The sequence below is a fragment of the Lysinibacillus sp. NPDC093216 genome, assembly GCF_050280325.1.
In the GTDB taxonomy this organism is placed as follows: domain Bacteria; phylum Bacillota; class Bacilli; order Bacillales_A; family Planococcaceae; genus Lysinibacillus.
Window position 1 is genome coordinate 1 of the sequence record NZ_JBNNVB010000029.1, and the last position, 57,671, is coordinate 57,671.

Below are 57,671 nucleotides of genomic sequence, written 5' to 3' on the forward strand. Positions count from 1 at the left end.
CTTAAAAAAGATGACGCCTGCACAATACAGACTTCATCTTCTTCAAGTTGCCTAGAGCTTTTTTAAAAATGTCCTTTACAAAGGGTACACTTTATACAGGGACGTGTCTTTTTCTATTAATTCAATCGAAAATTTATCGTCAGTATTAATTATAACAACTTTATCAAAGAGAAGTCTAAACTGTCTATTTTGCTCTTCAGTTTCAATATCTTCGATTGTTTGTAAAAAATCTAAAGCTTTTTTCTTCAGATCAACACTGCTTTCTTCATCCAGTTTTTCTAGTCTTTTATTTGTATCTAAAAGTAAAGATTTTAATTCCTTCAATTCTTTTTCTAATTGTGGCATTATCTTCACATATTTAGTTTCCTTTAGTATACCTTTAATCAAATACATATCGGTATTTTCGATTTCTTCTTCTTTTTCTTTTATCTTCTTATCTAAAAGTTTTATATCTTGCATAATAGCAATTTTTTTATCATTAGTATTATCAATTGGAGCATTTACAATTTCTTCTCTAATAATCTCTTTATATTTACTAATAACTTTATAGAAATGGGGCAATAGGAAGTTCAAACTAACAGATTTATGAGGACATTTATGCTCAAAGTTTTCACCATACGAATTTTTACAATTACTTATTTGATAAGAGGTGATACCTTCTTTATTTTTATAAGATTTATGGATTGGTAAACGATGTCCACAAATACCACAATACATCAATCTGTCTAAAGGTGTATTTATCTTTGTGTAACGTATGCCTTGTTTATTTCTTGAACGAGAACCTACCGTCTTTTTAATTTTTTGATACTCTTCTATAGTCATCAAAGGTTCGTGTGTATCTCTTATAATAACGTCTTCACCAAACATCTGACTATTGTAATGTGATTCTCCTAAATACACTCTATTTTCAAAGAGTCGAGTAATTGTAGTAGCAGCTTTGAATTTTTTTCCCTGCTTTGTAGTATATCCTCGTAAATTTAATTCGATTATAACTTCTTTAATTGGATAACCCTCAATAACCTTTTCAACAATCAATCTAAACGCTTTACTTTCAACTGGGTGTGGTATTAGTTTATTTCTCACTTTTATATAACCAAATGGAATTTTATTTACATATGAACCGTTTTTAGCGGTTTGAAGCTTCGTTTGATTCATACGGTGGGCATAGTTGTGTAATTCGTGTTCGTTAACTGCACCACGCACAATATTAGCCAAGAATTGAGTTCTATCATTAGGATTAATAATGCCTTCTCTATCGGAAAAAATCACTATGTCAGTGCCCTTTAAGTCCTCGTATACGTTCGTTTGTTCATAAACAGTTCTATACAGTCGAGATTCTTCTAAAACTACAATCGTATCGTGTTCGCCTTGTAAGCAAGCATTTAACATTTTTCTATATTCTATACGGTCTAGTTTAGTCGATTTAGCAACGAAATCATTATAAATCACATAATCATCAATTTCGTTTTTTTTACAAAATTCCAATAATCGTTGCATATTTGATTCTAAAGTTTCTTCTTCTGTTTTACCTTTTTTCTTTTTAGACTTTCTCAAATACAAAGCTTTAGGCTTATTAGATTGATGTATGTCACGTTTTTCAACAGGTCTATACACAAATAAACCCTCCTGTTATTTTATGATACGGGATTATTTCCAAATTTATTCTTTAGAATAGTGTGCTTTTTCACTCGATAGAGCGATTCCGTGACCAAATAAATTCATCGCCATCGCCACACCAAGTGCTGGTAAGCCCGCACGTAGAGCAACAGGTAACAAAACTGCCCCTAAAAGTGCAACAGCAGGCGAAGGCCAGAAAAACCAAGAGATACACATCATTAATAGACCAATCGTCCAATAAGCTAAAGCGGGTGTTTTTATGATTTTCGTAAAAGGAGCAATCATGACTTCATTGATACCCGAGGCCATCATCACTCGACTCATGGCTACGATAATAGAAATAATGAGAATAGTCGACAAAAGCTCAGTGATGGCATAAATAAAGCTGTTAAAAATACCACTGATGGACGAAGTTAAATCGCCTGTAGCAACGATTGCTAACATAAATATGCCTAGTACGCAAATGAGGGTGGTGTCGCGACGTTTAACCATAAAGCCAATGATAAGGACAATAAAAACAATGTAAATCCAATGGAGAGCCGTCAATTCAATCCCCATGCGTTTCCCCCTCAATATTCGACCTGATTCTATAGAATATGAAGGGGAAAAAAGATGGTGATGATTTTGAAAAATTTCGACTTAAGTAGAAAATTGAAAAAGTAATAATAATATATAATAAAGGAGAGGTAGCAGAAAAGCTTGCTGATGCGGTGAATAAATATTTATTACCTGCTTCAATAAAAGAACTTTCTAAACAACAACGTCAACAGCAACAACATAATAAATTAAACGGAATCGAAAAAAACAATTCATAATAAGAAAACAATGTTGCAACATCAGTAATAGTCCAAGTTCGCAGCATTGTTTATTTTTTTATCGAAAAAGATTCCTAAAAAAATCTTTTGATACTTCGTACAGTAGTTAAATCATTACTAGGTGTAGAGTGGTTTGATATTAAAGAGTAGGGGGAAGTATGATTAAAAAGATTATAGTGTTAATTAATAGCATTCTCTGTATTTTACTAATAATGTCTACAGATAAAGTTTCGGCAACAATAAGTGATAGGGATGAGAAAATAAAACTGATTGAAGTTGAAATTGAGAGCAACATGAAAACACATGATATTCCGGGGATGGCCTTTGCGCTAGTTGATTCTAATGGGATTATTTATTCTAAAGGTTTTGGAATTTTAGATATACGAGAAGTTACCCAGCAGATTGACGAAAATACAAACTTTAACTTAGGATCGCTTTCTAAAGTGTTTACCACATTAGCTATTATACAGCTTCAGGAGAAAGGGTTTTTAAGTATTGAAGATCCTGTTGTTGACTATCTTCCTTGGTTTAAGACAAGAGATGCTTTAATGTCAAATCAAATTACTATTAAACATTTACTTAATCATTCGAGTGGTTTGCCAAGTCGTCTCAATGTTCATGATGTTAAAAGTATAGATCGCCGGAAGATTATAGATCAAATTAGTGAGAAACTAAGTAATGTTATGTTAGTTGCAAAACCCGGTGAAACTTTTGAATACACCAATATGAATACAGATTTGTTGCAAATAATTATTGAGGAAGTTTCAGGTGTCCCTTTTACAAAATATATGGATGAAAATATTTTTAAGCCTCTTGGAATGAACAGAACAGGGTATTTTACATTTGATAATCATCACCTTTCCAATACGGCAAGGGGGCATCGCTATCAATGGGATAAAATTAAACCTTATGAGGAAAAGCTAGTCTATGCTACATCTAGTTCGGCTGGGTTATCCTCAAATGCCACAGATTTAGCAAAGTTTATGATGTGTCTACTCAACGAAGGAATAACTCCTACGGGTAATCTGATTCATTCAAATAGTATTACAGAAATATTCAAAGCTAATAGATATGGCGTAGGGTACAATTGGTATGTATATCCTCATAATATGTATATGGAGGGTGGGTTACCAGGATTCACTTCTACGATGGTCCTTTCTTCTGATAAATCCTTTGGTCTTGTTCTCTTATCAAATTCGAAACAAGATATAACATACCATTCTGGATTTAATTTATTTAGAATAGTGGAAGGAGGAGCACCTAAACCTTTATTAGGTAAGGATTTTCCAAAGGTGAATTCTGCCGCTAAGATAATTCTTGGTATCACAATCTTCATTTGTATTATTTTAACCTTTATATTAGGATCAACATTCTATAATTTAGCAAAAGGAAGACATAGGGTAGCTTTTGCAAAACCAAGTTTCAGTAGATTTTGTGTGATCATTTCCTTACTAGTATTATACTTTGGAGTAATGTATTACATTTACGTTTTACTACCTTTTTACGTGGGAGTTCCTTCGTTATTCAACTTTAAAAAAGAACCAGATGTCACATCAGGACTGATTATATTTAGTATAGTACATACATTGTTCTCTTTAGTTTTATTCTTGAAAATCCTAATAATTCAAAAGGTTAAACAGATCCAATCGGTATAGTTTAATTAGAAATTAAAGCGTTGATCCAACAAGGGATTAACGCTCTTTTTGTTGAAGTAAATTGAACGAACGAAGCAGGTTTAGTTGAAGCGTGTTATTAACTTGTATTCAACATAATGGAATAACTCGCTTTCGTTAAAAATGGATGATTATATAGCGGGAAGAAAAAATATATAAAAAATGTCACAAAAAATAATAAAAATCAGTACATTTAAAAGATAATATTCCGATATTTAATAAGTCCAATGTCTAACGTCTATATTTACGATGCATCCACTTTTTGAAATAAAAAGTAATTTCAACGCCTTTATACAAAAATTTGAATAATAAATTAATCCTCTTTCTTTAGAAAGTTAAAGCTCTATTAAACCGGATGTTATTCGAATAACATTAGGAATTCCTAAAAACAAAAAAAATATTGTAATAGAGCATTGAGAGATAGTAACAGGAGGAACAAAATGAGAAATTATTTCGAAAATCCGTACATAAATAGTGAGCAACAACTAATAAACTTGGTCAGTGAAATTAGTGAATATAAAGGAATGTTGACCGCTTATAAAGAGCAGAGACCTGACATATTCACTAGCCTTGAAAAAGCTATACCCCTACAATACATAAAAAACTATGTTTCAGTTTATGAGGATATAAAAGTTTCAAATAAGCGATTAAAAGAACTTATTATAGATGATATGATCCCCCAATCCATTTCGGAAGATGCGATATTTTGTTATTATGAAACTTTGACTCTTGTACATAAAAAATCTTGTGCTTTTTCTATAAGTCCAGATACTATACAAGAATTGCATTTCCAATTAATTCATTATAATACCTCTGATGGAGCAAAATGGCGCCAAAAGCCATTTTCTATCCCTGGACTTCCCGAAAAAGGGATGCATACGATTTGTTATCGTCCTCTTCCACCTGAAAATATTCCATGGGCAGTAGAACAATTATGTAACCAGTACAATTTATTAAACCGTAAAAAAGAGTTGCCTACACTTATATTGATAGCTCGTTTTATATTGAATTTTTATTGCATAATTCCTTTTAGTCAAGGTAATGGTAGATTAACACTTATGTTAATGCAATTACTATTAGTAAAAAACGGACATACATTTGTAAAATATGTTTGTTTAGATGAATATATAAAGAAAAGAGAATCAGAATACTATGAAGCCATATTTAAATCATCGGTTAATTGGTATTGTAATGGGCATAATATTAGCTTCTGGTTAAAAGAGTTCTTAATTATTATTTTAGAAGCTTATGAAGATCTACATAGCAGAGTACTGGATTCTATATGTAAACATACTAAGGTAGAGCGAATTCAGAATTTTATTCATAATCAAAAACAGCCTTTTACAAAAGAATGTATTCGAAGCATTTATCCAGATATAGCTGAAAGTACTATTAGTAAAGCTTTAACTGATTTGCAACTATTAGGTGAAATCAAACTTATTTCAAAAGGGAGAAATGCGCGCTGGATGAAAGTAGAGTCTTAATCTACACTTTTTGAAGTTGGGGCTAATCAGTTTTTTCTAAACAAATCAAGAAATCTACTCTGAGAACCAATTGCCAATCTTTAATCGGCAATTGGTTTTTTAGTTTTCAAGGAATGGAAAGCTTTCCGTTAATAAAATATTCCAACGAAAGTATTCGTTTTGCCTTTTTTTACAATAAAAAACGCCCTTTCTAACATGACCAATATGTCTAAATATAGAAGATTTATTTTCTATTTCATTGGCAAAAGTATGTCAATATTGTAACTTCAATCCGCTTATTTTCACCATATTATGGCACTTTCAAGTTAATTTTGTTCATATTAATCTACTTTAAAATCAAAATTACAGCGAAAATTAACTATTTTACATGTAAAATAGATTATTTTTACTGCGATTTGCTAAAAACTGTGACTATACCTAAAATTTACATTACAGGGGAATTGTGAATTATTTTGGCAAGAATCTTTCCTGTAACTATAAGTATATTAAGGGGACTTAAGAAGTAATTACATAAATGATTTTGAAAAATATCATCTAAGGAGGTAAACAAAATGAAAAAGAAAATTATTACAGGATTAATGATGACGTCTATTTTTACTACGGGGGCTATTCCTATACATACTTTTACAACACCTATAGCTCAAGCGGAAATTCAAGAAGAGAACATAGCTATTTCCTCATCTTTAAGAAAATTAGGTGCACAGTCTAAATTGACTCAAATGTATATAGATCAGGCTTTATTAAGCCCTAATGTACAGCTAGAGGAAATACCAGCTTTAAACACAGAGCAATTTCTAATAAAACAGGATATGAAAGAATGGTCATCGGAACATTATCCAAAATTAATGCTAATAAATTCAAAAAGTAAAGGGTTTGCCACTAAATTTAATAACTATTATCCAACATTAAAAGGATATGTAGATAATAAGGACGATAAAGAAGGTTTTTTGGATAGATTAGAAGTCCTTCAAGAAATGACTATGACGAATCAAGAAAATGTGCAACTTCAGATTAATGAATTAACAGACCTTAAATTACAGCTTGAAAAAAAACTTAAAGATCTCGATACGGATGTGACAAAAGCTCAGGGAGTACTAAGTTTAGAGGGAACAGGGAAGATAGACAAGCTAAAAGACGAATTACTAGATACTAAAAAATTAATTCAAAATGATTTACAGCAAATTGCATTCCTTCCGGGAGCTTTAAATGTACAAGGACTTAAAATATTCCAAGAGATTTATAGTCTTGCAAAAGATGTTATCGACCCTGCTGCTCAAACAGCGGCGGCGGCGTATAACAAAGGAAAAGAAATTAATAAATCTATTTTAGAAGCAGAGGAAAAAGCAGAGCAAGAAGCAAAAGAAAAGGGTAAATCTGCTTTAGAGATTGAAGCTGCTAAAAAAGAAGCTCGTGAAGCAATTGAGAAAAATAAAAAAGGTGAAATTGCTGCAGCTGCAGCTACAAAAGCGAAAGAGTATGACCTTATGAAAGCAATTGACCCAGAAAAAATCAAAAAAACTTATAGTACCTTCGCTGAAGTAAATAATTTAAAGGCAGAACAACGAGCATATTTAGATGATTTGGAGCAACAAAATCAAAAATTATATGATTTAACAACGAAACTAACGATAGCAGATTTACAAAAATCAATGCTACTTCTTATGCAACATGATTTGCATACATTCGCTAGCCAAGTAGATGTAGAACTTGACCTATTGAAACGCTATAAAGAAGATTTGAACTTAATAAAAAATAGTGTCACAAAATTAAGTACTAATGCTGATACTACTGACAATACAACTCAGAAAGATACATTAAGACGATTAAAAAATATAATAAGTCAACTAGAGGAACAAGCTGATAAATTTTAATATCCTGAAATTTAAAATTATAAAAATCTATCGAAGTTTGGGAGGAAATTAATATGAAGAAATTCCCTTTTAAAGTGTTAACCGTGGCTACTTTGGCAGCGGTTATAACCGGAGCTAACAGTGGTACTATTCACGCACTTGCACAAGAACAAATCACTCAGGAACAAAAAATAGGAAATTATTATACATTAGGACCTGAAGGGCTGAAAAAAGCGTTAGCTGAAACAGGATCACATATTCTTGTAATGGATTTGTACGCAAAAACAATGATTAAACAGCCGAATGTAAATCTATCCAATATTGATTTAGGTTCAGAAGGGGGAGAATTAATCAAAAATATTCACCTTAATCAGGACCTATCTCGAATCCATGCGAATTATTGGTTAGATACGGCGAAGCCAAAAATTCAAAAGACAGCACGTAATATTGTCAATTATGATGAACAATTTAATAACTATTACGACACATTAATAGACACTGTACAAAAGAAAGATAAGGAAGGCTTAAAAGAAGGTATAGGTGATTTAATCAGTACAATTAATACAAATTCAAAAGAAGTTACAGAAGTAATTAAAATGTTAGATGCCTTCAAAACAAAACTGTATACAAATACTATAGATTTTAAAAATAATATTGGCGGTCCAGATGGGAAAGGTGGATTAACGGCAATATTAGCGGGAAAACAGGCATTGATTCCACAACTTCAAGCTGAAATTGAGAATCTACGTTCCACTCAGAAAGCCCATTTTGACAATGTATTAGCATGGTCGATTGGTGGAGGCTTGGGAGCAGCTGTTTTAGTTATTGGAACTATTGCAGGAGGAGTAGTCATTGTTGTGACTGGCGGAACTGCGACACCGGCTGTTGTAGGAGGCCTTGCAGTTCTCGGTTCAGCTGGTATTGGTTTAGGAACAGCAGCTGGTGTTACGGCTTCTAATCATATGAACTCCTATAACGAAATTTCGAATAAAATCGGAGACTTAACGATGAAAGCTGATTTTGCTAACCAAGCTGTTATTGCTCTTACTAACGCTAAAGACACTTTAACATATCTGTATCAAACAGTGGATCAAGCAATAATGTCTCTGACGAACATTCAGCAACAATGGAATATAATGGGAGCGAATTATAAAGATTTATATGATAATATCGATCAAATGCAAGAACATAAGCTCTCTTTAATACCTGATGATTTAAAGGCTGCTAAACAAAGTTGGAATGATATTCATCAAGATGCAGAATTTATTGCAAAAGACATTGCCTTTAAACAAGAAGAAAAGAACTGAAATACAGTAGGAGGAATTTAAAATGAATAAAACATCTCTTTACAAAGTACTCGCTGTATCGACGTTTTTAACTTTGACAACTACAGCTGTAGTATCTCCAGTAGCAACATTTGCTGAGACAAGTAAAATTGAGCAAACTAACAATAGTGAGACGTCTCTTTCAGCAAACGAAGTGAAGATGAAGGAAACCTTGCAAAAGGCGGGGCTTTTTGCAAAATCTATGAATGCCTATTCTTATATGTTAATTAAGAATCCAGATGTCAATTTTGAAGGAATTAAGATTAATGGCTATCCAGATTTGCCTGGTAAAATAGTACAGGATCAAAAGGATGCTAGAGCACATGCCCTTACATGGGATACAAAAGTAAAAAAACAGCTGATAGATACATTGACAGGTATTATTGAATACGATACAAAATTCGAAAATTATTATGACATAATTGTAGAGGCCATTAATACAGGAGATGGAGAGACGTTAATAGAAGGGATTACAGATTTACGAGAAGAAATTCAACAAAATCAAAAGTATGCACAACAATTAATAGTAGAATTAACTAAATTACGAGACGCTATTGGACAAGATGTTAGAGCATTTGGCAGTAACAAAGATCTTTTACAATCGATTTTAAAAAACCAAGGTGTTGCAGTTGAGGATGATCAAAAGCGACTAAAAGAAGTTTTAGAATCAGTAAACTACTATAAAAAATTAGAGTCTGATGGAATAATAACAGTATCTGTGCCCTCTATTCCGACGTGGATTGCTGGTGGTATTATGTTAGGGGTAGCAAGAGATCAATTAGGTCAATTAGAACCGTTATTAGCACAATTAAATCAGACAGTTGATTATAAAACAACATTAAATCGTGTAGTTGGAATTGCACATAGTAATATTAGTGAGATGTACAATGCACTAGATGATGCTATTAACGCACTTACTTTTATGTCTACACAATGGAATGATTTAGACTCTCAATATTCAGGCGTTCTGAGACACATCGAGAATGCATCTGAAAAAGCGGAACAAAATAAATTCAAATTTTTACTACCTAACTTGAAATCAGCTAAAGATAGCTGGGGAACATTAAAAGTAGATGCAGATACATTAAAAGCAGGGATAAAAGAGTTGAAAATATAGCCTGTTTTCAATATATATTACTATAATAGAAAAGTAGATTTGGGGAATATTTCATTTCCCAAATCAGCTTTTTTATTTTAGTTTTTTAGACTTCTTTTTTGCAATTAGAACACTTTCTTAGCAACTAGTGTAGTACTTACATGTCTAATATAGACCCGCAACGTGGTACAGAAATATTTTTATGTAAAAATCGTTCAGGCCAGACAGTTATTTTCTTTCATCATAACTAACTGCCCAACCTTTTTTGATGTAACAACCAAAATAACTTTGTGTCTTTACTTGTAAGATAAATTTACACACCATCAGATGTACCAGCCAAAGAAAGTATATTAGCCAATTAGTGTGTTATATCAATAAATCCGTTACGACCTGAACAATTAGCAAGAAAAAAATGATGGGTAATGAAATTTGAATCCATTTTGTTTTGATATAAGGAATTATCTTTAAACCTAAGAACGAGCCAACGATAGAGCCAATTGAAACAGGAATAGCGATTCCCCAATTAACAATACCCGTAAAGTAGTAAAAGAGAAATGCGCCTGTACAACTTGAAAACGTAATAATTCTTGTTAACTCAACTGCTTTTATATAGGTATATTGCTTTTTAAGATGATAGGTTACATTCATTAGGGCTGAGCCTGGTCCAAAACCACCATCATATATTGAAATCGCAAACGGAATAAGTTTATTAATTGGTTGTTCCTCTGCCTCTTTAATATCCTTTACCATAAATTTATTACTGCAAAGCACAATGAAAAATGCGAAAATTAAGAATACACAAGCTACAACATTCATGACTTGTTCTGATAATCGAGTGGCTAAAAATGCGCCCAATACACCTCCTAAACTAGATATCATAATTAAAGATGTGAATTTTTTTAAAGATAAATGTCCTTTAATTACAAACGATACGACATTTGATAGAGCTGAAATTCCTGTCGCAAATTTATTAACTGCTACAGTTGTATGTATCGGAATGCCAATAAGTAACATTGCAGGCAACAAGATAAAGCCTGCAGCGCCGAAAAGAACACCAATGACTGCTGCGAGTAAGCCGATTGTAAATAAAATAAATCCATTTACTGATAACCATTCATGTAGTAAAATTTCCATCAAATCACCTCTACACTTAAATTACTGCTAAACTATATATAAAACAAATATATATAAATTGCTTATTCATAAATTTAATTTATGGATAGGGAGGAGTGAATAAAATGAATTTGCATGGATTAAGGATTTTTACGAATGTAGCAAAGCTTGGAGGAATTACCGCAGCAGCGAATAAAATGCTTCTTAGCCAACCAGCTGTCACTATTCAAATTCGGAAATTAGAGAGCGAAATAGGAACAAAATTGATTGAAGGGAAAGGACGTGGCATTCAATTAACTCCTGAGGGGAAGTTTTTGTATGAGCAGGGAATGCGTTTATTTTATTTAGAAGCACAAATTGATGAAAAGCTCGGTAAATTTTTAGCGAAAGAAGAAAAAATACATATATCTTCGTCCTATATACCGACAAACTATATACTCCCGTCTATTATAGCAGCGTATAAGCTTGCTAATCCTCACATTGAATTTTTTGTGTCGTTGGGCAATGTGAAATCTGTGGAAGAGCAAGTTCTTAATTATGAAGTAGATTTTGGTTTTGTCGTACAAAATAAAATTGGTCATCCTGATTTACAGTTTGAAAAAATAGTAGATATCCCGTTTTGGTTTGTTGTTCACCCATCACATTCTTTAGCAAATCAAACTGTCTCCATTTATGAATTATCGAAGGAGGACTTTATTTATCGGGAACGAGGAAGCTCGACACTTGATTTATTGGAGTCGGTTTTTTACACGTTTAACGGTCCATTACCTAAATTAGGACTTCAAATGCAGGGCTTACATGAATCGATTAAAGTAGTAGAAGCAGGGTACGGTATGACTTTAGCACCGTCCTACAGTGTGACGGAAAGTATAGCAAATGGGAAACTAGCTCGGGTATATGTAGAACATGCAGATATTCAGCAAAGTTTATTTATTTGTACACGCAAATCAGATATAGAAGAGCATCCATTTATTCAGTATTTAAAAGATCATTTAAACACTATAAATTAACTAACTTAAATGCAATAGAACCAAAATCGGGAACAAGCATTAGAATGTTTATTCTCGATTTTTGCATATAATTTCTCTACTTTTTTATTTCCATTCCTTGTAATAATAATATATAGTAATTGTACTCAAACACAGTGAGTAATTTAATTCTTTAGTATTTAGGAGGATATCATGGGAAGATTAGTTCATTTTGAAATTCATGTAAGTGACATGGAACGTGCAAAGAAATTTTATGGAGAGGTATTCGGATGGTCATTTCAAGATTGGAGTGATTATGCAGGAATGCCTTACTTTGGAGCAGTGACTGGCAATGAAGACGAGCATGGAATCGATGGTGCTTTAATGCAACGTCAAGGTCCTTCTCCGGAACCGAACCAGGCCTTAAACGGATTTGCTTGTACAATGGGTGTGGAAAATTACGATGTAACAGAGGCTAAAATTCTTGAGAATGGTGGCACAGTGGCAATGCCGAAATATGCTCTTCCTGGAATGGCGTGGCAGGGATACTATATTGATACTGAAGGCAATATATTCGGAATTCATCAGCCTGACAAAAATGCAAAATAGCATTTGCTAAGATCAATAAAATTTACAGTCATAAGACACTCAATTGATTTGACTTTAACTACATTAAAAGACCTGAGTTTGGTATTGTACCAGCGTAGGTCTTTTAATTTTTGCCTGCATTCGTTTATGAATATATGATGGATAGGAAACAGGACGCTTGGGACTAAAACCAAGCGTTTAGCCTTTAGATACAATAACAAAGTCACTTCGAGTTGGCGCTTTCTTCGGGCTAAAAAATCCTATGTATGCTGATGCTCAGCAATTGTTTTTAAAAAACATTCCATCGAATTTGTCATATATGCATCTTTTCGTCGAATAAAGACGGTTGAAATCGTACCGTATTTTTTAGGAATTGGATGACAATAAACCTTGCCTGTTGTAGAAAGATGTTCTGCAGCCGATTGTGGTACAAGTGTAACGCCAAGACCAATGGCAACACTGTTCAAAATTGTCTCTAATATATTAAATTCCATGATTCTTTTTGGCAGTAAACCTTCATCTTTGAGCCAGAGTTCTAGCTTGGAACGATATCCGCAACCTTGATTAGAAACAAGGATTGGTGTAGACGTAAATTCCTCGATACGAAATAATTTGTTTTGTGATAGGAGAACGAGGTTTTCGGTAAATACATCATATTGTTCTAAAACTGGATGTTTAATCGGTCCAGTTATAAAGGCCCCATCTAATTGATGATCCGCTACTTCTTTAATAAGTTCCTCAGTTAAACCAGCTTGTAATGTTAAGTCTACATTCGGATAGCCCTTATAGTAAGACGCTAGAATAGTTGGTAATATACTCACTGTTTCGACTGTACCGATTTTTAAAGTACCAGTCGGTGTATCACTATCTAAAAAGACCTGTTTCATTTCTTCGACATCCAGCAATATTTTATTCACGTAAACAAGCATTTTTCGCCCTTCTGGATTTAATGTCATCCCTTTTTTATGGCGATAAAAAAGCGGCGTTTGGAGTTCTTTTTCTAATAGCTTAATACGTGCAGTTACATTGGATTGTACATAATTTAATTCTTTTGCAGCATGGCTGACGCTCCCGTAATTTGCAACGCTTTTGAAAATCTGTAAATCTCGTAGTTCCATTGAGTATACCCCCTTAAAAACTATCATTATAAATGATAGTTAATATCACTTTCAATCATTTTACGTGATGTATTTTCTTTTTTATAATTCTCATTGTGAATTTCATAGAAGTTGTATAGAAACGAGGAAAAAAACAGTGAGAAAAAGTAAAATAATAATAGGCATGCTAGCATGTTTAATTGCAAGTATGTCGTGGGGAGCCATGTTTCCAGTTGCAGATCATGCACTTGAATATATAAATCCATTCTATTTTTCAATTATTCGATATGGGGCAGTATCGATTGTATTAGTCATTTTATTATGGATGAAAGAAGGAAAAAAAGCGTTTCGCTTAGAGGGGAAAGGTAAGCTACTCGTCTTTTTTGGGATTATGGCATTTACTGTTTACAACGTGCTTGTTTTCTTAGGTCAGATGTTAATGGGGAAATCTGGCGTTATGGTGGCATCGATTATGGAAGCACTCATGCCGATGATTTCGATTGCTATTCTCTGGGGATATAAACAAGTGAAACCGAAGAAGTATATGATTAGCAGCATGATCATTGCTTTTATTGGAGCTATTTTTGTTATTACAAAAGGCGATATGAGTTTCTTTCTTACACTGAAACATAATCTAGTTCCGCTAGCATTCATTTTAATTGGAGTTGTAGGTTGGGTTATTTATACAATGGGCGGTCAAACATTTAATGATTGGTCAACTCTCCGCTATTCTACATTAACATGTGTATTTGGCACAGCTGTAACAGGTATCATCACAATGATCATCACGATGCAAGGGTATGTTTCAGTCCCAAGTATGGAAACGATTTTTGTTATTAAATATGATTTATTGTTTATGATGACACTGCCAGGTATTGTAGCATTGCTTACTTGGAATTATGGTGTGAAAATCCTATCATCCATTAATGGAATTTTATTCATTAATTTCGTTCCAATTACTACATTGGTCATTATGATGGTACAAGGATATAAAATCACAATCTTTGATATAGCAGGGACCCTACTTGTTATTTCAGCTCTTATTTGGAATAACATATGTCAGCGCAGAGAAAAAAACACGAATCTGCAGGTTATGCAAGAGGAAGAAGAATTACGGCAGGCTGTCTGATGTTAGAAGAATTATGATTTTCTTTGCTGGCGCAATTAACTTCTAAGCATGTAGTAATTAAAATAGATTAAGCTTTTTTATAAAGAGCGTGTTTTAATCGGTTATCGATTTAAAACACGCTCTTTATTTTGTTCATTTATCATCAAGGTTAATTAATGCCCAAGACAAGGGGTAGGACATTAGTGTGGAAAATTAGTATCTAGGCCAATATACAGGATTTATTCAGATGGTAGAAGCTATTGGAAATACAGGTTTATAATTGATGAGCGATATCAAGGGTGTGGCTATGGCAAGAGAACAATGAAGTTGATTGTTCAAGACATCCAGAGTAGAGATGATTGCACTGATGTCATATGGCTTGGATATCAGCCAAACAATGAGCAAGGTATACTAGTGTGGGTTTTGAAGAAGCCCGAATGGCTCCTTGGAGAGAAATGTTAGCAAAGTATAGTTTTCGTTAAAATTTCTAAGAGAGTAATAAAAAGAATGTAACTACGCTGGGGATGCCCTAAAAGTCTGCAAATGACTTTTGGGACATCCCTCTTTCTTTAGAAAAATTTTAGAAACTGTTTCTGAAGAACTACTCATTAAAAAAAATGTAGTAATTTAGGTTGATTTACTCAATTGTATTTTTTTGTAGATTTTTTGTTCAAAAATATCGAAATATGTCGTAATATATTGTGAATAGTATGAAAAATAAATTTTCTAATGTTATTGGGAGGGGCTAAAAGCAGGGGAATTCATTATTATTTTTAAGTAGGTTATCAGAAAAACGAAGAGAAAAGTCAATATAATGAAAACATAGGATTAAACAAGACAAGCAGGTTAGCTCCATGTTGTAAATAAACATGGAGGCTCGCACCTTTGATAATGTACGATTCATTGTCTTTCATTAAAATGTGCACTAAAAATTGAATTTAAAAAGGAGCGTATTAACCATGCTACGCAATCTATCTATATTTAAAAAGTTAGTCCTATTAATGTTTATAGCCATTTTAACAGTTGGTATTATTCAAGTGAATGGATATATCACAATGAAATCTTTGGAGAATAATACAGAGAATATTTTTAAAAACCGTCTAGAACCAAGTATAGTTTTGACTGATTATAGGCTTAATAATCGGGTCATTATATCAAATATGTATCGTTCTTTCCTTTTTACAGATGAATCAACTATTAAACAAATTAATAATGAAGTTATGCATGCTTTTGAAGAGAATGAAAAGAATCTTCAAATACTTAAAGAAGCCAATTTAAAATCGGATGAGGACAAAATAATAAATGAATTGGTTCAGCAATTTCCAAACTTTAAAGAAAGTATGGAGAAAGTCTTTCAACTAAGTCTTGCCAATAAGAATGAGGAAGCAATAAATCTCTTTAATTCAAGTGCTAAGCCTGTATTTGACGAAATTATGTCAAAAGGTTTGGAGCTGACAAAATTGAATAAAAAATATGCAAGTACATTGAATATGGAAAGTAAAGCTGAGGCAAGTAAAGGTATCACGATCTCCCTAATCATTTCAATTGTATTAGGAATTCTGTTTGTTGCAATCGGTTTTATAGGTGTACGAAAATATATAATTTCTCCAATTGAAAAATTAAAATTTGCTGTTCAACGAGCGGAAGCAGGAGAACTAAATTTTAGTGTAGACTATGATTCAAAGGATGAACTAGGAGTCTTAACGTCTTCATTTAGCCATATGATTGCTCAATTACGAGATCTAATTGGTCAGGTGAAACAATCATCCGAACAGATGGCAGCATTTTCGGTTGAGCTTTCGGCAAGTGCGGAACAAACGAGTGAGGCAAGTGAGCATATCGCGTCTGTTACGTTAGAGGTGGCAAGCGGCTCGGACGATCAAGTTAGAACAATTATAGAAACATCAGATGTTGTTAATCATATGGTACAAGATGTTCAAACAATAGCTAGAAATTCTACTAACGTTTCAGAGGCTACTATCCAAGCAGAACAACTTTCAGTGGATGGAAATGATATTATTAAAACCGCTGTTCAACAAATGAACTCCATTCAAACTTCTATTGGTAGTCTAAGTAATGTAATTAGTGGTTTAGGTGAGCGTTCGGCAGAGATTGGACAAATCGTTGAAGTTATTACAGGCATTGCAGCACAAACCAATCTACTGGCACTAAATGCAGCGATTGAAGCGGCAAGAGCAGGAGAACACGGAAAAGGCTTTGCGGTCGTTTCGGAAGAAGTGCGAAAATTGGCCGAAGAATCTTCTGTATCGGCACAGAGAATCTCTGAGTTAATTACAGGAATTCAAACTGAAACGAATAGAGCGGTAGATTCTATGCAATTCACAACGAATGAAGTGGAAACAGGTATTAACAATGTAAACATCGCAGGTGAATCCTTTAAAAAAATTCAACATGCCATCAATGAGGTATCTGTTCAAATTCAAGGGGTGTCTTCATCAGTACAACAGATGGTTACAGGAGTTAATCAAATGACCAAATCTATGGAACAAATCAATGGAATTGCCCAAAGTTCTGCAGAAGGAACACAAAATATTTCAGCGGCTACAGAAGAACAGTTAGCCTCCATGCAAGAAATTACAGCATCTACTTCTGCACTTTCTAAAATGGCGGAAGACTTACAAGAAAAAACGAATATGTTCGAAGTATAATGATGACGAATTGTCCTATTAAGTGTGAAAGTGCAGCCCAGAGGTAAAGAGGCTGTTCAAAAAAAACTGTTATCTAAGGATGAAGTGACCCCTAAAAGTTAGACACGGTTATTTCATTAGGCAGCTTGGGTAAAACGAGTTCGGTATTGCACCGGACTCGTTTTTAATTTTGCCTTAATCCGTTTCGTATTATTAACTACAATAACAAAAAGTGGATTTTCAGAAACTTAAAGCGCCACATAGTAGTAAATGTTTTATTTTGAAAATTCGATAACTTTGTTGTGTCACATTGAACACACTTTTTAATTTTGCTATAGTGTTTGGAAAACTGGAGAAAGGGGAGCGATATCATGATGGGAATTTTAGATTTAGAACGGTTTACAAGTTTATCAAATGAACAGTGTGAAATTATTTTAGGTATGGCTGAAAACCTTCAAATAATAGCTGATCTTTCCCAAGCAGATATTTTTATAGATTGTCTTTTGGAAGAAGATAACGCCTCTTTAATTGTAGCTGAGGCAAAGCCTACTACTATAGTATCTTTGTATAAAAATAGTATGTTAGGGCAAATTGCATATGAAGAGATGGAGCCGGGTGTTTTATTTAGTTTAAAAACTGGGAAACCACTTTTTGGATCAAGAGGCATTACCGAAGAGCGCGGAATCATGCAACAAGATATTGTTCCTATAAAAGACCTGTATGGGGAGACCATTGCGGTATTAATTAAAGAAAGACAAAATTTGGTCATTATACGCAAATATAAATGAATGGTTTAAGTGGGAATCAGACTTAAAAGATATTTCACTAAAAGGTGAGTTTGTAAAAGGAAGCACTGGAACTATAAGAGATAGGAAAGAGCGCTCACCCTTTCCTATCTCCTTAAAGGTATTTTTTCAATTGATTTGGAGAGAAAGTTAGTTGAAAACTGCTTTTCAATATTTTAGTTTAATTGGTCCATTAATTTAAACTTTACATTAGGATATATTTTATAATACATTTTCTTTTCTATTAATTTATGTGCAATTACAATAGAAGCAAATACAAAAGCGTACAGAATAAACGCCCATGGATAAGCTAAAAACCAATCAAGTACATTTTTAAAGATATCCCCTCGATCTATTACTTTTAACTTTCCTAATATCATATAAACAATAAAGACAACGATTGGTAATGCAATAACACCCGAGATAATGTTTAAAGATCGTTTTTTATTCCGAGCTTCAATAAAAGTAGGTTCATTTAAATATTCACTAACCTCCACCACTTGTTTTTCAAAGGTATCTTCACTTTTAATAGGTAAGTTATAATCATTAATTATTTTGTGAAGCTGTTTAAGTTCTTCCGCGCTAGAAAAAAATTCAACCATCGTTTTTCCGTAATTCAGTTTCCTCACTTCTTTCTCATTTAAAAATTTTTAGTGTATAGTACCATAAATGAAAGGTTGTTTCGATTTGTATGTCGATTGGGTTTTACCGAATTTTATCATTATTGTTTTTGATTAGTTTTTCATTTAGCCATAAATAAAGTTAAAAATGAAGAGGTCCGGCTACAACCCGGAGGCTAACGCTTTTCCATAAACGCCAAGCACGGTAATCATGCCAAGTGATGTTAAGATTTTTTGCATCATTATCCTCCTGGGTCAGATTCAAGTCATGAGGCCAACATAGATGAGTTCCGCCGGATTGGCCGGATGTTGTCCGAGTCCGATGTGGTCCCCGGCCAGTGGCACCTGTAATTTGGATACAAGCGTTTCGAGCGTTTTCGTATAACGGCTACCACGGGTTTCCGTCACCTCCAGCTCCAAAATAACAACAGGTTCAAAATTAATCAGTTTTCCGGTATCGCGTACCGAAAGGACGATAGCGGTAGCAGTGATAGGAACGGAACCTCCCGCGGCCATCTGCGCTTGCCTAGTCTGTTCAATGCTTTGATTTATGGCTTCGCGATGCTGCTTGGGGATGAGTCCCTTCATCATCATGCCGCTTAAGCCTTTATTTAATAATTGATCCGCTTTTTCCAAATTGTCCTGTGCATGTTTCTTTTTACTGAACCAGCCCATATGTTAAGCACCTCGCTACAATCGTATTTTTGAGTTCATCGATGTCTCTATCACAATTGTAAACAGTGGATGGAAAGGCGACAACGGGTTTGAAGGGATACAATATGGTGGTGGTAATCAACGGTTTTACTTCCGGTTTAAGGAGTAAATTTTGCGAAGATCCACCCTTTACTGCAATAAAAAGCGGAAAATCCGCCTTTAAACGTTTGGGACAGCCCATTCGTATTGCGGTTTTCCGACTGAAATCCGGTTTATTATTTGCTCCGTAGAAGGTAAACTAGCTTCTTGTAATAGGCAGCTGATTCCTTGTATTTTCTGGCATCCTCAGAGACGACGGCAAGCGACTCATATAGAGTCTCCAAGCGGTTGGTTTGCTGAATGGACTCAAAATAAGGTAAACAGGCCATGGCATGCTCCATTGAACGTTCGAACTGCCCCTGCGCAAACGAGAGTTGGCTTTGGTAGAATTGCAACGACATTTGTTGATCGGTTGTTTCGGCGCTGCTTTCAAGCTCCTTGATCATCTGCGGGAGCAATGCCCATTGCTTTTGGTTTAGTTCCAACTCGCAGCGGTAAATATCGAGCAGCGGTTGGAACTTCTGTCTAATTTCTTCTGGTTCGTGCCGAATCATTTCTTTAAAGCGGTCAATCTCCAATGCGGCTTTGTCATATTCGCCTAGCAGCGTTTGCATGATAATTCGGTTGTTCATTATGGATGTCATCATTTCGCCCTGATTGGAGGTGTAAACCAAATGTGCTTCCGCCATGGATAAGGCTAGCAGCGCTTCCTGAACAAGTCCGACCGTAAACTGATAACCGCTGTAGGTGAGATACAACCCGCTCAAACGGTGAAAGAGCCTTTGTTCATAGACATGCTTCATCATTTGCTCAAACGTCTGTTTCGCCTGAACATACTGTTTCAAATAGATAAAGGCCTCAAGCATGAAATTATGCGCCGTCAGCCATGGCTCGCTGCCTGGAGCGAGCAGTTCCGCAAGTTTTCGTGCTTGAAGCAGTGCCTCGTGGTAATGGTGTTTGGATCTGAAAAGTTGGATTTTATAATAAAACATCGCTTTTTTGGCTGGTAGGGGCAGATCATTGTCGTCAGGACGCCCGTATTTATCCAAGTAATAATTCAAATAGTTCCGGTGCAAATAATCATGAGCTACCGCGTCATTAAGCTGCTGGTAATATACGGCTTTCATTAAGGCTGTGGTCAACTCAACGGTTAAAGCATCGTCGCGGTCCGGCAGATCGTTAACCTGCTGTTCATCGATGGATGCAGTGGATTGGGATAACATTTCGAAAATGCTCTCTGCCTTTGCCAATGTATCCGGCGATTGAGATGAAGCCTGCAGCAAATAAGCAGGAGAGACGCTGAGACGGGAGGCTATATGTTCAGCCAAATCAGCGGCAAGAGTGTAACGCTCTGCGAGGATATTGGCAAAATGGGTTTGCGTCAGTAAACCTTCAACCAGCTCTTTGCGGGTGATGTTTTTCTTTTTGCACAAAAAATCGATTCGTTCTTTTAACATAGGGCGTAGAAATCTCCTTTCCGCGAAAGTTCCGTAAAAGTATACCATGAATATATAGAAAAAAAGGCTTAGAATAAGGATAAATGGGTGGAAATGCCCGCTATCGGGCACATCGATGGTCCCTCGTATGAAAATCATTCATTATACCAATTTATGGGGAAGTTGGACTTTATTCTATAGATGAAAGTAATGGTAATCATACTTGTCTCTTTATTATTTTACCTTTTATCATAAATTCGCAGTTTGTTATATTAAAAAAATATATTTGATAAAACTATAATAATACATTAAAGAGAGCATGGTTTTTATTCATGAAAAGACATGCTCTCTCTTAATAGAATGTTCACATCTGAGGCCCACGCCAAAAGTTGTGGATGATATTTGTTAAAAGTATGCCGTGTATATAGGGATCGACGCCCCCAGGAAAGCGACCAGTCGGAACGAAAATCAAAGCACAGTTTAACTGCATATTCTGCAAATAATTATGCTGTCGTTGGTTTGCTAAATCCGCTTCGCTAGAATACGTTAAAAAAGGTATTCGCATTAATGCTATTTGTCCAGGCGGTGTTCAAACAGCGTTAACAAATAGTGTTACGGAAATGTTTGAAACAACTGGCTATATTCCAGATGAACTTCCGAACATGTGAATGGGACGTTATGCATGTTAGCAGAAATGGTTGCTTTCTTAGCATCTGAACGGGCAGGAGCAATAGTTCTTGTTGATGATGGTTTAACTTTATAATAAGAAAAATCCCGAATATTGAACGTTATTCGGGATTTTTTTTCTTATCTTATGTTTTTAATTTATCCTAAAGCTTTCTATTAAACATAGTAGCGTGTTTTAATCAGTTTTCGGTTTAAAACACGCTCTTAAACTATGCTATTTTCTTTTGTTTGGATACAGGAATAGTGCGATTTAAAATACTGTTGGCTATCATTCCGATCATAATAATGATCATTCCGATTAAAGATACTCCAACTGGCCAAGAACCGTTTAAAAAAAGGATTTCACCAAGAACAGTAAAAATCATTGTTCCTGCTTGTGTTGCCTCCACTGCCCCTAACAAAGACAGGTTATTTTTCGCTAAGTCAGTAGCGAAGAAAAATGTCATTGTGGCGATAACACCCGAACATAATGCTAATAAGAAACCTTGCATCATTTGCCCAGATGTTGGTATGCCAGTTGTAGTCCAACCATAAATCGCTAATATAATACTGACAGGAAGGCTACCAATTGCCATGCCTAACACGCGTTGAAATGTATCTAAGCGACCAGCAACGACTTCCATCATTTTTCTATTACCGAAAGGATATAAGAATGCAGCGATAACTACAGGGAGGAAGCCAGATAAAAATTGAGAAACAGTAATGTCTCCAGCTTCTGTTAATTGCATACAAATGACACCCGTTAAAATAAATAAGGAAACGAGTAAGCTTCGCATAGGAATTTTACCGCGAACTCGTTTAACTCCTGACTTTGTCTCCAATGTAATAAAAAATAACGGAGATAATAGCAAACCAGCTAAAATGGTTATTTGCCATGTACCTGCGACGAGCCATGCAGGACTAAATACAGCAGCATAACTTAATAAGGAATAAAATCCTACCCCGGCTATTGTGCCATAACCAAGCCATGCCAAAGGGTGTTTACCCATTTCTACCCATAGTGGACGAAGGTTTTTGCGAAATAGGACGATAAAGAATAAAATGGGTAAAGCGAATAAAAATCGGAAGGAAGCAGTCCAAGCCCAGCTTGTTCCTGATACGTTCATAACTCGATTTATAATAAATGTAGCTGAAAAAAACGCAGATGATAAAATACCTAATAAGATAGCACGCATTTCGTTCGCTCCTTTCTAAATATATATTATAATATAATTATTTATATAAAAAGTAAACTATAATATACTAAAGGTGGGGTTCATATGAAAGAACAAGAGGATATGCAAACAAAAGAAGTTATTTTGCAAGTTGGTCAACTGTTACGACAAATACGAAATGAACAGAAATTAAGTTTAGAAGAGTTAGCGAAAAAAACAGGTGTTAGTAAATTAACGTTAGGGAAAATTGAGAGAGGAGAAACGAATCCTACATTAGGTGTCATTTGGAAGATTACGAAAGGATTATCTATTCCGCTGTCACGGCTTATGGTGATAGAAGATATAGTAAATGTTGCACGTTGCGGAGAGGGATTTACGATAGAAGAAAATCAAATGTGGCGATTAGAAACTATATTTCGTTACAAAAAAGAAACTGGGATGGAAATGCATCGTGCTTGTTTGCAACCGAATAGCATATATGAGGCAGAACCTCATCATGAAGGAGCTATTGAATTTGTAACAGTAATGAAAGGGAAAATTTCGATTCAAGTTGGACAAGAAATGTACGAATTAAACGAATTTGATTCTATTCAATTTGAAGCAAATCGACAGCATAGCTATGAAAACACGGGGAATGAAGTAGCAGTTCTCCATTTAACAATGAAATATTTATCTTGAAATAAGGTATCACGCTTGAGTAGCTGGAAGAGGAATTGACAGAACCAGTGGAATTAAGTGTTTCAATGAAAAAAGCAGTGGGATTCAGCAAAGCAAGTATGTCTTACTGACCATTTATGAGAGATTTGCTACAGGGCACTTGCTAACCAACAACTCCTTTTAGTGCAAATAGCCAAAATGGGTGGAGAAAAATATTGTGTTTTTCTCCACAGTCTATTTCTGTTTAACTTTCATCAAATGCTTTGCAACGGCTTCCATCAAGGTATAAAAATCGTGATCTATTGTTGAGCACGAAAAGTGGCTAGCACAGTTTTAGTTAAGATGTTTGTGCCGATTTCAAGAGCATCTGTATCAAAGCTCATATAAGGATGATGGAGTCCAGGAGCGAGGTTACAGCCTAGGCCAATCATCGTTGCTTTTAAATGTGGTTTCTTGATTGTGTAAAAATGAAAATCGTCCCCACCAGAGGTGATGAGTGTGGGTATGATATTTTCTTCGCCAATAACTTCGGTAATGCCTGTGCGTGCAAATTGAATAGCTTGCTCGTTTTGAACAGCAGCAGGCATGGCTGTTATGGTGCTATAATGAATACTTGCCCCCAAGGTTGTACGTACACCGTCAATGATTTGTTTGAATTTTTGTACCAACTCCTGCATCGCTTCATTCGTTTGTGCACGTAAATCTAGTCCGAATTGTCCATTCCCGGGAATAATATTTCGACTGTCACCTCCAGCACGAATATAGGTCATTTTGATAGAATGTGGTATTTGCGGATCAATGCGAATTTGATTTAACTGTTCATTGATCGTCGTCATAACATCTATAGCATTGACCGTCAAATGAGGGCGTGCACCGTGACTATCGACTCCTTGTACCTGCCCATCAATCATTTGACCTGCGCCATGTATAATAACTGGTGATGCTACACCAAATGGGATTTCTTGGATTGGCCGTAGGTGGATGCCATATAGGTATTCCACATCCTCCACAATACCTTTCTCAATCATTTCCAAAGCGCCAGTACCTTTTTCTTCTGCCGGTTGAAAAACGAGGCGTAGCGTACCTTTGAAATTTTCATGCTGCATACATTTTGCAACACCAAGGACCATACTCATATGAGCATCGTGACCACATGAGTGATTCGCTTTAAAACAGCCATCAACTTCCTGCCATAGTGCATCAATATCTGCACGGACCGCTACTATAGGCTGGCCTTGGCCAAGGTCTGCATAAAGCCCTGTACAATCATTAAAAGTAGTCACCTTATAGCCTAGGTCACTGAGTACTTCTTTCAAATATTGGGTTGTATTTACCTCTTTCCAGCTTACTTCTGCATTTTCATGTAAGTAATGAAAATGTTGTAATAGTTCTTGCTTAATTTTCATGATGTAATCCCTCATTCCAAAATAGGTCTTTATAAGTAGTCTCATATTGTTGCTTTTGTTTTTCATATTGCTCAGGATAGTCTTGAATCATTTGATGCAATATTGTATTCAATAACGAGGAAATGACAGGACCAGAGTCAATTGTAGACATATGTGACATCTTAGTAATAAAAGTCGAATCAGCAATTTGAGTTATGGGAGCTATATCTGAATCTGTGATGCCCACCACATAAACTCCACGTTCCTTTAATTCCTGCGTAATTTCAAGCGTATGTTTCATATAACGATTAAAAGAAAAGGTAACAACGACACTATTTTCATCTAAGTTATTAATGTAAGAAAAATCATCCATATATAAATTTAAAATTCGACTATTCCCTCTTATTGTATTCAATGTGAAGCTAAACCAATGTGCAAAACCATAAGAGGCTCCACTCCCTAATACAACAATCTCCCTTGCAAGAGCAATTTTTTTAACGACCGTTTTAAACATTTCAGGGTCTATATTTTCAGCCGTTTTTTTTATATTGATTTGATCACGAATCATAACTTCTTCAATACCTGTATGATCAGTTTGCTCTGCAAATGTGTGTGAAAAGCTCATCAATGAATTTTTTAAATCAAAAATAGAATCCTGTACTTCATTTTGTAAATCAGTAAAACTCCCATAATTGATGGCATAAACAAATCGAATCACACTTGTTTCACTAACTCCAATCATGTTGGCGATTTTCGTCGCAGAGTTTGAAGCAAATAGCTTCGGATCTTCTTTCAAAAAGAGTGCAACACGTTTTAATGTAGGGGACAAATCATCAAATTTTTCTTGTATTTTAGCTTCGTATGCGTACAAGCCGATACCTCCTTTAGTAGTGAAGGAAATTCTTTTTTTTTCTAAAAAAATAAGCGTTTACTTTATTATAGCATATTCAAAATAAACTTTATTTTCAATATTTTCAGAAAAATAATTGAATTTTTTGAATAGTTTTGTTAGCTTAATATATATATTGAAGTGTTCACTTTAAATTTTTAGGAAATAAAGTGAATACTTCTAATGATCTAACATCATAAAATCTTGGGGGGATTGACATGAAAAAAGCAAATTGGTTATTTGTAATGTTTGCAAGTGTGCTTTTTGTGTTAGCAGCATGTTCTTCAGATGATAATGCTGGTGGTGAAAGAGCAGATAGTAATAAAGATTATTCAGAATTACAGGTAGCTTATAATGCTCAGCCACCAACGTTAGATCCGTTGATGACAACGGCGGTAGCTACGCGTGATGTAGCTCGAAATATCTATGAATCTTTAGTGACACTAGATAAAGATTCGAAGGTTGTGCCAATGTTGGCGGAATCAGTGGAGGAAAGTGAAGATGGTAAAGTTATAACATTTAAATTGAGACAAGGTGTTAAATTCCACAATGGTGATGATTTAACAGCCGAAGATGTTGTGGCATCTATGCAACGCTGGATGACAACGACAGGTTTAGGAAAATCTTATTTTGCGGATGCAACATTTGAAAAAGTGGATGATTCAGTTGTGCGATTGGTAATGCCGAAGCGACTATTCATTGCGCTCCATTTATTGGCAGATCCAAGTCAAATTGCAATTATTACAACGGAAGAAGCAAATGCCTCAACGACAGCTGAGGGCTTAACAGAATTTATTGGGACAGGTCCATATAAATTCTTAGAGTGGAAAAATGATCAATATATTCATTTAGAGAAATTTAATGATTATGTTGCTGTAGATAGCCCAGCAAGCGGATTGGCTGGTAAAAAAGAGGCACAATATAAAAATATTTATTTTAATATTGTAACCGATGCTTCAACGCGTTTTGCTGGTATTCAAACAGGAGAATACCAAGTAGCAAATGCGATACCGTTCGATAATGTGGCGCAATTAGAAAAGTCTGAAACTGTTAAAACTTCCATTGACCATAATGGCTTTAATGCTGTTGTATTTAACAAGCGAGCAGGACTTTTTGCTAAACAGGAAGCACGTCAAGCTGTAAATGCGGCTCTTGATCAAGAAGCAATTTTAAGGGCAGCGTTTTCGAGTCCTGAATTTTACGAATTAGAACACAATTTAATGATTAAAGATCAAACAGACTGGTATACAGATGCTGGTAGCGATCAATACAATCAAAAGAATATAGAAAAGGCAAAATCCCTATTACAACAAGCTGGCTATAATGGAGAGGAAATCGTCATATTATCGACACGTGATTATGAAGACCATTACAATGCAGCCGTTGTGGTTCAACAACAATTAGAAAGTCTTGGCATGAAAGTAAAGCTTGATATTTATGATTGGCCAACTGTGCAACAGCGTCGTACAGATGAAAAGGCATACGATATTTTCATTACTGGTTTCCCAACTGAGCCTGTACCTAATAAATATGTGTTCTTGGATTCCAAGGGAGAATGGCCAGGTTGGACAAATAGCCCTAAAATTGATGATTTATTAAACAAAATTGCAGGTGCTGCAACACAGGAAGAAGCGAAAGGCTATTACAGTGACTTAATGGTTGAAGTATATGACTATGTTCCAATTATTAAATTTGGAAACAAAACGACAGTAACAGCATACGATGCATCCATTGAAGGCTATGATTTCTTGCAAGGTATCATTTTATGGAATATGAAATAATTTGTAAGGGGGGATGAGCTTATGTTGAACTTTATATTGAAACGAATACTGTCACTTATACCTGTGTTATTTGTTGTATCAGTTGTCGTCTTTTTATTAGTTCATATAACGCCTGGTGATCCAGCTTCAGTTATGCTCGGTCCTGAAGCCTCTCCTCAGGATGTGGCTAAGCTACAGGAAGAGCTTGGCCTCAACCGCCCTATTTTGGAGCAATATGTGACTTGGGTAGGGGCTATTGTTAATGGCGATTTAGGAACATCACTATTTATGAAAAAACCAGTATTAACGGCTTTTTTTGAGCATTTAGGTCCAACACTTTCATTGGCCATTATGGCTCAATTGTTTGCTATTGTACTAGCTATCCCACTTGGTGTACTGTCAGCTAAGTTCAGAGGATCATTTTTAGATCAAACATTTATGGGAGTTTCACTTGTTGGCATATCAGTTCCAAGCTTTTTGCTCGGTTTATTTTTAATTTTATTATTTGGAGTGGAGCTACGTTGGTTACCTGTTGCAGGTTATAAACCGTTAGCTGCAGGTTTCGCTGTACATATCCGCTATTTAATTTTACCTGCCATTGCATTAGGTTCAATGCAAGCTGCTCTTATTGCCCGTATGACTCGATCTTCGATGCTGGAAGTTTTATCTGCCAATTTCATTAAGACAGCACGTGCAAAAGGGGTAAAGGAATTTGTTATTACAATGAAACATGCATTACGTAATGCATTTATTCCTATCTTAACGATTATCGGTCAAACCTTCGGGACTTTAGTAGCTGGTGCAGCTGTCATTGAAACGGTATTTAATATCCCAGGCATTGGTCAATTAATCATTAACTCAGTAGAACGACGTGACTTTGAAGTGATTCAAGGAGTTGTTTTGTTAATCGCAGTTAGCTACGTAACAATCAATTTAGTGATTGATTTACTATATGGTATTGTTGATCCACGTTTACGAGTTGGGAAGAGATAGGGGGGAGTAATTTGAGTCAAGAGCTTTCAATGAATGATCTGTCAACCATTAAGAAGCAGATGAAGCAAAAGCAGCGAACGTTATTTAGAAAGAAGTTTTTTAGCAACAAATTGGCTTTGACAGGCACCGTTATTATGTCAGTAATAATTTTGTTTACGATTTTGACCCCGTTTATCATCTCGACTTCGCCATATACATTGGATACCGCGAATCGATTATTACCGCCAAGTACTGAACACTTTTTTGGCACGGATAACTATGGTCGAGATTTATTTAGTCGTGTTATGTATGGGGCACGTGTTTCATTAGTCATTGGCTTCTCTGTCGCACTGTTAACTTCTATTTTCGGGACGATTGTTGGATTATATGCAGCTTATTTTAAAAAGCTTGATAGCTTATTGATGCGTACTGCTGACGGTCTAATGGCATTTCCAGCCATCTTACTTGCGATTGCGATTATGGCATCTCTCGGTGCAAATTTAGTCAATGTCATTATCGCTTTAACGATTGTATTTACACCACTTGTTGCAAGAACTATTCGTTCCTCTGCTTTAATTGTGAAGGAGCAAACATATATTGAGGTGTTGCGGGCACAAGGTGCAAATAGCACGCGTATTATCTGGTCGAATATTTTCCCGAATGTCATTTCACCTTTAATTGTTCAAGCTACTTTTATTTTTGCAGATGCCATTATTGTAGAGGCTGCACTTAGCTTTTTAGGAGCCGGGATTCCTGCACCTGAACCAAGTTGGGGCAATTTATTATATGATGGCAAAACGGTTATTTTCAATGCGTGGTGGATGACAGTATTCCCAGGAATTGCAATTATGTTAACGGTTTTAGGCTTAAATCTATTTGGTGATGGATTGCGAGATTTACTAGATCCGCATAATAAATCGAAGAAGTAGTAAGGGGGTGCTATTACAATGACAGATACTTTACTTGAAGTTGAGCATTTAAAAGTTCATTTTGATACAGAGGAAAAGAAAGTAACAGCTGTCGATGATGTTTCTTTCACTGTTAAAAAAGGAGAAATCGTTGGTGTAGTGGGAGAATCCGGCTGTGGTAAAAGCGTTACGGCAGAATCAATTTTACGACTTCTCGATGAAAAGCATACAAAGTATGAAGGTGAAATTCGTCTCGAAGGCCAAAATTTATTAGCGAAATCCGCAAAAGAAATGCGAGAAATCCGTGGTAATGATATTGCTATGATTTTCCAGGATCCGATGAGTTCATTAAACCCAGTTTACACTGTGGGTGATCAAATTATGGAAGCCCTCCTCCTTCATCAAAATGTTTCAAAAGAACAGGCCCGCGTGAAAGCGATTGACATGCTGAAATTAACTGGTATTCCAGCACCAGAGAAACGGATTGATGAGTTTCCTCATCAGCTATCAGGGGGGATGCGTCAACGGGTCATGATTGCGATGGCACTTTGCTGTCAGCCAGCACTTTTAATTGCCGATGAACCAACAACAGCTTTAGACGTGACAACGCAATCACAAATTTTAGACTTGATCAAAGAGTTAAAAGACGAATTTAATATGGGGACGATTATGATTACGCATGATTTAGGCGTTGTAGCTGAAGTTTGTGAAAAAGTAGTAGTCATGTATTTAGGTCAAGTCATTGAAGAATGTGATGTATTAACGATTTTTGATCAGCCTCTGCATCCCTATACACAAGGCTTATTAAAATCAATTCCTAATATAGAAGGAAGTCGTGAGGAAAAGCTGTATGTGATTGAAGGAAAGGTGCCGACATTAAGTCAAATTCCTACAGGTTGTCGCTTTGCTCCACGCTGTGAATTCCAGACAAACAATTGTCGCACATCTCTACCAAAGCTTGAAAGCTACGGCGACCGTAAAGTCAGATGCTGGCACTTTGAAGAAATTCAGAGGAAGCGGGAGGTGAAAATTCATGGATAACAAAGAAATGATTTTACAAATAAAAAACTTAAAAACCTACTTTCCTGTTAGTAGTGGTGTCGGGCAGGAAAAAAGATATGTCAAAGCAGTCAATAATGTGTCCTTTGAGCTTACTAAGGGCGAGACATATAGCTTAGTTGGAGAATCTGGTTGCGGAAAAAGTACTACAGGCCGTTCTATTTTGCGGCTCATTGAACCTACAGATGGCGAAATAATTTACCAAGGACAGACAATTAATAAGCTTAAACAAAAAGAAATGATGCCCATTCGTCGTAGTTTGCAAATGGTGTTTCAAGATCCTTATTCATCTTTAAACCCACGTAAACGTATCGGAACAATATTAGAAGAAACCTTGAAAATACATCATATTGGCACAAAGCAAGAGCGTACACAAAAAGTGATGGATATTTTAAATAAGGTAGGGTTCCAAAATGAACATTATTTTCGATTTCCACATGAATTTTCCGGAGGGCAGCGTCAGCGTATAGGATTAGCACGCGCACTTATTATGAATCCAGATATTATTATTTGTGATGAGCCTGTATCGGCATTAGATGTATCTATTCAATCACAAGTGCTGAATTTATTGGAGGATTTACAAAAAGAATTTAACCTAACATTATTGTTTATCTCTCATGACTTAAGTGTTGTACGCCATATTTCCAATCGAATTGGCGTAATGTATTTAGGAAAGATCGTAGAAGAAACAACGACAGATGAAATTTTTAGCAACCCAATGCATCCTTATACAAAAGCACTTTTATCAGCAATTCCTGTGCCCAATCCGCGAATAAAACGTGAAAAGATTAAGCTGAAAGGTGAAATCCCTTCTCCATTGAATCCACCAACAGGCTGTGTTTTCCAGACGAGATGCCCTTTTGTAATGGAAAAATGCCGGACGGTAGAGCCAGAGTTGGTCGAGCATTCACCTGCCCATAAAACGGCATGTCATTTATATTACAAGTAGGGGAGTGTTGAGAAATGAAAATTGAAAAAATTATAGTTCGTAAAATGAAGATGACTATGAAATCACCCTTTGAAACAAGTTTTATGAAGCAGCAGGAACGTATTTTCTTAATTATTGAAGCGTATGGTGAGAAGCATGTTGGTTATGGAGAATGTGTTGTTAGCGCTTATCCTTATTATGGAGAAGAAACGGCTTCAACGGCATTCTCTATTATTGATGAATTTTTAATACCACTTGTTATTAATCAGGAATTCAACCATCCAGATGAGATAAATGAGAAGTTTGCTCGCGTGCGTCGCAATAATATGGCGAAATCTGCAGTGGAAGCAGCCATTTGGGATTTATATGCAAAAGAGCAGGGCATACCTTTAGCACAAGCACTTGGAGGAGAAAAAAAAGAAATTACTGTTGGCATTAGCCTAGGCATTGAAGATGATACGAATGTATTGCTGGAAAGCATTGAAGGTTATTTAAAACAAGGGTTCAAAAAAATAAAAATTAAAATTAAGCCCGGAAAAGATATCGAAGTACTGCGTGTAATCCGTGATCGCTTTGGCGATATACCTTTAATGGCAGATGCCAATTCTGCCTACTCGTTAGAAGATCTATCCTTATTTAAGGAGATGGATAAATTAAATTTAATGATGATTGAGCAACCTCTTGAGCATGATGATATTGTCGATCATCGAAAATTACAAAGAGAACTCAATACACCGATTTGCTTAGATGAAAGTATCCATTCATACGATGATGCTAGACGTGCAATTGAACTAGGTAGCTGCAAAGTGATTAATATAAAGGTAGGGCGTGTTGGAGGCTTATCCGAGGCTAAAAAGATTCATGATTTATGTCAGCAGCATCAAATCCCTGTATGGTGTGGGGGTATGCTAGAATCAGGGATTGGTCGTGCTCATAATATTGCAATTACAACACTGTCAAACTTTACAATACCTGGTGATACGGCACCATCTTCCCGCTATTGGCATGAAGATATTATTGAGCCAGAGATTGTCATGGATGACCAAGGACATATCCAAGTTTCTAATCTACCAGGTATTGGTTATAATATTGCACAAGACAAACTCGAAAAATACACAATAGAAAAGTATATTTACGAAGCATAATGAAAGTCGAATGCCGTGTTTTAAAGTTATTTGAACAGCTTCTAATTTCATTTCTTCTCTAAATTTAGGCATACAAAAACTGCACCTCCAATTGTTAGATTGTATCTAACAATTGGGGTGCAGTTCACTATAAAGATGGGAGGCCTTAGTGCTCCATCAGATTTAACTCACCCGCTACTACAACCCAAAAATTGTGAAGGTTAATATAAATTTTATGTGTAAAAGTTGTTGCTACCCATTGCTTCATCTTATTGTAAGCGGCTCGACGCTCTCCAGCAGGAAAGCGTGAATAGCTTAGCGGATATTAGCGTCTTCTCATTAATAAAACTGGGGAAAATTCCGCTAATTAATGCACCTATTAGTCTGAAATAATTGACGAAAATAAAACTAAATTTATAATGTGAATTTTTTTAGTTCTACAGACAATGTATTTGTCATTTCTTGAAGTTCTGAAACCTTATCACTAATTTTTTTGAATGATCCTAACTGTTCTTGAGTAGAAGCGGATATTTCCTCTGTTCCTGCTGCGGTTTCTTCCGTAATAGCCGAAATGTTTTCAATGGCACTGTTCATTTGCTGACTCATTTCGCTTGTTTGCTCCATATCCTTTGTAAGGTGCTGTAACTGATCATTAATGTCTAATACATGAGTTGCAATTGCCTCAAATGACTTTTCTGTATCGGTCATCGATTGTAATTGTTCTTCTGAAAGCTGATGTCCATGTTCTGCAGTAGAAAGAATGAGTGTAATGCCATCTTGTATATGTGTCACCATCGAAGAGATGAAAGTAGTTGCTTTTTCTGTTTCATGAGAAAGTTTTTTGACTTCCTTCGCTACAATGGCGAATCCTTTTCCGGCTTCGCCAGCACGTGCCGCTTCGATTGCAGCATTTAATGCTAAGAGATTTGTTTGATCAGCAATCGCGTGAACTGCATTAGCTGCACCTTCAATTTCTGTTGTGAATTGAGAGAATTGAGTAACAGCCTCTTTGATATTAATCGAAGTGGATGAAATATCCTTCGCAATAGAGGATTGCTTCTCTAGTGAGCTACGACCATTTTGAACAGCAGTAAGCGCTTTGTTACCGTTTACTGCTGATTGTTCACTTGTCTCCTGAACAGTAGTAAATTGATCGGCCATCGTATTCATCAAGATAGCCGTTGACTGGATATCTTCTGAAATAGTTAGGCTTCCCTTTGCCAATTCGTCTGTTGATGTAGCAATTTGTTTACTGCCTTCGTTAACGGTTTCAATATAGCTTGTGACATCTTTTGTAAATAGACCAACATTTTTACCTACATGATCAATAGATTGTACGGTGGTTTTTAAGCTAACAATCATTTTGGCAAAGTTCTCAGTCAGTTGATCAACTTCATTGCGACTACCTTTCTTATAGGAGAGGGAAGAGGTGTCAATTGTCAAATTCCCTGCAGCCACCAATTGTGCATAATCCACGATTCGGTTAATCGGTTTAGTAATTCTTTTCGTTGCGACATACGAAAAAATGCTTGTAGCAATAAGTAGAAGGATACTACCTATTATTGTTGATGTAGTAATAAAAGAAATTTTCTGCGTTGCCAAATCATTCGTTTCTTTATACCATTCATTTGTTTCTTTTTTCAGTAGATACATATCGTTCAAAATACCGGATATTCTGATTGATTGTTTTTTTATCTCAGGATGATTGTGAGCAAGAAATCCTGCTTCTGAAGCTTTTTCTAATTCGTCGTATTTACCCTCGATTTTTTTGATGATTGCCTGATGCTCAGCTATTTTAGCAATAGTTGAGAGTTTTTCTAAATTTACTTTCGTTTCTTGTAAAGTTGAAAGAGCTTCATTTTTATTGGCCTCACTATCTAAAAAAGTGTAGTTATTTAAAGATTGGCTCGCTACAACTAAACTTTGTTCAAGTTCTTTCACTGCCAGTAATAGTTCTGTATCATCTTGTGCAGTTGTTTGTATATCAAATGTTTGAACGATAATAAAACCAATCATAGCCATTGCGAGGACAATGGGAATAAGTATGTTCATGAATAATTTTTTTCGTAGTGTCACTGGCTGTTCCCCTTTTCTGCAGTAACTTTTATTTTACCCGAAACAATATCTTCTTTTGCTTTTTCAATAGCAGCCTGTTGCTCAGGTGTAAGTTTAATAACACGTATATCCGCTAGGCCTACTCCATTATCAGCTAAACCGAATGACAACGATTTTTCGGAAATTTTCCCTTCCTCATCTAATGTTTTAGCAATTTTAAAAACAGCTTGGTCGACATTTTTTAACATTGATGTTACAACAGTTTTTTCTGCAATGTAAAATTGATCAATATCAACTCCGGCCGCATATATGCCCATTTCTTCCGCTTTCTTTATGGCACCAAAGCCTGTGAATCCCGCTGCATGATAAATAAAATCCAATTTGTTCTTTATGTAACGTTCTGCGATTGCGGCACCCGCGTCGGCATCATCAAATGAGCCAGAATATTCACTAATAATTTCGATATTTGGATTAAAATATTTAGCTCCCTCAATAAAGCCGTTTTCAAAGTGATGGATAACCGGAATATCTACACCACCAATAAATCCTATTTTTCCAGTTTTACTCGTCATTGCTGCAACCATTCCAAGTAAAAAGCTACCTTCTTGCTCTTTAAAGGTTATGGAAGTGATATTGGCAACATCTGATTGTCCGTCAATAAGGACAAATTGTTGATCAGGATATTTCTTCGCAGTCTTTTCCAATGCCTCCTGTACAGAGAAGCCTAGACCAATAATGACGTTATATTTTTCTTCGACAAGTTCCTCTAGCTTCTGTTCGTAATTGCCATCAGGCGCCTCTTTATAATCAAACAAAATACCTAGCTCATCGCGTGCTTTCTCAAGCCCTTTAAAAGCTGAGTCATTAAACGATTCATCACCAAGCCCTGCATCTGAAAGTAAGATACCAATTTTATAGTCATCTTGCGCTTTTTCCGGCTGAGTAATGGAACAGCCTGCTAATAACAAAGCTATTAAGCAAAAGCCAATCATTAATTTTTTCAATATGAATACCTCCATTGTATGTATTATTTATATCGGCAAAAAGTTATTCAAGTCAGAGGTCAGACAACGATTTTTTATTTTACCATTAAATACTATCAGATTATTTACAATTTACTACAGGAAAATGGGTTTAAATCATTTTCGATATTTTCTAATCACTGAGTATTTAGTTTGTTTCACAATGGATTTTCTCTATGTATATAGTGAAAAAGGTAGGGGTATATTGTGAAAAATTTATATATTTTGCAAAATTAACCCTTTTCTTTGGCAAATAAAAAAACTCGCAAACATCTAAAGAGTTTGCGAGACACACTAATGAATTAAACCGCACCAAATAATTTTAATATATTTATAATTATGATTCCTACAATGCCGAAGTCTGAATCGCCAAATGTAGTTCCTTCGTAGCCGATATCACCCATGAAGATAAGTAGAATCGCGGGGATAAAGCTAATAATTAATCCGTTGGTAAATGCTCCTACCATAGCACCGCGTCTACCACCAGTTGCATTACCGAATACTCCTGCAGCCGCACCCGTGAAAAAATGTGGCACAAGCCCAGGTACAATCACTTTTAGCCCTATGAGGGGGAGTATAAACATGGACACTAAGCCTGCTACAAAGCTAAACAGGAAGCCAATAATAACTGCATTCGGTGCGAACGGAAAAATTGTAGGGCAGTCTAATGCAGGCTTTGTGTTTGGCACAAGTTTATCTGCAATACCTTTAAAGGCAGGAATGATCTCGGCAATTAGCATTCGCACTCCAGCCAAAATGATATAGACACCAGCGGCAAAGGTAATAGCTTGAATAATGGCAAAGACGATAAAATTCGAACCGCCAGATAACTGTGACTCAATATAGGATTGGCCAGCGAATAGGGCAACGATAATAAAAAACAGACTCATAGTTAAGGACACAGCTACAGATGTATCCCGTAAAAAACCTAGAGATTTTGGAACTTTTATGTCTTCTGTTGATTTAGCTTTGTTTCCAAAGAGCTTCCCGATTTTAGCAGATACATAATAACCAACACTGCCAAAATGACCAACAGCAAAATCATCACTGCCAGTTATTTGACGAACAGTTGGTTGTAAAATGGCTGGGAATACGACCATACAAAGACCAAGTATAATAGAGCCAACGATGATAAGAGGTGTGCCACTCATACCGCCGACAGACAGTGATGCTGCGATTAAACACGCCATAAATAATGTATGATGACCAGTTAAAAATATATATTTAAAAGGCGTAAATCGCGCAAATAATATGTTCATAATCATACCGAAAACCATAATCATGGCAGTAGCTGTTCCGAAACTAGTTTGAGCGGCTGCTACAATCGCTTCATTATTTGGGATAACTCCTTGGACATTAAATGCATGATCAAATATTTTACTAAAATGATTTAAAGAACCGATTAAAACGCTTGCACCTGCGTCAAGTATAACAAAGCCCATAACCGTTTTTAACGTACCAGAAAGGACTGTTGAAGCTGATTTTTTTTGGATTAATAAACCGACAAAAGCGAATAGGCCGACTAAAATAGCTGGTGTTCCTAAAATGTCATTCATAATAACATCTAACATATTAACACCTCATCCTATCCAATTTTTAATTAAATTCAAATTCAATCCTTTATAACAGAGGTTTAAGCTTTAATTTAATTTCAGAAATACTCATCATATTAACAATACTAACGATGTGACCCCTTTCTTCGGGCAATTGATTGACAATATCTTCTGCGCCAATATAAATATCCGCTTTCTCTGCCTTGGCAGATGCTAAATCGGTATGCGTTAATTCTGCAACTTTTCCAAGTTCAGTTAACGCTTTTTTTACATTCAATTCCATAATAAAACTACTGCCTAAGCCATTCCCGCACACTACTAAAATCTTCATCAAGATTACTCCTTTGCCACAATTTGTTGGATTTCTTTGATAATATCGTCTTTATTCTGGCAGGCGATGATGCTGTCGATTTGATGGGGTTCTTGCAAAATCTTTGTTAAGTCAACTAATGCTTGCAGATGCGACGCATGATCGGTGGCCGCTAAGACAATAATTAAGAAAACAGGCTTTTCTGGTCCAAACATAACAGGTTTTTGTAAGCTTAATAGGCTCATGGCTAGCTCATTGACGCCTTCTGTGTGCTGTGCATGTGGAATCGCTACTTTTGGTGTAATGACTACATAAGGTCCGTGCTTTTCAATGGAATGAATCATCGCCTCAATATAGCGTTCTTCGATTTTATTGTGCTTTAATAGTGGAATTGCCGCTAAATGAATAGCTTCCTGCCAAGTATTTACAATATCTGCGAGTTGTATAGTATCTTTTGTTAGTAACTCGGTTAGCAAATACAACCCTCCCTTCATAGGGATAAACAATCCCCATTTCATGTTATTATTGTCGACTATGGAAATATGTCATAAGAGGCTATTTTTTTAATTGTTTGGCTAAATCATAAATTGCAGTTTTTACAAACGCATCCATCTTGCTATCTAGACGAGATTTAGGATAAATAAGTTGAATCTTTCTATTAAGTGTCACATCGTGTAAGTCTCTTTTGATCAAAAGTCCTGATTTTAACTCATCTTCTATCAGGGCAACTGACAAAAATGCAATTGTTTTTCCGAAAGTAAGCATTTTCTTAATAGTACTGACAGAATCAAGCTCGATTGTATAAATGGATGGGTGAGGGTCCATCCATTTTTCTATAAAATGATTCGTTGAACTGGAGGATGTATGCAATAATACTTTGTTTTTTAGGACATCTGCTTTTGTGATGTCCTTTTTTGCTGCAAGCTCATGGGTAGGACTCAATGCTAATACAAGGGAATCTTCGCCGATTGTTTCGTATATAAGAGACGAATTTTCTTGTTTTGTTTCCATAATTAGCCCGAAATCTAATTCTTGAAGAGCTACCTTTTGTTCAATTTCAGGCGCTGTTTTTACTTCTAGCGATATTCGAATGTCTGGGTAAGCTGTTGAAACTAGATGAATAATATCCGGCATAAAAATATGTGCAGGTAGCCCGCTTGCGCCAAGACGAATGGAGCCAATATTACCCGCCAAAAGATTTTCGACAAAGCGATTCATGTCTTTTTGTAGCTGTACAATTTGGCGAGCATAATGATAGAGCCCTTCTCCCGCTTCTGTTAAACGGTATCCACCTGCATTTGTCCGAAATAAACGGATGCCATATTCCTCTTCAATGGAGCGAATATGAAAGGATACTGTCGGCGCTGTAAGACCTAGCTCTTTGGCAACAGGAGCTAATTTTTTAAATTCTACGAGTAGGCAAAATGCCTGTAACTTCATGTTATTCATTTTATCCTCCTAAAGTAAATTAGAAAAAATCTTAGTTTTGCTTTAGTTTATTAGATTTTTTTTAACGAGATATTAATAGTAGATTAATATTTTCTAAATATCTGGAATTTATAGTTGTAATTAACGAGGAGGATATGATGAAAATCTCATTAACGAATATCGAAAAAAAATATGGACAGTTTCATGCGTTATGGCCCATCAATGTGGAGCTGGATAGCAAGTTCATTACCATCTTAGGACAATCAGGCTGTGGTAAAACAACGTTATTGAAAGTATTGGCAGGTCTTGAACAACCGACAAATGGAGAAATCCGTTTTGATGACACAATTATTTATTCATCCAAACTCCATAAAAATGTAAAACCAAATAAGCGAAATATGGCAATGGTTTTTCAAGATTTTGCATTATGGCCTCATATGACTATTTTCCAAAACATTGCTTTTGGCCTGAAGGGTATTGTTTCAAAGTCAGACATTCCGGCTCGAGTGGAGCATGTTATGCGATTGGTGAAAATGGAGGGTTTTGAAAAACGAAAGCCAGGGGAGTTATCGGGAGGACAGCAGCAACGAGTAGCACTTGCGAGGGCACTAGCGACAAATCCACAGCTTATTTTATTTGATGAACCACTATCAGCACTCGACGCAGTACTAAGAGAAAAAATGCAAGATGAAATCATGCATATTATTAACGAGTTAGATTGTCAGGCAATTTTTGTCACACATGATCAAACAGAGGCAATGGCAATGTCAGATCAAATTATCGTGATGGAGGCAGGAAGAATTGCACAAGTGGGAACACCAGAAGAAATTTATCACGCTCCAGCAACACCGTATGTAGCAGATTTTATCGGTAAAGTGAACTGGTTTGATAAAGGTAATTATATTGTGCGACCTGAAGGGATTTCCAGACTACGACGACCAGGTACAATTGCAAAACAAGCGATGATTGTAAAAAATACCTTTGTTGGTGATCGTTATTTAGTGCAAGCACAGGTAGAAGGTAAGTACTGGAGCTTTTACGAAGCAGAACCGATAGAACATGGCAAACAGCTTGAAGTTTTTATTGATGAAAAACAAATATATCAATTGGAGGGTTACCTTTGAAAAAACGAGGGTTAAAACTATTTGCTACAGCTGGGATTCTTTTAACATTAGCATTAGCGGGGTGTGGAAATAAAGAGGTAGAGAAGAATGATAAAGCAAGTTCAACCGCAAAAGAAGAACAAACTTTAACGGTATACTCTGCTGGTCCAGATGGTTTAGCAGCGAATATTCAACAAGCATTTGAAGAGAAAACAGGCATAAAAATAGAGATGTTCCAAGGAACAACAGGTAAAATATTATCGCGTTTAGAAGCGGAAAAAAATAACCCTGTAGCTGACGTTGTCGTACTAGCCTCTGTCGCTTCAATGGATGGCTTGAAGGAAACAGATCAACTTCAAAGCTATAAAGACGCTGATAATGCCAAGAAAATCAATAGCGATTGGTCAGATGCAGAAGGTTATTACTATGGTTACAGTGCCTCAGCATTAGGAATTGCTTATAATACGAAAAATACGCAACAGGTTCCGGCAGAATGGACAGATTTAGCAAAAGCTGAATGGCAAAATAAAATTAATATACCAGACCCTAGCTTGTCAGGCTCTGCTGTAGACTTCCTATTCGGATATACAGAAGCTGAAAAAACAGCTTGGACTACGATGGAGAAGTGGAAGGAAAATGGTTTACAGGTGAATGGTGCTAATAAGGAAGCGTTAGATGCTGTTATTACTGGTGACAAAAATGCCACAATTTCAGGGGTAGATTACATGGCTTATAAAGCAAAAGCTGATGGTGAGCCAGTAGAAATTATTTATCCAAAAAGCGGGACAGTCGTCAGTCCGCGAGCTGTTGGTATTTTGAAGGATGCAAAAAACGTAGAAAGTGCAAAAGCGTACGTTGATTTTTTACTGTCAGATGAAGGGCAAAAGCTTGTAGCAAATGCCTACTTACTACCAGGCAACAAAGATATACCTGTTAAGGATCGTGCAGCCTTAAATGAAATTCCTCAGCTAAACGTGAATTGGAAAGGTGCAGAAGCGAAGCAGCTTGAAGTATTAACTAAATTCAATGATATTTTTCGTTAAGTAGTTAGGGGAGGTTTTTTAGCCTCCTTGAAGTTTTTCTAGGGAAAGGATTGAATCATCAATGATTATGGAAGGCAGACGAACTTTTGGATTTTTACTGACACTTGTCGTCACGTTTGCTATCGCACCGTTAATTGCCATTGCATTTTATACGTTTATGAAAGATGGGCAATTAGATGTTTCGCAGATTAACAGAATGTTTGCCAATGAAAGAATGTGGCAAACGCTTGGAAACTCTGTATTATTAGGGGTTTTAGTTGTTTTAGGGACTACGATTGTAGCATTCCCAATGGCGTTAATAAGAACGAAAACAAGCTTATATAAATACGATTGGCTAGATATTATTTTAACCATTCCATTTATGACACCTCCGTATATTGGCTCCATGGGATGGATATTGTTCATGCAAAATAATGGTTTTCTTCAACAACTATTTCCAAGTGCTGCTTGGATGACTGAATCGTTCTTCACCTTATTTGGAATGGTCATGATTATGTGCCTGCATCTTTTTCCTTTTTTATATTTAATGCTGAAAAATACGCTATTAAGAATCAATGGTTCCTTTCTAGATGCTGCATTAATTTTTGGACGAAGTTCTTGGAGAAATTGGATGAAAATAGTTCTGCCTTTAGTAGTTTCTAGCTATGTTCTAGGGAGCTTGCTAATTTTCATCAAAACGCTAGCTGAATTTGGAACACCTGCTACGTTTGGTAGTCGAATTGGCTTTCAAGTATTTACAACGGAGATTCACTCTTACCTTTCAAGATGGCCAGTAGATATTAGTATGGCGACATCACTGTCATTATTTTTACTATCAGTTTGTCTCGTTATCTGGTATTTTCAAAATCTTATTGGACGAAAATATACATATAGTGTGCTATCTGGAAAAACACCAGCTAATCGCGAGATTGAAGATAAATGGTATGTCAAATTCGGTTCATGGCTCTTTGTGGGAATCATCATTTTGCTATCAATCGGTATTCCTTACTTCTCAATTATTGTGACATCTTTGCAGAAAGTAAGGGGAGATGGTTTGCAGGCAGGGAATTTTAGCGTTGCTTCCTACCAGGAAGTGTTTACAAGTGGAAGTGCTGGATTGTCAGCATTTTTAAATAGTGTTGTTTTCTCAGTAATCACAGCTGTCGTTACAGCAATTATTGGCTTGTTCATTGCCTTATACATTAAAAAGGGAGAAACGAAAAAGCAGCAAGTATTAGATTTCTTTAGTTTAATGCCTAATATTATTCCTGGAATTGTCTTTGTAGTTGGGTTAATCATGTTTTGGAATGCACCGTGGCTACCAGCGACTATCTATAACACAAAGACAATGGTTGTAGTCACGTATTGTGTACTTTTTTTACCATATTCCGTGCAATATATAAAGTCCTCTTTATCACAATTAGATTCTTCAATATTCCAATCAGCGGATATTTTTGGGCGAAGTAGCTGGGCGGTTTATCGACATATCATTATTCCATTATTAATGCAGGGGATTCTTGCTGGAATGATGATGACGTTTATTATCTCGATGCGTGAGCTTGTCGCTGGATTACTCATTTTACCTCCTTCAGTAGAGACTGGCGCAACATTTATTTACAGTCAATTTGAACAAGGAAATGTTGGTGTAGGAATGGCTGTAGCGGTGATTACAGTCGTCATGACCGTTATTTTTATGTTTCTATTAGATTGGCTACAAAAACGGGGAGGACATGCGGATGCTTAATGTAGAAATTTTAGGTGGGGTTGGTGAGTATGGCCGTAACTGCTTTTTCATTGAAAATAATGGACATGCTATTTTACTCGATTGCGGAGTGATGAACAATCGACAGAAGACTCCTCCTAATTTAACACAAGCTCATGTGGCAAAGCTTGATGCAGTGTTTATTTCCCATTCACATACAGATCATGTAGGTGCTATTCCTTTACTTGAGCAATGGGGATACACAGGGCCGATCATTATGAGTAAAATGACTGCGCAGCAATTAAAACAGTCTTTTCAACATACAAAAACCTTTCAACCAGAATCAATCGGAAAGTGGATAGTTGTTAGTAAATGTCTTGCCTTTCAATGGGGCTACAGTGGGCATCTAATAGGAAGCGTTTGGTTTAAGATTCGTTTTTTTGAGGAGGTGATATTTTACTCTGGCGATTATGTTGTGGATTCCTATTTGTTAAAAGCAACACTACCGATAGAGGACGGGACTGTTTATGATCTAGCCATTATGGATAGCGGCCATGTTGAGAAGCGCATTAATAATATAGAAGTATTACAGCAAATGACGGAATATATCAATGCAAATCCAGGCTACCCGATCATTTTCCCATCTTCTTTCTCAGGAAAAACAGCAGATATTGCTACTTATCTTTTTCAGCATACAACAAGAGCGATACGTGTAGATAATGATTTGTTGTCGTTATTTGATAATTGTTATGAGTCATTTGAAAATTTATTGTCTACCAAAACAATTTTGCAAGAGTTTAAACTAGAATGTTTGACAAAGATAAGAGAAAGTGAAAACTTCATTTATTTTGTACCTGAGCGTAATGAAGCGAAATTAATGGAACTACTTCACAAAAAGCCAACAGCTATGGTTATCTTTACGGGATATTGGAATAAAGGCAAATATAGAATTCAATTTTCCGAAAATCAACATAAGGAATTTTTTTATAAAACGCATCCAGATTATGATGATATCATTGCACTTTCTAAGAAAATACATGCACATAAGACAATCTATTTTCACAGTTCATTAACGAATAGAGAAACGACTATCTTGCAATTACTACAGAATAGGGAGGAAATAACATGAAGAAATGGGTACTAAATTTTTGTTTAATCGGTATTGTACTTGTTAGCATCATTGGATTTGATTCTACACAAGCTAAAGCAGCAATCGAGCCAGGGAATGAAATTAAATTCAATATTAAATCTGGGCTTTTCACCGAATCGGATATTTTTAATGTTTTCCAAGCTACAAAAAAAGATGAAGTAAAGATTTATTTCTTTGATACTCCGAATAAAGCTTTTCTAAATGAGGATTATATCAACCGTTTACGTGTCTACAAAGGAAGCAATAAAATGGATATCACCTATAAAAAGAGATTTTCAAATACACCTCTGGATGAAGCAATTGCTATTACAGAAAGTCATGGCTTCACTGGAGCAGAGTCTAACTATAAATTTGAAACGGATGTTAAGAGTGACAATCGTACGTTCACCATAAGTCGTAAAGAATCATTAAAGACTACATCTAAAGTTTCCTATGATGCAGTGGATACAAATGCTGCAAAAAAATTAATAGGAGAAAATGTTCCGAAGAAAATTTTATATTGGGATTCTGAAGCATGGTATCAAAACTCATTATCCGAAGCTGTCGTATATGGTCCTGCAAAGGCAACAACATATAAAGGAAGCTTTGCCGGCTATGCGGCGGATATTGAAGTTTGGCAATATCAAGGGGAGATTATGGTGGAGCTATCAACGAAAGAAGATGATGCATTAAAGGCTGCCATTATAGAAAAAGAATGGCATGATCGATTAGAATTAGCTGGTTATTTAAGTGAAGATCAACGTGGCAAAACGGCATTTGTAATGGATAAGTAATAAAAAATATTCTTTGAAATTCGCGTCACTTCTAGGAATAGCGAACAAGCCGTGGTGCTTTAGCATCTACATGGCTTGTTACGCGTTTGGAGAAGTAGAGCGAATTTTTTTTTTTGGTGTGAAGTAGAATAGAAGGTAAATAAAACAAAGAAAAATTTGTTCTAACTTTTTCATTTTAGCTTACACTTACTATAGGACGAACTTAGTGTTGAGCAAGGGAGGAAATGACATAGCGAAAAAAATGGGAATTGTCGCGCTACTTTTATTCGGTGTTTATGTGCTGTGTATGTATTGGTATATATTCCACAGCGGTGGTGGTACAATACCACGAGCGATGCAGGGGACAGCTGCAGATCCAGTGATGTTTATGTCTGAAAAAGAATTATACTTAAGTGGTGAATATTCTAAAATACGGAACTTCCTATTCTTTGTTGCTACACCTTTGGAATGGTTAATTTATTTCATGATTTTAATTATGGGCGTATCACGTTACTTTGAAAAGGTAGCGACGTCACAAACAAAATGGAAGCTGTTACAAAATGCAAGCTACTTATTCTTATTATCACTTTTACTATATGTTGTACTATTCCCACTCGATTATTATCGTTACAATTTAAGCAAAACTTATGGAATTAGTACACAAGGGTTTTCGTCATGGATGCGAGATGGCATTATTGATTTTTGGGTTAACTTTGGCATGAGTTTAATTATCGTATCTGTCCTTTACTGGCTCATCAAAAAAAGTGCCAAAAGATGGTGGCTATATGCATGGTTTCTAACGATTCCATTTACAATATTTGTGATGTTCATTCAACCTGTAGTCATTGATCCTTTATATAATAATTTTTATCCGTTAAAAAATAAAGAGCTAGAAGAGAAAATTTTGTCTATTGCTGCACAGGCAAATATACCAGCAGAGCACGTATATGAAGTCAATATGGCAGAAAAAACAAATGCCTTAAATGCTTATGTAACGGGTATTGGCAGTAATTCGAGAATTGTGCTATGGGATACAACCTTAAATCGTTTAACAGATAATGAAATATTATTTATCATGGCACATGAAATGGGACACTATGTTGAGAAGCATATTTATTTTGGCATTGCTGGGTATCTTCTGTTGACATTGATAGGTCTATGGCTGACGGCAAAATGTTTGAGGTGGTTCATTGGACGTTACGGACAGGTATTGAAAATTAAAAAAATTGGTGATATAGGCTCTTATCCATTGTTTTTACTCCTAACATCTGTTTTATTGTTTGCTTCAAGCCCACTGTCGAATTATATTTCGAGATATCAGGAAAATAGAGCTGATCAATATGCGATTTCACTAACGGGTGATCGAGAGTCCGCAATTACTGCATTCCAGAAGCTAACGATATCTGGTTTGAGTGAGGTAAATCCGCAGTTACTCGTAAAGTGGTTCCGTTATACACATCCACCAATGCTTGAACGTATTTATAAGGTAGCGGAAAAGGCTGAAGAGAATAAAGAGGAGCCATTAAAAGAAGTGCCGTTAAAAGAGGAACAGAAAAAAGAACATCAGAAGAAATAAAGGCCGTTGTTTTAACTTCAATAGTGCCATACTCCAGGTTTTTTGAGCGAATAAGTTGGGTATTCTAAGGGAAAGAAGTACAAAACTCGTTCGTTAATGATAGGGGATTTATTATGCGAAATATTGTCGTTATTACACTTTCATCGATATTAGTCGCCTGTGCCTACAATCTTTTGTTAATTCCACATGAGATTTTAAGCGGGGGATTAAGCGGGATTGCTATCATGCTTGGTATTATTACACCCTTGAATACAGGGGTTTTAAATTTACTGTTAAATTTACCTTTGCTTATTTTAGGGGTCTTGAAGCTAGGGAAGCGGTTTATTGGCTATACCATTCTTTCTGTAGTTGTCTTGTCGGTAAGCTTGTATATTATTCCGGTTTATAAAGCTACTCAAGATCCAATTCTTGCCTCATTATTTGGTGGTGTTATTGTGGGCTTAGGGTTGGGCATGATTTTTCGTGCGGCAGGTTCTTCTGGTGGTTTTGATATTATAGCGATGCTGTTAAGTCGTAAACGAGATTTTCCACTCGGTACATTAATCTCTGCGATGAATGGTATCGTTGTAGCGATCTCCGGATTCGTCTTTAGCTGGGATGCGGCATTACTGACACTCGTATCAATTTATGCTACAGGGAAGGTTGTCGACACTATTCATACGAGTCATATTAAATTGACTCTTATGATTATTACGAGTAAGGGCGAGGAAGTAAAACAGCAACTTCTGGAAAAGCTTCATAGAGGTGTAACTATTATGGATGCGAAGGGTGCTTATTCAGGCGAAGGGCGAAAAGTTTTAATTACCGTCATTACACGCTATCAGCTTGCCGAGGTTAAAGGTATGATTAAGGAAGCGGATGCCAAAGCCTTTGTCAATGTATTGCAAACTACCGAGGTCATCGGTGTGTTTGATAGAGGCATAAAGTAAAAAGTGTTCTGTAATAACACGTTAAAAATTAAATCGTGTGGCTGACGATCTGCCCGAACAAAAATTACCGGAAACTGAAATTAATTTAAAATAAAATAATTATTTCCTCTACACACGTTATTGATTATAATGAAAATAATCGAACGTGTGTTTTTTTAACTTCTTTCAGCAGGACCTGCTGAAAGAAGTTAAAGCCTCCGGACGCAATTATGCCGAGGCATAATTGATATTAGGAAGAAATGGGGTTAAATAATGAACAAAGAAACAATTCATGCCTATTGCCTAAAGCTTCGTGGAACAACGCATGATTACAAAGAAGAATGGCAGGCAGATCGTTATCATATTGGGGGAAAAATGTATGTGATGATGGGCGGAGATAGTACTGGAAGACCAGTACTTACATTAAAATGCGAACCGAATCGAGCTGAAGAGTTGAGAGAAGCCTATGAAGGTATTATTCCAGGTTATTATATGAATAAAACACATTGGAATTCAATCTATATGGATGCAGATGATGTACCTATTGATTTAGTTGGAAATTTAATCAAACATTCGTATGAGCTAGTTTTCGAAAAGCTACCAAAAAAAGCTCAGCGGGAAATTCAGAAATGAAGTGAGAGAACAAGTAGGATGATCTCACGCGAAGAAGTGGGGACAGTCTAGCGAAGAAATAATCAGGTGTAAGAGAAAACTGCTCCGGTTAATCAAAGAACTGATCAGGTGCAAAGTGCTCGGGTCGGTCAAAGAACTGATCGGGTGCAAGGGGAAAGTGCTCGGGTCGGTCAAAGAACTGATCGGGTGCAAGGGGAAAGTGCTCGGGTCGGTCAAAAAACTGATCAGGTGCAAGAGAAAAGTGCTCGGGTTAGCAAAAAAACTGATCAGATCCAACTGATATTTACTCAATCAGCGAAAAGGAATACCCCGAAAGGAGTGAAACCCCACGCGAACAACACAATATATGAAATCAAAAAAAGAATCTGCAAATTTCCCCAGCTTAATCTCGGAGAAACAGATTCTTTTTTCATGCATACCTAGTTATATCCACGTTCACCAAATGGCTGAAGCTTATCGAGCCATTTCTGTTCCAGCTTTTCTAGCTCTTTTTTTGGATCGAAATAGCCTTCTTCTTTTTTCTTCAAATATTCTACAACTTCAATATCGAAAGCATCCTTGCCGAATGTGTTGTAATCGGCTTGTAGCTTTTTATTAGTATGTGTATTTGTTTTTAATGAAAATTGAAAGCCGTTTAAGCGTTTTAAATTATTGAAGCTGCCAACAAACACTTTACCATTTTGTTGATTGGTCATTGTAAAAACACCAGCTTCGATTTTTATTTCTTTATACATTTCCTTTAATTCTTTTTTATGGTCCATTGGAAACCCTGCTTTCTTATTTTTTTATCCAGTAAGCACTGCCATCCTCTTGACGATCCATGAAGCCGTATTCGATTAAATAGCGACGTATTTGCACATAGTCCTCATATATCGGTTGAATTATTTCGTTTAATTCTTTTTCGGAATACTGTTTTGTTTCATCGAAAAGTTTTGTGATTGCACGGAGTATCACGATTTTATGTTTTTCCCGTTTTGGGAAGCGGACAAGCGCTTTGCCAATACCGTTTGGAAAGTACTTTTCAAGTAATTGCTGTTCTTCAGAAATCGTAATATTATAGCGATCGTCGACCATCGTAGCCGTTTTGTGAATAGGTACAAAGCTGTCTTCCTTTTGATTCTGTTCTTTTAAAAGCTCCATCATCGCAAGAAACGTTTTCGCTTGACGTTCCTTTTCTTTAAGAGTAAAGCGATGGTGACGTATCGTTGTTGCACTACCAATTTCCAACTCTTCTTTAATTTCTTGATCTGTTTTTCCTTCATAAAATAAGCGCAAAATATGACTTTGATGATCAGTTAGTCCTGTCATTTTTTTATTAAGGCCATTTAAATAATGGAATACGGATTGATGTGCAGCAGTAATATGATGTTGCATAAATTTTTCTGCCTCGTAGAGAACGCCTTCATGTGGATAAATGATACCCTTTTCAATCTTTTCCCCGCAAAGCAAACAAGTGAAGTGAGTTGCTTCATCGCTGTAGCCTTTTTTTATGTCATGAATTGAAGCTTGCCAAAATAATTCATTTACATCCATTAGAAGTCCTCCTGTAAAACAAACGATTATTAAATTTGTTTGCTTATATATTATTAAAATAACAAATTGTTTAAATAAAATCAATAAAAAACACATCGTTTTATAAACGATGTGCGAAAATGTTTATTTATTTTTCTTTTTAAAAATAATGATCGATAAGATCGCTAGCACAATAATTGTGACGAAAATAATGATAAAGCTAGTTGAGGTACTCAGTATATTTCCATGAACGTCATAGACAATACCATACATTATTTTATAATCTTCCACCTGTGAAGCAGGCGCACCTTCGAAAACCTTGGGAATTGAGCTCTCCATAAAGGCATTGCGTAATAGTAACGTTGTATGACTGATAGGGAAATACATAATAAGATTTTGAGCAAAGCTTGGAAGTGCACCAACAGGTACATAAACACCACAAAAGAAACCGAGTGCTGTACCGACGATTGTACTGAGAGTTGAAAATGAATGTTGGCTGTTAGCAAGTAATACAAGGAAGAGATTAAAAACACTGGCCAGTAACACTGATAAAAATAGTAATCCTACAACTTTCATGAAATCCCCAAAGTTTAGTAGCTGGCCGCCAGTTGATGCGATAAAAATTTCGCAGCCAATAAGGGCGATAAAGGAAAAGATACAGCCAATGATAAACGCATTTAAAACATAGCTAAATTGAATGGTTGCTCGCGAGATAGGCGCTGTGAGAAAATCAGCTTGCGCTTTTGTTTCAAGATCCCTTACAGCAATGCCATACGCAGCAAGTGTAGTAGAAACAGCGATCATAGAGAGTAAACCAGCGACAATCCATTCATTGACCATCGTTACCAATTCTGGAGTTGCCTTTGTCACTTCTTCAATGGCATTGACCTGCATTTTTTGAAGAAATACTGCGTAAAGGATAATGACTATAATGACGGATAGCAGCGAGTAGAAGACTTGTGTTTTATCACGTCTAAAAACTTTGTTATTTCGTTTTACTAAGCTAAATAATGCTTCCATTAAGCTACACCTTCCTCGGCCATAATATGAAGAAAGACATCATCCATCGTGCCTTTGATTACTTCAAACGAAGCAATAAGCGACTCCGCTTTTTTTAATAGCGTTAAAGCATGCATTGTCGATTCGACTCGGATGGAGAAAATACCTAGCTTTTCTGTATAGGAGATAGCATTTTCCTCGAGCCACTGTATCCCTTCTGAACTATTATGAAAAACAATTGCCATTGAATCATAGGCGTATTTTGTTTTAAGTTCATCAGGTGTCCCTTCAGCAACAATTTCTCCTTCTTTTAAGACGATGACTTGATGAGCAACTGCCGCTTCCTCCATATAATGCGTTGTTAAAAAAACAGTCATGTTTGTTTCGAGCTGAAGTTGCTTAACTGCTTGCCAAACGAATTGCCGCGTTTGTGGATCAAGTCCAGTTGTTGGTTCATCTAAAAACAATATTTTAGGTCGATGGATAAGTGCTCGAGCGATATCAGCACGTCTTTTTTGACCACCTGATAAAGTTCCATATTTGCGATTTTCTATATCATCTAAATGCAAATATGTTGAAACGAATTGATAATTTTCGGACAATTGTTTTTTCGATAAGCCATATGTTTTACCACGGTGAATAATATTTTCCCGCACAGTTAATCGTTCATCTAGTAGACTTTGCTGGAATACAACACCAATGGATTTTCGGATTTTCGCATTGTCATTGCTTGCACCAAGTGTATAATCATTAATGTTTACAGTACCGCTTGATTTTTTCAATAATGTACAAAGTATTTCAATGGTCGTTGATTTTCCGGCACCATTTGCACCTAAAAAGGCGAAGAGGGAGCCTTGTTCAACCGTAAATGAAATACCTTTTACCGCCTGATGATCGCCATATTGTTTACATAGATTTTCAACTTGTATAGAAAAGGTCATATTGTTTTATTCCTTTCTTTTTTGAATTTCATAATTAATTTTTTCAATATCATTTTTTTGAAGGACATAAAGGATGCACCAAACGATTAAGTAAATAATAGCTTCACTTATAAGAACATACTTAATGCCGGAATGTTCAAACCAACGCCCGAAATAGCCTGCAATCATAACACACAGCGTAACTGCAATTAAATGTAGAATAAGCTGAGTAATAAAAGGTAAACGCTCTATTTCAAAGATGATGGACAGCAGACCTATTACCGCTCCAAGGATAGCGGCGATGATAATTTGCTCAAGTAATTCAGATCCTGACACCACAGCGTTATTAGATATGACACTTAATGTTACTAAGACGTAGGAAGAACTAAGTGATATGAGTAGTCCAATAATCATCATGCGAATAATTTTCATATTATGAGTCCCTCCCAATACCTAAGTGGTGTTTTAGTTCTTTTAAATATTTCCGGCTAACATGGACGGACACATCGTTTTCTAAAATCAGTTCAGTTGTGCCAATTTTGCCCATTTGAATAGAGGCAATTTTATTAATGTTGACGAGCGTTGATTTACTAACTCGGGCAAAGTCTTTCGCTAATTGTGCTTCCAGCTCATATAATTTACGCTTCGTTTCGAATTCCTGTTCTTCCGTCTGCAAAAAAACTTTTGCACCCTCTGCGTAAATGGAGTAAATATCTGAAATTTTTAGCATATGAATTTCCTGCTGAAAGTAGCCATCTAACATAGTCGTTTGTGAAGTTTGTAGTTGTTTCATCAGTCGTTCAATTTGCTCATTGTATTCCTTTGCATGTATATGAACCTCAGTTTCTTCTAATGCACTGTTGATCGTTAAGTGAATTTTCATTGGAGGCCTCCTTTACATATCTCCGCAACGGAGAATCACTGAATCAGGTAATAATAATGTAGCATAGAAAATTTTAGCTTGGAGAAAATCTTGGATAAGAGGTTAAATTTTATAAATAACAGGTTCAATTTTAATGATATACGACCTTGTAAAAAAAGTGATGAAGTAGAAAAATAGGCAGGTTAACGGCATAATAGAATGATACAGTCACGAGGGGTTGCTTCTATGTTTATTTTTGATAAGCACATGTTTATTACTTTATGTATTGGTTTAACAGGTGCGATTTTATTTAATGTATTACATATTCCGATGCCATGGTTACTTGGAGCTATTGCGGCGGTGCTAATTGTTCAGTTATCGACGAAAGTACAATTGAAATGGCATAGATATTTTCGTAATTTTGGTTTAATCGTTGCAGGATATTCCATTGGTTTTGCGTTTACACCAGAAGCGGTGCAAGATATTAAACAATTTTTAGGCAGTATGATTGTTTTAAATATATTATTTATTGTACTGTTTTTCGGCGTTAGTTATTTAGTAGCAAAACGTGCGGATTTGGATTTTGCAACCGCGTTGACATGCTGTGTACCTGGTGGCATGTCACAGGTTGTTGCCTTTGCAGAGGAGCAAGGGGATATGGATATGGTCGTCATTACGTTCTTCCAAATTTTACGGGTTCTTTTAATCGTCGGCTTTGTGCCATTGATGGTGTCAGCCTCTGGGGGAACTAGCGTAGTTGTCAACGGAGCGTATACATGGAGCTTAATAGCTTTACTTGCTGTGTGTGGAGTAGCGGGTTGGCTAGCGCAAAAGGCAAAAATTCCGACAGGCTATATGCTTGGTCCCGTGTTTTTATTGATGGGCATCAATATAGCAGGAATTGATGTGCCGAAATTGCCATTGTCACTACTTCATATTGCCCAACTAATGCTTGGCATTTACATTGGGCTTTTATTGAAAAAAGACGATTTACATTTATCGAAGAAGCATGTATTTTATGCTTTTGTATCGGCGGGTATCTTTATTGGCGCAGCTTATGGTTTAACATTTATTATGAAGAGTTTATACAGCCTTGATTTTCGCACAGGCTTTTTAAGTATCGTCCCAGGCGGGCTGGATCAAATGGGGATTATCGCCGCTTCCGTACATGCAAAGGTCACAATTGTCACCGCATTTCAGCTATTCAGGGTGCTGGTCGTATCCGTGTTCCTTGTACCGTTTGTTAAAATGTTTGTGAAAAAAGTGAAAACATAGAGGCTGATGTATCCCATTAGCCTCAATGGGACGATAGTTTCTTTTGGCACGTCCAAATATATTTATCTAGCAGGAGGTCTTTTGTTTGGATAAAGAAAAAGTGCTATCGTTAATATCAGACGAGCATGATTTGATAATGGCTAATCCATTTCCGGATGAGGGAACACGTAAAATAAAGGTTGATTTTGAAAGGGATTTTTTATTACTTGAAGATGAAAATCTTGATTGTGATATTTATCAAGGGCATCTTTTTAATGCAATAAAGATAGGCCTAATAGCTTGCCAAAAGTTGGAAAATGCACACGATCTTAACTTGATAAAGGAATTAAACCCAAAGACCAAGAAAAATGTCCATTTGGAACGGTGGTACTCTGCCCACTTTAATCCAGATAATCCGGTATTTATGAAACCAAGAATTTATTGTATCGTCTTTAATTTTAAAGGGTGAAGGGAGAAGAACATTGTTTAAATATGTGATACAACTAATTCTTGGTTTCTTAACTTTATTGATGTCAACAGCTATTTCTTGGTATGAGGGAAGTGGTATCATAGATAATCCGCTGGAATGGAAGTATTCAACCCCATTTTCTCAGATATTTAATATTGAGATAAACAATGGCCAGGATATTAGCCAGCTTGATTACTTTGTCTATGCGGCTAAATTCCAACCATTTTTCCCGACTATTATGACAGTAAGTGTTCTTTATATTTGTACTGTACTTATATTTTTCATTTTTCAACTAAATCGTCAGTTAGCCATTATTTTGTCAGGGATTATAAGTTGTGTATTTATTGTTATGAGCGCTATATTTTTTAATTCATCAACTGTTGGAGGAAACATATTCTTTTGGATTACAGCTGTCGGTGCATTAATTTTTATAAGTATGGGGATAAGTTTATGGTACAGAAAAAAATACATGTTTAAATTACAACCATAATAGTTGATTAGTAACATAAATGTGTGAGCTCTAGTACATAGGTAATTGTACAAGAGTTCGCATTTTTTATAAACATCCTGATTTGGGAATGAGTGATGAATATTGGAAAACATCTGACGCCCTAAGGAAAGCGCCAAGCCGGAACAGAAATCAACCCCCGTTAAGTACGGGGCTGAAAAAATGTGAAAGAATGTAATTTACTCTTTTCAAAATTACCTGAATTATGGTAATATAAATTTAATTATATTGAACGGAGGTGAAAAGGAATGAATAAAAACGCTACGAAAACATGTGTAAAAGTGGATACAGCTATGTATTTTGCACGTGTGATTACTTTCGATTTTGCGAACAACGGGATAGGTCTGTCCATTTTTAAGCAAAATCAAATATCAAACGTAGCGAATTAACCATTCTTTTTCACAAACTAATGAGGAAAAGACTGCTTGTTAATCGAGCAGTCTTTTTTGTGTCTATAGATGTTTTTCGCACGTTTCATTGGAGGAAAAAACGATGCAAATTAAGGCTGAACAAATACAAAAAATTATTGGTGGAAATGTTTTATTTGAAGGGCTTCAATTAGAAGTAAATACAGGGGAGCATGTGGCCGTTGTTGGTGTGAACGGCAGTGGGAAGACGACTTTATTACAGTTACTAGCAGCTTTGGATACGCCAGATAAAGGACGAATCATAAAAAGTAAGGAAGCGTCGATTGGTTATTTACATCAAATTCCACAGTATCCTATGCTCTCAGTGAAGGAAGTGTTGGAGGAAGCATTTGCGGAAATTTATGCATTAAAGGCGAAAATGACAAAGCTTGAGCAGGAAATGCAGCTAGCTGTAACAGATAAGGTACTCCAGCGATATGGTCATGCGCAGGAACAGTTTATGCTGCAGGGTGGCTACGAAATTGATGCGCAATTAGCGATGATTGCAAATGGTCTAGGTATAACACCATTGCTTGAGCAACCTTTTAGTAGCTTAAGTGGAGGGGAGAAAACAAAGGTAATGCTAGGGCAAATCCTTTTAAGTAATCCTTCTATTTTGTTATTAGATGAACCGACCAATCATTTAGATATGCAGGCAATAGAATGGCTAGAAAATTATGTCCGGAATTTTGCAGGAATTGTTATTGCAGTATCACATGATCGCCACTTTATGAATCAAATGGCTCAAAAAATAATTGAAATTGAAGATGGAGAGGCATTTACGTATATTGGCAATTACGATGCATTTGTTGAACAAAAGGAAGCTAAGCTTGAACAGCAATTTGCACAATATGAAGAACAGCAAAAGAAAATTAAAAAAATGCAGGAAACAATAAAGCGCTTAAAGCAATGGGCAAATGAAGCGAATCCGCCAAATGATGGCTTGCATCGTCGTGCTAAAAGTATGGAGAAAGCACTAGCTCGTATAGAGCGTGTGAAGAAGCCATCAACGAAAAAGAAAATGAATTTAGCGTTAACGATGGCTGAGCGTAGTGGTAAAGAGGTCGTACAAATGAAGGACATTAGCCATGCATTTGAGAAACCGTTATTTAAGGAAAGTAATTTAGCGGTTTACTTCGGTGAACGACTGGCGATTGTTGGGGGCAATGGCAGTGGAAAATCAACGTTATTAAAAATGATGTTAGGTGAAGTTGAACCAAATAAAGGTGCTTGTCATGTCGGCAGCAGCGTTAAAATTGGTTACCTTTCACAGCAATTTGAACATAAAAATCCTGCCATTTGCTTAATAGATGCCTTCCGTGAGAGCGTCTCTGTGTCAGAAGCTGAAGCACGTCATATTCTTGCTCAGTTTTTATTTTATGGCTATGACGTTTTTAAAAAAGTGAAGGATTTAAGTGGCGGTGAAAAGATGCGCTTACGTCTTGCTCAGTTAATGCATGAGGATATTAATTTATTGATGCTGGATGAGCCGACCAACCATTTAGACATTGAAGCGAGAGAGGTATTGGAGGATACACTGGAGTCCTTTGAAGGAACCATTATTGGCGTCTCACATGACCGTTATTTTTTACAAAAAATTTTCACGAAAATTGCATGGATTGAGCATGAAACGATTCAAGTATATGAAGGCGATTATGAATGGGCAAGACAAAAATGCTTAGAAATAGTAAAAGAACCAGTTATAAAAGAAGTACCTAAAAAATCCTATGCTGGTAAAAAAGAGATACCGATTGAAGAACAAATTGAAAAGCTCGAAATGAGATTAAAGGAGCCGACACTTGCTAAGGAGCAACGTCAAAAACTTGAACAGCAGCTAGAAGATTTATATGAAAAGTGGATTGAGGGAGGAACAAAAGATGCATAAAATTGAGCACATCATGCAGTTAGATATTAATTATGTTAAAAGTTTTAGTGAGATGGAAACATGTAATGAAGGAGTATTATTTTACAATAAGGAAATGCCAACATATTATGATGCTAATCATGCACACATTTGGAAGATTATTGCCGATCCAGATATGTTTTTAAAGAAAATCAAGGAATTCTATAAGTCAAAATCTCTCATTCCAAGATTGTATTTATACAATGTGGAGGGAAATCAGTCATGTATAGAAGCACTAGAGAATCATGGCTTTCAATATGAAAGTTTTACTGATGATGTACAGTGTTGGAATGGTGAATACTCGCAATTAGCTCATAATCCAGCCATACAAATTGAACGTGTAACAGATGCCAATATGGAGGAAGCATTAGCTGTAGAAATGAGCATTTCTACATTTGGAGAGCCTGCATTAATCAAAAAAGCTTTTGAAGAAACATATCATTCTCCGCATTTTACGTATTATTTATTAAGATTGGATGGCACAGCTTGCTGTACTGCCAATATTTTCATCTCAGGAAATCAAGGGAGAGTTGAGAGTGTAGCAACACTTGAAAGCTATCGAGGTCGAGGTTTGATTGGATATATTCTGCACCATATTCAGCAAGAGTCGATAAAGCAAGGGTTAGAATATCTTTGGATTTTACCTATCAATGAACAGGTTGCCAAGGTTTATGACAGAGCAAATTTCAAATCAGTAGGCACAATAAAATCTATTCATGCCTTTACTGAAGGAAAAAGCATGGAGCAAATACGACAAGAGTCTTAATTGGATGAAAGATAAAAAATATTGACTTACTCCTGTGGGACAGAAATTTCCACAGGAGTAGTGCTTTTAAGGTTCGGGATTTTTGAATTAATGTTTCGAAAGAAGAATTTTTAATCTTTAAAAGTTTTTTACTTGAAAAAATGGCGAATTCGATTTACTCTCTTTAGAGATACTTGTTTAATGGACTTGGAGGATATGGAATGCACGGAATTTATATACGCTATAATGTCTTAGAAGAAACCCCAGCAGCACAATGGCCCAAAAAAATGGATGCATTTGCGTATGTTCAACGAGGAAAGCCACAACAAGACAATGACAACTTGCTATCGATGGAAGAGCTAAAAAGCCATGCAATTCG

The 57,671-nt window shown here is 36.0% G+C and carries 55 protein-coding genes and 1 pseudogene (1 of these 56 running past the window's edge); 34 read left to right on the forward strand and 22 right to left on the reverse strand.

Annotated features, from left to right (window positions below; all coding sequences use genetic code 11):
- Positions 1-75: 75 nt before the first annotated feature.
- Together ACQKOG_RS22600 and ACQKOG_RS22605 are read right to left on the reverse strand one after the other, a co-directional pair.
- The gene (locus ACQKOG_RS22600) at positions 76-1,614 is read right to left on the reverse strand and encodes a recombinase family protein (RefSeq protein ID WP_427448311.1); all 1,539 of its coding nucleotides are present in this window, start codon (positions 1,612-1,614) and stop codon (positions 76-78) included.
- Positions 1,615-1,683: 69 nt separating this feature from the next.
- A pseudogene (locus ACQKOG_RS22605) lies at positions 1,684-2,175 on the reverse strand (hypothetical protein); the annotation flags it as partial.
- A 415-nt stretch (positions 2,176-2,590) separates the two neighbouring features.
- Here ACQKOG_RS22605 and ACQKOG_RS22610 point away from each other — a divergent pair.
- The 5 genes from ACQKOG_RS22610 (at position 2,591) to ACQKOG_RS22630 (ending at position 9,881) form a co-directional block, all read left to right on the forward strand.
- On the forward strand, positions 2,591-4,087 hold the full coding sequence (locus ACQKOG_RS22610) for a serine hydrolase domain-containing protein (RefSeq protein WP_427448312.1): 1,497 nt from the start codon (positions 2,591-2,593) through the stop codon (positions 4,085-4,087).
- A 458-nt stretch (positions 4,088-4,545) separates the two neighbouring features.
- Positions 4,546-5,589: a Fic family protein gene (locus ACQKOG_RS22615; RefSeq protein ID WP_370076073.1), complete on the forward strand. Its 1,044-nt coding sequence runs from the start codon at positions 4,546-4,548 to the stop codon at positions 5,587-5,589.
- A gap of 551 nt (positions 5,590-6,140) precedes the next feature.
- A complete protein-coding gene (locus tag ACQKOG_RS22620) occupies positions 6,141-7,460 on the forward strand; it encodes an HBL/NHE enterotoxin family protein (RefSeq protein ID WP_370076071.1) in 1,320 nt (439 codons plus the stop codon).
- A 53-nt stretch (positions 7,461-7,513) separates the two neighbouring features.
- On the forward strand, positions 7,514-8,746 hold the full coding sequence (locus tag ACQKOG_RS22625) for an HBL/NHE enterotoxin family protein (protein ID WP_402868714.1): 1,233 nt from the start codon (positions 7,514-7,516) through the stop codon (positions 8,744-8,746).
- 22 nt (positions 8,747-8,768) lie between these two features.
- Positions 8,769-9,881, forward strand: coding sequence for an HBL/NHE enterotoxin family protein (locus ACQKOG_RS22630; protein WP_370076067.1), 1,113 nt, complete (start codon positions 8,769-8,771; stop codon positions 9,879-9,881).
- A gap of 345 nt (positions 9,882-10,226) precedes the next feature.
- Here the strand turns inward: ACQKOG_RS22630 and ACQKOG_RS22635 are convergent, their stop codons facing one another.
- Positions 10,227-10,994, reverse strand: coding sequence for a sulfite exporter TauE/SafE family protein (locus tag ACQKOG_RS22635; protein ID WP_370076065.1), 768 nt, complete (start codon positions 10,992-10,994; stop codon positions 10,227-10,229).
- Positions 10,995-11,098: 104 nt separating this feature from the next.
- On the opposite strand from ACQKOG_RS22635, the gene ACQKOG_RS22640 reads away from it, so the two are divergent.
- On the forward strand, positions 11,099-11,983 hold the full coding sequence (locus ACQKOG_RS22640) for a LysR family transcriptional regulator (protein WP_370076063.1): 885 nt from the start codon (positions 11,099-11,101) through the stop codon (positions 11,981-11,983).
- 171 nt (positions 11,984-12,154) lie between these two features.
- Complete coding sequence (locus ACQKOG_RS22645) at positions 12,155-12,550, forward strand: VOC family protein (protein ID WP_402868719.1); 396 nt, start codon at positions 12,155-12,157, stop codon at positions 12,548-12,550.
- 239 nt (positions 12,551-12,789) lie between these two features.
- Here the strand turns inward: ACQKOG_RS22645 and ACQKOG_RS22650 are convergent, their stop codons facing one another.
- The gene (locus ACQKOG_RS22650; protein ID WP_370076059.1) at positions 12,790-13,647 is read right to left on the reverse strand and encodes a LysR family transcriptional regulator; all 858 of its coding nucleotides are present in this window, start codon (positions 13,645-13,647) and stop codon (positions 12,790-12,792) included.
- Positions 13,648-13,810: 163 nt separating this feature from the next.
- Here ACQKOG_RS22650 and ACQKOG_RS22655 point away from each other — a divergent pair, with 163 nt between their 5' ends.
- The 4 genes from ACQKOG_RS22655 to ACQKOG_RS22670 all read left to right on the forward strand — a co-directional run bounded on the left by ACQKOG_RS22655 (position 13,811) and on the right by ACQKOG_RS22670 (position 18,170).
- The gene (locus tag ACQKOG_RS22655) at positions 13,811-14,755 is read left to right on the forward strand and encodes a DMT family transporter (protein ID WP_370076263.1); all 945 of its coding nucleotides are present in this window, start codon (positions 13,811-13,813) and stop codon (positions 14,753-14,755) included.
- A gap of 216 nt (positions 14,756-14,971) precedes the next feature.
- A complete protein-coding gene (locus ACQKOG_RS22660; protein WP_427448325.1) occupies positions 14,972-15,196 on the forward strand; it encodes a GNAT family N-acetyltransferase in 225 nt (74 codons plus the stop codon).
- Positions 15,197-15,693: 497 nt separating this feature from the next.
- Positions 15,694-17,403 (forward strand): methyl-accepting chemotaxis protein, encoded by a 1,710-nt coding sequence (locus tag ACQKOG_RS22665; RefSeq protein WP_427448313.1) that lies wholly within the window; start codon positions 15,694-15,696, stop codon positions 17,401-17,403.
- A gap of 350 nt (positions 17,404-17,753) precedes the next feature.
- Entirely contained in the window at positions 17,754-18,170 is a 417-nt protein-coding gene (locus ACQKOG_RS22670) for a histidine kinase N-terminal domain-containing protein (protein WP_427448314.1), read from the forward strand.
- A 173-nt stretch (positions 18,171-18,343) separates the two neighbouring features.
- Here ACQKOG_RS22670 and ACQKOG_RS22675 read toward each other — a convergent pair whose 3' ends face one another.
- The 3 genes from ACQKOG_RS22675 to ACQKOG_RS22685 all read right to left on the reverse strand — a co-directional run bounded on the left by ACQKOG_RS22675 (position 18,344) and on the right by ACQKOG_RS22685 (position 20,997).
- Positions 18,344-18,796 (reverse strand): DUF6097 family protein, encoded by a 453-nt coding sequence (locus tag ACQKOG_RS22675; RefSeq protein ID WP_402868729.1) that lies wholly within the window; start codon positions 18,794-18,796, stop codon positions 18,344-18,346.
- A 252-nt stretch (positions 18,797-19,048) separates the two neighbouring features.
- Positions 19,049-19,462: a hypothetical protein gene (locus ACQKOG_RS22680; protein ID WP_402868731.1), complete on the reverse strand. Its 414-nt coding sequence runs from the start codon at positions 19,460-19,462 to the stop codon at positions 19,049-19,051.
- A 254-nt stretch (positions 19,463-19,716) separates the two neighbouring features.
- Entirely contained in the window at positions 19,717-20,997 is a 1,281-nt protein-coding gene (locus ACQKOG_RS22685; protein WP_427448315.1) for an XRE family transcriptional regulator, read from the reverse strand.
- A gap of 542 nt (positions 20,998-21,539) precedes the next feature.
- Between ACQKOG_RS22685 and ACQKOG_RS22690 the strand changes: the two genes are divergently transcribed.
- On the forward strand, positions 21,540-21,644 hold the full coding sequence (locus tag ACQKOG_RS22690; RefSeq protein ID WP_402868925.1) for a hypothetical protein: 105 nt from the start codon (positions 21,540-21,542) through the stop codon (positions 21,642-21,644).
- A 228-nt stretch (positions 21,645-21,872) separates the two neighbouring features.
- Here the strand turns inward: ACQKOG_RS22690 and ACQKOG_RS22695 are convergent, their stop codons facing one another.
- Positions 21,873-22,838 (reverse strand): DMT family transporter, encoded by a 966-nt coding sequence (locus ACQKOG_RS22695; protein WP_370076039.1) that lies wholly within the window; start codon positions 22,836-22,838, stop codon positions 21,873-21,875.
- 84 nt (positions 22,839-22,922) lie between these two features.
- Between ACQKOG_RS22695 and ACQKOG_RS22700 the strand changes: the two genes are divergently transcribed.
- The gene (locus ACQKOG_RS22700; protein WP_370076037.1) at positions 22,923-23,495 is read left to right on the forward strand and encodes a helix-turn-helix domain-containing protein; all 573 of its coding nucleotides are present in this window, start codon (positions 22,923-22,925) and stop codon (positions 23,493-23,495) included.
- A 278-nt stretch (positions 23,496-23,773) separates the two neighbouring features.
- Here the strand turns inward: ACQKOG_RS22700 and ACQKOG_RS22705 are convergent, their stop codons facing one another.
- Together ACQKOG_RS22705 and ACQKOG_RS22710 are read right to left on the reverse strand one after the other, a co-directional pair.
- Positions 23,774-24,880, reverse strand: a complete 1,107-nt coding sequence (locus ACQKOG_RS22705) for a M20 peptidase aminoacylase family protein (RefSeq protein WP_370076035.1) — start codon at positions 24,878-24,880, stop codon at positions 23,774-23,776.
- A complete protein-coding gene (locus tag ACQKOG_RS22710; RefSeq protein ID WP_370076033.1) occupies positions 24,870-25,730 on the reverse strand; it encodes a MurR/RpiR family transcriptional regulator in 861 nt (286 codons plus the stop codon). The genes ACQKOG_RS22705 and ACQKOG_RS22710 overlap by 11 nt, the downstream gene beginning before the upstream one ends.
- 236 nt (positions 25,731-25,966) lie before the next feature.
- Here ACQKOG_RS22710 and ACQKOG_RS22715 point away from each other — a divergent pair, with 236 nt between their 5' ends.
- The 6 genes from ACQKOG_RS22715 to menC are packed head-to-tail and all read left to right on the forward strand — an operon-like array spanning position 25,967 to position 32,520.
- A complete protein-coding gene (locus ACQKOG_RS22715; protein ID WP_402868737.1) occupies positions 25,967-27,529 on the forward strand; it encodes an ABC transporter substrate-binding protein in 1,563 nt (520 codons plus the stop codon).
- Positions 27,530-27,550: 21 nt separating this feature from the next.
- A complete protein-coding gene (locus ACQKOG_RS22720; protein WP_370076029.1) occupies positions 27,551-28,501 on the forward strand; it encodes an ABC transporter permease in 951 nt (316 codons plus the stop codon).
- Between the two features lie 11 nt (positions 28,502-28,512).
- Positions 28,513-29,409: an ABC transporter permease gene (locus tag ACQKOG_RS22725; protein WP_427448316.1), complete on the forward strand. Its 897-nt coding sequence runs from the start codon at positions 28,513-28,515 to the stop codon at positions 29,407-29,409.
- 18 nt (positions 29,410-29,427) lie between these two features.
- Entirely contained in the window at positions 29,428-30,429 is a 1,002-nt protein-coding gene (locus ACQKOG_RS22730; RefSeq protein WP_370076025.1) for an ABC transporter ATP-binding protein, read from the forward strand.
- The gene (locus tag ACQKOG_RS22735) at positions 30,422-31,396 is read left to right on the forward strand and encodes an ABC transporter ATP-binding protein (protein WP_402868740.1); all 975 of its coding nucleotides are present in this window, start codon (positions 30,422-30,424) and stop codon (positions 31,394-31,396) included. The genes ACQKOG_RS22730 and ACQKOG_RS22735 overlap by 8 nt, the downstream gene beginning before the upstream one ends.
- 14 nt (positions 31,397-31,410) lie before the next feature.
- A complete protein-coding gene (menC, locus tag ACQKOG_RS22740) occupies positions 31,411-32,520 on the forward strand; it encodes an o-succinylbenzoate synthase (protein ID WP_370076021.1) in 1,110 nt (369 codons plus the stop codon).
- A 393-nt stretch (positions 32,521-32,913) separates the two neighbouring features.
- On the opposite strand, the gene ACQKOG_RS22745 is transcribed toward menC, so the two are convergent.
- From ACQKOG_RS22745 to ACQKOG_RS22770, 6 genes are all read right to left on the reverse strand, one after another.
- On the reverse strand, positions 32,914-34,575 hold the full coding sequence (locus tag ACQKOG_RS22745) for a methyl-accepting chemotaxis protein (protein ID WP_370076019.1): 1,662 nt from the start codon (positions 34,573-34,575) through the stop codon (positions 32,914-32,916).
- Positions 34,572-35,558 (reverse strand): BMP family lipoprotein, encoded by a 987-nt coding sequence (locus ACQKOG_RS22750; protein WP_370076017.1) that lies wholly within the window; start codon positions 35,556-35,558, stop codon positions 34,572-34,574. The genes ACQKOG_RS22745 and ACQKOG_RS22750 overlap by 4 nt, the downstream gene beginning before the upstream one ends.
- A 320-nt stretch (positions 35,559-35,878) precedes the next feature.
- Positions 35,879-37,147: a PTS ascorbate transporter subunit IIC gene (locus ACQKOG_RS22755; protein WP_427448317.1), complete on the reverse strand. Its 1,269-nt coding sequence runs from the start codon at positions 37,145-37,147 to the stop codon at positions 35,879-35,881.
- A 49-nt stretch (positions 37,148-37,196) separates the two neighbouring features.
- Entirely contained in the window at positions 37,197-37,460 is a 264-nt protein-coding gene (locus ACQKOG_RS22760) for a PTS sugar transporter subunit IIB (protein ID WP_386845160.1), read from the reverse strand.
- 5 nt (positions 37,461-37,465) lie between these two features.
- Positions 37,466-37,915: a PTS sugar transporter subunit IIA gene (locus tag ACQKOG_RS22765; protein ID WP_415730408.1), complete on the reverse strand. Its 450-nt coding sequence runs from the start codon at positions 37,913-37,915 to the stop codon at positions 37,466-37,468.
- A 79-nt stretch (positions 37,916-37,994) separates the two neighbouring features.
- Positions 37,995-38,888 (reverse strand): LysR family transcriptional regulator, encoded by an 894-nt coding sequence (locus ACQKOG_RS22770; protein WP_370076009.1) that lies wholly within the window; start codon positions 38,886-38,888, stop codon positions 37,995-37,997.
- A gap of 137 nt (positions 38,889-39,025) precedes the next feature.
- On the opposite strand from ACQKOG_RS22770, the gene ACQKOG_RS22775 reads away from it, so the two are divergent.
- From ACQKOG_RS22775 to ACQKOG_RS22810, 8 genes are all read left to right on the forward strand, one after another.
- On the forward strand, positions 39,026-39,991 hold the full coding sequence (locus tag ACQKOG_RS22775; protein ID WP_427448318.1) for an ABC transporter ATP-binding protein: 966 nt from the start codon (positions 39,026-39,028) through the stop codon (positions 39,989-39,991).
- On the forward strand, positions 39,988-41,013 hold the full coding sequence (locus ACQKOG_RS22780; protein ID WP_427448319.1) for an ABC transporter substrate-binding protein: 1,026 nt from the start codon (positions 39,988-39,990) through the stop codon (positions 41,011-41,013). Before ACQKOG_RS22775 ends, ACQKOG_RS22780 begins: the two co-directional genes overlap by 4 nt.
- Positions 41,014-41,074: 61 nt before the next feature.
- Positions 41,075-42,736: an ABC transporter permease gene (locus ACQKOG_RS22785; protein ID WP_427448320.1), complete on the forward strand. Its 1,662-nt coding sequence runs from the start codon at positions 41,075-41,077 to the stop codon at positions 42,734-42,736.
- Entirely contained in the window at positions 42,729-43,823 is a 1,095-nt protein-coding gene (locus ACQKOG_RS22790; protein ID WP_427448321.1) for an MBL fold metallo-hydrolase, read from the forward strand. Before ACQKOG_RS22785 ends, ACQKOG_RS22790 begins: the two co-directional genes overlap by 8 nt.
- The gene (locus ACQKOG_RS22795) at positions 43,820-44,617 is read left to right on the forward strand and encodes a hypothetical protein (RefSeq protein WP_427448322.1); all 798 of its coding nucleotides are present in this window, start codon (positions 43,820-43,822) and stop codon (positions 44,615-44,617) included. The genes ACQKOG_RS22790 and ACQKOG_RS22795 overlap by 4 nt, the downstream gene beginning before the upstream one ends.
- 229 nt (positions 44,618-44,846) lie before the next feature.
- Positions 44,847-46,172: a M48 family metallopeptidase gene (locus tag ACQKOG_RS22800; RefSeq protein WP_427448326.1), complete on the forward strand. Its 1,326-nt coding sequence runs from the start codon at positions 44,847-44,849 to the stop codon at positions 46,170-46,172.
- A gap of 113 nt (positions 46,173-46,285) precedes the next feature.
- Positions 46,286-47,101, forward strand: a complete 816-nt coding sequence (locus ACQKOG_RS22805) for a YitT family protein (RefSeq protein WP_370075999.1) — start codon at positions 46,286-46,288, stop codon at positions 47,099-47,101.
- A gap of 252 nt (positions 47,102-47,353) precedes the next feature.
- A complete protein-coding gene (locus ACQKOG_RS22810) occupies positions 47,354-47,713 on the forward strand; it encodes an MmcQ/YjbR family DNA-binding protein (protein ID WP_370075997.1) in 360 nt (119 codons plus the stop codon).
- 419 nt (positions 47,714-48,132) lie between these two features.
- On the opposite strand, the gene ACQKOG_RS22815 is transcribed toward ACQKOG_RS22810, so the two are convergent.
- The 6 genes from ACQKOG_RS22815 to ACQKOG_RS22840 form a co-directional block, all read right to left on the reverse strand.
- Positions 48,133-48,474, reverse strand: coding sequence for a GIY-YIG nuclease family protein (locus ACQKOG_RS22815; RefSeq protein WP_370075995.1), 342 nt, complete (start codon positions 48,472-48,474; stop codon positions 48,133-48,135).
- Between the two features lie 16 nt (positions 48,475-48,490).
- Positions 48,491-49,246: a DUF2087 domain-containing protein gene (locus ACQKOG_RS22820; RefSeq protein ID WP_370075993.1), complete on the reverse strand. Its 756-nt coding sequence runs from the start codon at positions 49,244-49,246 to the stop codon at positions 48,491-48,493.
- 123 nt (positions 49,247-49,369) lie between these two features.
- Positions 49,370-50,245, reverse strand: coding sequence for an ABC transporter permease (locus ACQKOG_RS22825; RefSeq protein ID WP_376078271.1), 876 nt, complete (start codon positions 50,243-50,245; stop codon positions 49,370-49,372).
- Positions 50,245-51,165 carry an ABC transporter ATP-binding protein gene (locus ACQKOG_RS22830; protein ID WP_402868761.1) on the reverse strand — a complete coding sequence of 307 codons (921 nt, stop codon included), beginning with the start codon at positions 51,163-51,165 and terminating at the stop codon, positions 50,245-50,247. The genes ACQKOG_RS22825 and ACQKOG_RS22830 overlap by 1 nt, the downstream gene beginning before the upstream one ends.
- Positions 51,166-51,171: 6 nt before the next feature.
- Entirely contained in the window at positions 51,172-51,576 is a 405-nt protein-coding gene (locus ACQKOG_RS22835) for a DUF3021 domain-containing protein (RefSeq protein WP_370075987.1), read from the reverse strand.
- 1 nt (position 51,577) lies between these two features.
- Entirely contained in the window at positions 51,578-52,027 is a 450-nt protein-coding gene (locus ACQKOG_RS22840; RefSeq protein WP_053482631.1) for a LytTR family DNA-binding domain-containing protein, read from the reverse strand.
- Between the two features lie 225 nt (positions 52,028-52,252).
- Between ACQKOG_RS22840 and ACQKOG_RS22845 the strand changes: the two genes are divergently transcribed.
- The 7 genes from ACQKOG_RS22845 to ACQKOG_RS22875 form a co-directional block, all read left to right on the forward strand.
- Positions 52,253-53,281: an AbrB family transcriptional regulator gene (locus ACQKOG_RS22845; protein ID WP_402868763.1), complete on the forward strand. Its 1,029-nt coding sequence runs from the start codon at positions 52,253-52,255 to the stop codon at positions 53,279-53,281.
- 85 nt (positions 53,282-53,366) lie between these two features.
- Positions 53,367-53,729: a hypothetical protein gene (locus ACQKOG_RS22850; protein ID WP_402868765.1), complete on the forward strand. Its 363-nt coding sequence runs from the start codon at positions 53,367-53,369 to the stop codon at positions 53,727-53,729.
- 13 nt (positions 53,730-53,742) lie between these two features.
- Entirely contained in the window at positions 53,743-54,219 is a 477-nt protein-coding gene (locus tag ACQKOG_RS22855) for a YjdJ family protein (protein WP_402868767.1), read from the forward strand.
- Positions 54,220-54,485: 266 nt separating this feature from the next.
- Entirely contained in the window at positions 54,486-54,626 is a 141-nt protein-coding gene (locus tag ACQKOG_RS22860) for an RAxF-45 family protein (RefSeq protein WP_166672191.1), read from the forward strand.
- Between the two features lie 103 nt (positions 54,627-54,729).
- Positions 54,730-56,529 (forward strand): ribosomal protection-like ABC-F family protein, encoded by a 1,800-nt coding sequence (gene abc-f, locus ACQKOG_RS22865; protein ID WP_402868769.1) that lies wholly within the window; start codon positions 54,730-54,732, stop codon positions 56,527-56,529.
- Complete coding sequence (locus ACQKOG_RS22870; protein WP_402868771.1) at positions 56,522-57,313, forward strand: GNAT family N-acetyltransferase; 792 nt, start codon at positions 56,522-56,524, stop codon at positions 57,311-57,313. The genes abc-f and ACQKOG_RS22870 overlap by 8 nt, the downstream gene beginning before the upstream one ends.
- A 200-nt stretch (positions 57,314-57,513) precedes the next feature.
- A protein-coding gene (locus tag ACQKOG_RS22875; RefSeq protein WP_370075972.1) for a hypothetical protein crosses the window boundary here: on the forward strand, positions 57,514-57,671 show its 5' portion. Its footprint extends 577 nt past the window's final position; 158 of the gene's 735 nt are visible here — the first part of the coding sequence; its start codon is at positions 57,514-57,516; its stop codon lies off the right edge, out of view.

Coding starts and splice junctions, on each gene's coding strand:
- ACQKOG_RS22685 (WP_427448315.1), bottom strand. CDS start 20,997: ATGTTAAAAGAACGAATCGATTTTTTGTGCAAAAAGAAAAACATCACC.
- ACQKOG_RS22775 (WP_427448318.1), top strand. CDS start 39,026: ATGAAAATCTCATTAACGAATATCGAAAAAAAATATGGACAGTTTCAT.
- ACQKOG_RS22625 (WP_402868714.1), top strand. CDS start 7,514: ATGAAGAAATTCCCTTTTAAAGTGTTAACCGTGGCTACTTTGGCAGCG.
- ACQKOG_RS22790 (WP_427448321.1), top strand. CDS start 42,729: ATGCTTAATGTAGAAATTTTAGGTGGGGTTGGTGAGTATGGCCGTAAC.
- ACQKOG_RS22670 (WP_427448314.1), top strand. CDS start 17,754: ATGATGGGAATTTTAGATTTAGAACGGTTTACAAGTTTATCAAATGAA.
- ACQKOG_RS22760 (WP_386845160.1), bottom strand. CDS start 37,460: ATGAAGATTTTAGTAGTGTGCGGGAATGGCTTAGGCAGTAGTTTTATT.
- ACQKOG_RS22870 (WP_402868771.1), top strand. CDS start 56,522: ATGCATAAAATTGAGCACATCATGCAGTTAGATATTAATTATGTTAAA.
- ACQKOG_RS22720 (WP_370076029.1), top strand. CDS start 27,551: ATGTTGAACTTTATATTGAAACGAATACTGTCACTTATACCTGTGTTA.
- ACQKOG_RS22615 (WP_370076073.1), top strand. CDS start 4,546: ATGAGAAATTATTTCGAAAATCCGTACATAAATAGTGAGCAACAACTA.
- ACQKOG_RS22810 (WP_370075997.1), top strand. CDS start 47,354: ATGAACAAAGAAACAATTCATGCCTATTGCCTAAAGCTTCGTGGAACA.
- ACQKOG_RS22835 (WP_370075987.1), bottom strand. CDS start 51,576: ATGAAAATTATTCGCATGATGATTATTGGACTACTCATATCACTTAGT.
- ACQKOG_RS22785 (WP_427448320.1), top strand. CDS start 41,075: ATGATTATGGAAGGCAGACGAACTTTTGGATTTTTACTGACACTTGTC.
- ACQKOG_RS22735 (WP_402868740.1), top strand. CDS start 30,422: ATGGATAACAAAGAAATGATTTTACAAATAAAAAACTTAAAAACCTAC.
- ACQKOG_RS22610 (WP_427448312.1), top strand. CDS start 2,591: ATGATTAAAAAGATTATAGTGTTAATTAATAGCATTCTCTGTATTTTA.
- ACQKOG_RS22845 (WP_402868763.1), top strand. CDS start 52,253: ATGTTTATTTTTGATAAGCACATGTTTATTACTTTATGTATTGGTTTA.
- ACQKOG_RS22820 (WP_370075993.1), bottom strand. CDS start 49,246: ATGGATGTAAATGAATTATTTTGGCAAGCTTCAATTCATGACATAAAA.
- ACQKOG_RS22630 (WP_370076067.1), top strand. CDS start 8,769: ATGAATAAAACATCTCTTTACAAAGTACTCGCTGTATCGACGTTTTTA.
- abc-f (WP_402868769.1), top strand. CDS start 54,730: ATGCAAATTAAGGCTGAACAAATACAAAAAATTATTGGTGGAAATGTT.
- ACQKOG_RS22705 (WP_370076035.1), bottom strand. CDS start 24,880: ATGAAAATTAAGCAAGAACTATTACAACATTTTCATTACTTACATGAA.
- ACQKOG_RS22805 (WP_370075999.1), top strand. CDS start 46,286: ATGCGAAATATTGTCGTTATTACACTTTCATCGATATTAGTCGCCTGT.
- ACQKOG_RS22645 (WP_402868719.1), top strand. CDS start 12,155: ATGGGAAGATTAGTTCATTTTGAAATTCATGTAAGTGACATGGAACGT.
- ACQKOG_RS22770 (WP_370076009.1), bottom strand. CDS start 38,888: ATGAATAACATGAAGTTACAGGCATTTTGCCTACTCGTAGAATTTAAA.
- ACQKOG_RS22715 (WP_402868737.1), top strand. CDS start 25,967: ATGAAAAAAGCAAATTGGTTATTTGTAATGTTTGCAAGTGTGCTTTTT.
- ACQKOG_RS22815 (WP_370075995.1), bottom strand. CDS start 48,474: ATGGACCATAAAAAAGAATTAAAGGAAATGTATAAAGAAATAAAAATC.
- ACQKOG_RS22840 (WP_053482631.1), bottom strand. CDS start 52,027: ATGAAAATTCACTTAACGATCAACAGTGCATTAGAAGAAACTGAGGTT.
- ACQKOG_RS22755 (WP_427448317.1), bottom strand. CDS start 37,147: ATGTTAGATGTTATTATGAATGACATTTTAGGAACACCAGCTATTTTA.
- ACQKOG_RS22620 (WP_370076071.1), top strand. CDS start 6,141: ATGAAAAAGAAAATTATTACAGGATTAATGATGACGTCTATTTTTACT.
- ACQKOG_RS22700 (WP_370076037.1), top strand. CDS start 22,923: ATGAAAGAACAAGAGGATATGCAAACAAAAGAAGTTATTTTGCAAGTT.
- ACQKOG_RS22825 (WP_376078271.1), bottom strand. CDS start 50,245: ATGGAAGCATTATTTAGCTTAGTAAAACGAAATAACAAAGTTTTTAGA.
- ACQKOG_RS22730 (WP_370076025.1), top strand. CDS start 29,428: ATGACAGATACTTTACTTGAAGTTGAGCATTTAAAAGTTCATTTTGAT.
- ACQKOG_RS22655 (WP_370076263.1), top strand. CDS start 13,811: ATGCTAGCATGTTTAATTGCAAGTATGTCGTGGGGAGCCATGTTTCCA.
- menC (WP_370076021.1), top strand. CDS start 31,411: ATGAAAATTGAAAAAATTATAGTTCGTAAAATGAAGATGACTATGAAA.
- ACQKOG_RS22680 (WP_402868731.1), bottom strand. CDS start 19,462: ATGGGCTGGTTCAGTAAAAAGAAACATGCACAGGACAATTTGGAAAAA.
- ACQKOG_RS22795 (WP_427448322.1), top strand. CDS start 43,820: ATGAAGAAATGGGTACTAAATTTTTGTTTAATCGGTATTGTACTTGTT.
- ACQKOG_RS22830 (WP_402868761.1), bottom strand. CDS start 51,165: ATGACCTTTTCTATACAAGTTGAAAATCTATGTAAACAATATGGCGAT.
- ACQKOG_RS22695 (WP_370076039.1), bottom strand. CDS start 22,838: ATGCGTGCTATCTTATTAGGTATTTTATCATCTGCGTTTTTTTCAGCT.
- ACQKOG_RS22665 (WP_427448313.1), top strand. CDS start 15,694: ATGCTACGCAATCTATCTATATTTAAAAAGTTAGTCCTATTAATGTTT.
- ACQKOG_RS22635 (WP_370076065.1), bottom strand. CDS start 10,994: ATGGAAATTTTACTACATGAATGGTTATCAGTAAATGGATTTATTTTA.
- ACQKOG_RS22640 (WP_370076063.1), top strand. CDS start 11,099: ATGAATTTGCATGGATTAAGGATTTTTACGAATGTAGCAAAGCTTGGA.
- ACQKOG_RS22650 (WP_370076059.1), bottom strand. CDS start 13,647: ATGGAACTACGAGATTTACAGATTTTCAAAAGCGTTGCAAATTACGGG.
- ACQKOG_RS22860 (WP_166672191.1), top strand. CDS start 54,486: ATGAATAAAAACGCTACGAAAACATGTGTAAAAGTGGATACAGCTATG.